The 57,098-nt window shown below is 72.5% G+C and carries 50 protein-coding genes and 1 pseudogene (2 of these 51 running past the window's edge); 29 read left to right on the top strand and 22 right to left on the bottom strand.

The features are described 5' to 3' along the window. The 6 genes from ACEN8D_RS10510 to ACEN8D_RS10485 all read right to left on the bottom strand — a co-directional run. Positions 1-556 carry the 5' portion of a TetR/AcrR family transcriptional regulator gene (locus ACEN8D_RS10510; protein ID WP_413400259.1) on the bottom strand. The gene continues 137 nt to the left of window position 1, outside the view, so the window shows 556 of its 693 coding nt (coding positions 1-556); it begins with the start codon at positions 554-556; its stop codon lies off the left edge, out of view. A 23-nt stretch (positions 557-579) separates the two neighbouring features. Next, on the bottom strand, positions 580-2,301 hold the full coding sequence (atzF, locus tag ACEN8D_RS10505; RefSeq protein WP_413461492.1) for an allophanate hydrolase: 1,722 nt from the start codon (positions 2,299-2,301) through the stop codon (positions 580-582). Beyond that, positions 2,298-5,936, bottom strand: coding sequence for an urea carboxylase (gene uca, locus ACEN8D_RS10500; protein ID WP_413398775.1), 3,639 nt, complete (start codon positions 5,934-5,936; stop codon positions 2,298-2,300). Before uca ends, atzF begins: the two co-directional genes overlap by 4 nt. Continuing rightward, positions 5,933-6,625, bottom strand: coding sequence for an urea amidolyase associated protein UAAP2 (locus ACEN8D_RS10495; protein WP_413398774.1), 693 nt, complete (start codon positions 6,623-6,625; stop codon positions 5,933-5,935). Before ACEN8D_RS10495 ends, uca begins: the two co-directional genes overlap by 4 nt. Continuing rightward, on the bottom strand, positions 6,625-7,464 hold the full coding sequence (locus tag ACEN8D_RS10490) for an urea amidolyase associated protein UAAP1 (RefSeq protein WP_413398773.1): 840 nt from the start codon (positions 7,462-7,464) through the stop codon (positions 6,625-6,627). The genes ACEN8D_RS10495 and ACEN8D_RS10490 overlap by 1 nt, the downstream gene beginning before the upstream one ends. 80 nt (positions 7,465-7,544) lie before the next feature. Further along, positions 7,545-9,131 (bottom strand): APC family permease, encoded by a 1,587-nt coding sequence (locus ACEN8D_RS10485; RefSeq protein ID WP_309887188.1) that lies wholly within the window; start codon positions 9,129-9,131, stop codon positions 7,545-7,547. A 224-nt stretch (positions 9,132-9,355) separates the two neighbouring features. Here ACEN8D_RS10485 and ACEN8D_RS10480 point away from each other — a divergent pair, with 224 nt between their 5' ends. Beyond that, positions 9,356-10,375 carry a phosphotriesterase family protein gene (locus tag ACEN8D_RS10480; protein WP_413398772.1) on the top strand — a complete coding sequence of 340 codons (1,020 nt, stop codon included), beginning with the start codon at positions 9,356-9,358 and terminating at the stop codon, positions 10,373-10,375. Positions 10,376-10,398: 23 nt separating this feature from the next. Then, positions 10,399-11,853 (top strand): aldehyde dehydrogenase family protein, encoded by a 1,455-nt coding sequence (locus ACEN8D_RS10475; RefSeq protein WP_413461493.1) that lies wholly within the window; start codon positions 10,399-10,401, stop codon positions 11,851-11,853. Positions 11,854-11,927: 74 nt separating this feature from the next. Here ACEN8D_RS10475 and ACEN8D_RS10470 read toward each other — a convergent pair. Together ACEN8D_RS10470 and ACEN8D_RS10465 are read right to left on the bottom strand one after the other, a co-directional pair. Further along, positions 11,928-13,070 (bottom strand): annotated as a pseudogene (locus ACEN8D_RS10470) (MFS transporter); the annotation flags it as partial. Beyond that, positions 13,067-13,573 carry a RidA family protein gene (locus ACEN8D_RS10465; RefSeq protein WP_309777920.1) on the bottom strand — a complete coding sequence of 169 codons (507 nt, stop codon included), beginning with the start codon at positions 13,571-13,573 and terminating at the stop codon, positions 13,067-13,069. The gene ACEN8D_RS10465 and the pseudogene ACEN8D_RS10470, both read right to left, overlap by 4 nt. A 100-nt stretch (positions 13,574-13,673) precedes the next feature. On the opposite strand from ACEN8D_RS10465, the gene ACEN8D_RS10460 reads away from it, so the two are divergent. The 5 genes from ACEN8D_RS10460 to ACEN8D_RS10440 are packed head-to-tail and all read left to right on the top strand — an operon-like array spanning position 13,674 to position 21,014. Next, positions 13,674-14,915 (top strand): aminotransferase class V-fold PLP-dependent enzyme, encoded by a 1,242-nt coding sequence (locus tag ACEN8D_RS10460; protein WP_309777922.1) that lies wholly within the window; start codon positions 13,674-13,676, stop codon positions 14,913-14,915. Next, positions 14,912-16,006: an FAD-dependent oxidoreductase gene (locus tag ACEN8D_RS10455; protein WP_413461844.1), complete on the top strand. Its 1,095-nt coding sequence runs from the start codon at positions 14,912-14,914 to the stop codon at positions 16,004-16,006. Before ACEN8D_RS10460 ends, ACEN8D_RS10455 begins: the two co-directional genes overlap by 4 nt. Then, positions 16,003-17,550, top strand: a complete 1,548-nt coding sequence (locus ACEN8D_RS10450; RefSeq protein WP_495601002.1) for a gamma-glutamyltransferase — start codon at positions 16,003-16,005, stop codon at positions 17,548-17,550. Before ACEN8D_RS10455 ends, ACEN8D_RS10450 begins: the two co-directional genes overlap by 4 nt. 27 nt (positions 17,551-17,577) lie before the next feature. After that, positions 17,578-19,581 (top strand): primary-amine oxidase, encoded by a 2,004-nt coding sequence (locus tag ACEN8D_RS10445; protein ID WP_413461411.1) that lies wholly within the window; start codon positions 17,578-17,580, stop codon positions 19,579-19,581. Then, on the top strand, positions 19,581-21,014 hold the full coding sequence (locus ACEN8D_RS10440; protein WP_413398221.1) for an amidase: 1,434 nt from the start codon (positions 19,581-19,583) through the stop codon (positions 21,012-21,014). The genes ACEN8D_RS10445 and ACEN8D_RS10440 overlap by 1 nt, the downstream gene beginning before the upstream one ends. 63 nt (positions 21,015-21,077) lie before the next feature. Here the strand turns inward: ACEN8D_RS10440 and ACEN8D_RS10435 are convergent, their stop codons facing one another. Then, positions 21,078-21,773 (bottom strand): GntR family transcriptional regulator, encoded by a 696-nt coding sequence (locus ACEN8D_RS10435; protein ID WP_217647266.1) that lies wholly within the window; start codon positions 21,771-21,773, stop codon positions 21,078-21,080. Between the two features lie 110 nt (positions 21,774-21,883). Between ACEN8D_RS10435 and ACEN8D_RS10430 the strand changes: the two genes are divergently transcribed. From ACEN8D_RS10430 to ACEN8D_RS10385, 10 genes are all read left to right on the top strand, one after another. Continuing rightward, complete coding sequence (locus tag ACEN8D_RS10430) at positions 21,884-22,381, top strand: hypothetical protein (RefSeq protein ID WP_413398220.1); 498 nt, start codon at positions 21,884-21,886, stop codon at positions 22,379-22,381. Between the two features lie 147 nt (positions 22,382-22,528). Further along, a complete protein-coding gene (locus ACEN8D_RS10425) occupies positions 22,529-23,290 on the top strand; it encodes an amidohydrolase family protein (RefSeq protein ID WP_123655205.1) in 762 nt (253 codons plus the stop codon). Next, entirely contained in the window at positions 23,287-23,790 is a 504-nt protein-coding gene (locus tag ACEN8D_RS10420) for a cytidine/deoxycytidylate deaminase family protein (protein WP_309887179.1), read from the top strand. The genes ACEN8D_RS10425 and ACEN8D_RS10420 overlap by 4 nt, the downstream gene beginning before the upstream one ends. A gap of 120 nt (positions 23,791-23,910) precedes the next feature. Next, complete coding sequence (locus ACEN8D_RS10415) at positions 23,911-24,516, top strand: cysteine hydrolase family protein (RefSeq protein ID WP_413398218.1); 606 nt, start codon at positions 23,911-23,913, stop codon at positions 24,514-24,516. Further along, complete coding sequence (locus ACEN8D_RS10410; protein WP_413398217.1) at positions 24,509-25,906, top strand: amidohydrolase; 1,398 nt, start codon at positions 24,509-24,511, stop codon at positions 25,904-25,906. The genes ACEN8D_RS10415 and ACEN8D_RS10410 overlap by 8 nt, the downstream gene beginning before the upstream one ends. 110 nt (positions 25,907-26,016) lie before the next feature. Then, the gene (locus ACEN8D_RS10405) at positions 26,017-27,597 is read left to right on the top strand and encodes an ABC transporter substrate-binding protein (RefSeq protein ID WP_413398216.1); all 1,581 of its coding nucleotides are present in this window, start codon (positions 26,017-26,019) and stop codon (positions 27,595-27,597) included. Positions 27,598-27,665: 68 nt separating this feature from the next. Then, the gene (locus ACEN8D_RS10400; protein ID WP_413398215.1) at positions 27,666-28,727 is read left to right on the top strand and encodes an ABC transporter permease; all 1,062 of its coding nucleotides are present in this window, start codon (positions 27,666-27,668) and stop codon (positions 28,725-28,727) included. Then, complete coding sequence (locus ACEN8D_RS10395) at positions 28,720-30,447, top strand: dipeptide/oligopeptide/nickel ABC transporter permease/ATP-binding protein (RefSeq protein ID WP_413398214.1); 1,728 nt, start codon at positions 28,720-28,722, stop codon at positions 30,445-30,447. The genes ACEN8D_RS10400 and ACEN8D_RS10395 overlap by 8 nt, the downstream gene beginning before the upstream one ends. Then, positions 30,444-31,223, top strand: a complete 780-nt coding sequence (locus ACEN8D_RS10390; RefSeq protein ID WP_413398212.1) for an ABC transporter ATP-binding protein — start codon at positions 30,444-30,446, stop codon at positions 31,221-31,223. The genes ACEN8D_RS10395 and ACEN8D_RS10390 overlap by 4 nt, the downstream gene beginning before the upstream one ends. Positions 31,224-31,244: 21 nt before the next feature. Next, positions 31,245-32,522 carry a metal-dependent hydrolase family protein gene (locus ACEN8D_RS10385; protein WP_413398211.1) on the top strand — a complete coding sequence of 426 codons (1,278 nt, stop codon included), beginning with the start codon at positions 31,245-31,247 and terminating at the stop codon, positions 32,520-32,522. A gap of 20 nt (positions 32,523-32,542) precedes the next feature. Here the strand turns inward: ACEN8D_RS10385 and ACEN8D_RS10380 are convergent, their stop codons facing one another. Both ACEN8D_RS10380 and ACEN8D_RS10375 read right to left on the bottom strand, forming a co-directional pair. Continuing rightward, positions 32,543-33,238, bottom strand: coding sequence for an alpha/beta fold hydrolase (locus tag ACEN8D_RS10380; RefSeq protein WP_413398209.1), 696 nt, complete (start codon positions 33,236-33,238; stop codon positions 32,543-32,545). Further along, positions 33,235-33,885 (bottom strand): cyclase family protein, encoded by a 651-nt coding sequence (locus tag ACEN8D_RS10375; RefSeq protein ID WP_092388007.1) that lies wholly within the window; start codon positions 33,883-33,885, stop codon positions 33,235-33,237. The genes ACEN8D_RS10380 and ACEN8D_RS10375 overlap by 4 nt, the downstream gene beginning before the upstream one ends. Positions 33,886-33,960: 75 nt before the next feature. Between ACEN8D_RS10375 and ACEN8D_RS10370 the strand changes: the two genes are divergently transcribed. Further along, a complete protein-coding gene (locus ACEN8D_RS10370; protein WP_413398207.1) occupies positions 33,961-34,770 on the top strand; it encodes an N-acyl homoserine lactonase family protein in 810 nt (269 codons plus the stop codon). A 4-nt stretch (positions 34,771-34,774) separates the two neighbouring features. Here ACEN8D_RS10370 and ACEN8D_RS10365 read toward each other — a convergent pair whose 3' ends face one another. Further along, the gene (locus ACEN8D_RS10365) at positions 34,775-35,596 is read right to left on the bottom strand and encodes an aldo/keto reductase (protein ID WP_413398205.1); all 822 of its coding nucleotides are present in this window, start codon (positions 35,594-35,596) and stop codon (positions 34,775-34,777) included. A gap of 76 nt (positions 35,597-35,672) precedes the next feature. Between ACEN8D_RS10365 and ACEN8D_RS10360 the strand changes: the two genes are divergently transcribed. After that, positions 35,673-35,939 carry a hypothetical protein gene (locus ACEN8D_RS10360; protein WP_309777955.1) on the top strand — a complete coding sequence of 89 codons (267 nt, stop codon included), beginning with the start codon at positions 35,673-35,675 and terminating at the stop codon, positions 35,937-35,939. Positions 35,940-35,979: 40 nt separating this feature from the next. Here the strand turns inward: ACEN8D_RS10360 and ACEN8D_RS10355 are convergent, their stop codons facing one another. After that, on the bottom strand, positions 35,980-36,435 hold the full coding sequence (locus ACEN8D_RS10355; RefSeq protein WP_309777957.1) for a MarR family winged helix-turn-helix transcriptional regulator: 456 nt from the start codon (positions 36,433-36,435) through the stop codon (positions 35,980-35,982). A 160-nt stretch (positions 36,436-36,595) separates the two neighbouring features. Between ACEN8D_RS10355 and ACEN8D_RS10350 the strand changes: the two genes are divergently transcribed. From ACEN8D_RS10350 to ACEN8D_RS10340, 3 genes are all read left to right on the top strand, one after another. Beyond that, positions 36,596-37,249 (top strand): COG1361 family protein, encoded by a 654-nt coding sequence (locus tag ACEN8D_RS10350; RefSeq protein WP_071296464.1) that lies wholly within the window; start codon positions 36,596-36,598, stop codon positions 37,247-37,249. A gap of 112 nt (positions 37,250-37,361) precedes the next feature. Continuing rightward, positions 37,362-38,243: a S26 family signal peptidase gene (locus ACEN8D_RS10345; RefSeq protein WP_413461819.1), complete on the top strand. Its 882-nt coding sequence runs from the start codon at positions 37,362-37,364 to the stop codon at positions 38,241-38,243. Then, complete coding sequence (locus ACEN8D_RS10340) at positions 38,240-39,094, top strand: LamG domain-containing protein (protein WP_413400195.1); 855 nt, start codon at positions 38,240-38,242, stop codon at positions 39,092-39,094. The genes ACEN8D_RS10345 and ACEN8D_RS10340 overlap by 4 nt, the downstream gene beginning before the upstream one ends. 78 nt (positions 39,095-39,172) lie before the next feature. Here the strand turns inward: ACEN8D_RS10340 and ACEN8D_RS10335 are convergent, their stop codons facing one another. From ACEN8D_RS10335 to aztB, 4 genes are read right to left on the bottom strand one after another with little or no spacing between them, the layout of a single operon-like run. Then, positions 39,173-40,357, bottom strand: a complete 1,185-nt coding sequence (locus ACEN8D_RS10335; protein ID WP_413400024.1) for a hypothetical protein — start codon at positions 40,355-40,357, stop codon at positions 39,173-39,175. 26 nt (positions 40,358-40,383) lie between these two features. Continuing rightward, positions 40,384-41,298: a metal ABC transporter solute-binding protein, Zn/Mn family gene (locus tag ACEN8D_RS10330; RefSeq protein ID WP_413400025.1), complete on the bottom strand. Its 915-nt coding sequence runs from the start codon at positions 41,296-41,298 to the stop codon at positions 40,384-40,386. After that, entirely contained in the window at positions 41,295-42,467 is a 1,173-nt protein-coding gene (locus tag ACEN8D_RS10325; protein WP_495601001.1) for a YncE family protein, read from the bottom strand. Before ACEN8D_RS10325 ends, ACEN8D_RS10330 begins: the two co-directional genes overlap by 4 nt. Beyond that, positions 42,464-43,342, bottom strand: a complete 879-nt coding sequence (gene aztB / locus ACEN8D_RS10320; RefSeq protein WP_413399837.1) for a zinc ABC transporter permease AztB — start codon at positions 43,340-43,342, stop codon at positions 42,464-42,466. The genes ACEN8D_RS10325 and aztB overlap by 4 nt, the downstream gene beginning before the upstream one ends. A 50-nt stretch (positions 43,343-43,392) precedes the next feature. Here aztB and aztA point away from each other — a divergent pair, with 50 nt between their 5' ends. After that, the gene (gene aztA / locus ACEN8D_RS10315) at positions 43,393-44,019 is read left to right on the top strand and encodes a zinc ABC transporter ATP-binding protein AztA (RefSeq protein WP_413399838.1); all 627 of its coding nucleotides are present in this window, start codon (positions 43,393-43,395) and stop codon (positions 44,017-44,019) included. Between the two features lie 27 nt (positions 44,020-44,046). Here aztA and ACEN8D_RS10310 read toward each other — a convergent pair whose 3' ends face one another. Genes ACEN8D_RS10310 through ACEN8D_RS10295 form a run of 4 tightly spaced genes read right to left on the bottom strand, consistent with a single transcriptional unit; the run spans position 44,047 to position 48,825 of the window. Beyond that, positions 44,047-45,312 (bottom strand): MFS transporter, encoded by a 1,266-nt coding sequence (locus ACEN8D_RS10310; protein WP_413399839.1) that lies wholly within the window; start codon positions 45,310-45,312, stop codon positions 44,047-44,049. Positions 45,313-45,363: 51 nt separating this feature from the next. Then, positions 45,364-46,107: a copper homeostasis protein CutC gene (locus ACEN8D_RS10305; protein ID WP_413461520.1), complete on the bottom strand. Its 744-nt coding sequence runs from the start codon at positions 46,105-46,107 to the stop codon at positions 45,364-45,366. Beyond that, positions 46,104-47,648 (bottom strand): M81 family metallopeptidase, encoded by a 1,545-nt coding sequence (locus tag ACEN8D_RS10300; protein WP_413399923.1) that lies wholly within the window; start codon positions 47,646-47,648, stop codon positions 46,104-46,106. Before ACEN8D_RS10300 ends, ACEN8D_RS10305 begins: the two co-directional genes overlap by 4 nt. Continuing rightward, positions 47,641-48,825, bottom strand: coding sequence for an ROK family protein (locus tag ACEN8D_RS10295; protein ID WP_083295119.1), 1,185 nt, complete (start codon positions 48,823-48,825; stop codon positions 47,641-47,643). The genes ACEN8D_RS10300 and ACEN8D_RS10295 overlap by 8 nt, the downstream gene beginning before the upstream one ends. Positions 48,826-49,040: 215 nt before the next feature. Here ACEN8D_RS10295 and ACEN8D_RS10290 point away from each other — a divergent pair, with 215 nt between their 5' ends. The 5 genes from ACEN8D_RS10290 to ACEN8D_RS10270 all read left to right on the top strand — a co-directional run bounded on the left by ACEN8D_RS10290 (position 49,041) and on the right by ACEN8D_RS10270 (position 55,457). Further along, positions 49,041-50,837 (top strand): peptide ABC transporter substrate-binding protein, encoded by a 1,797-nt coding sequence (locus tag ACEN8D_RS10290; protein ID WP_413400066.1) that lies wholly within the window; start codon positions 49,041-49,043, stop codon positions 50,835-50,837. A gap of 90 nt (positions 50,838-50,927) precedes the next feature. Next, positions 50,928-51,887, top strand: a complete 960-nt coding sequence (locus ACEN8D_RS10285; RefSeq protein WP_071296453.1) for an ABC transporter permease — start codon at positions 50,928-50,930, stop codon at positions 51,885-51,887. Then, positions 51,884-52,783 carry an ABC transporter permease gene (locus ACEN8D_RS10280; protein ID WP_071296452.1) on the top strand — a complete coding sequence of 300 codons (900 nt, stop codon included), beginning with the start codon at positions 51,884-51,886 and terminating at the stop codon, positions 52,781-52,783. Before ACEN8D_RS10285 ends, ACEN8D_RS10280 begins: the two co-directional genes overlap by 4 nt. Continuing rightward, positions 52,783-54,534 (top strand): dipeptide ABC transporter ATP-binding protein, encoded by a 1,752-nt coding sequence (locus ACEN8D_RS10275; protein WP_413399441.1) that lies wholly within the window; start codon positions 52,783-52,785, stop codon positions 54,532-54,534. Before ACEN8D_RS10280 ends, ACEN8D_RS10275 begins: the two co-directional genes overlap by 1 nt. Continuing rightward, positions 54,531-55,457 (top strand): ROK family protein, encoded by a 927-nt coding sequence (locus ACEN8D_RS10270; protein ID WP_495601000.1) that lies wholly within the window; start codon positions 54,531-54,533, stop codon positions 55,455-55,457. The genes ACEN8D_RS10275 and ACEN8D_RS10270 overlap by 4 nt, the downstream gene beginning before the upstream one ends. 109 nt (positions 55,458-55,566) lie before the next feature. Here the strand turns inward: ACEN8D_RS10270 and ACEN8D_RS10265 are convergent, their stop codons facing one another. Beyond that, a complete protein-coding gene (locus ACEN8D_RS10265; RefSeq protein WP_071296449.1) occupies positions 55,567-56,025 on the bottom strand; it encodes a DUF4383 domain-containing protein in 459 nt (152 codons plus the stop codon). Between the two features lie 186 nt (positions 56,026-56,211). On the opposite strand from ACEN8D_RS10265, the gene ACEN8D_RS10260 reads away from it, so the two are divergent. Then, positions 56,212-57,098: the 5' portion of an SDR family oxidoreductase gene (locus ACEN8D_RS10260; protein WP_413399610.1), read on the top strand. 1 nt of this gene lie beyond the right edge of the window; 887 of the gene's 888 nt are visible here — the first part of the coding sequence; it begins with the start codon at positions 56,212-56,214; the stop codon is cut by the window's right edge — 2 of its three bases fall inside, at positions 57,097-57,098.

Below are 57,098 nucleotides of genomic sequence, written 5' to 3'. Positions count from 1 at the left end.
GCAGCTGGATGACGGTCTCGGCGAGCTGGATGAGGATGCCGCCCAGGAGTTCGGGCGCGACCGTGCCCCGGACATCCTCGGTCGCGGCCAGGGCCCCGAGTCGGCCGTAGGTGTCCTGCAACTCCTGCCGGTCGGTCCGGAAGCCCTCGTACCGCTCGCCCTGTACCTCCGGCAGGAGGTAGAGCGTGCCGATGTTGTGCGGCGTCCGCGCGAGGGTGTCGATGTCGATGAGGACCAGGGCCGCGAGTGCGCCCGCGGCGGAGACGGATCCGGGGACGCGTTCCTCGAGGCCGCGCACCACGTCGAGACTCGGGCGGACCGAGGTCGTGAGCAGCTCCACGAGCACCTCGTCCTTGCCGGCGAAGTGGTAGTACAGCGAGGCCTGCCGGATGCCGACCCGTTCGGCGATCGCCCGGGTCGAGGTGGCGCTGAAGCCGTTCTCGACGAACAGGGCCGCCGCGGCGTCGAGGATCTGGTCGCGGGGGCTCAGCCCGGACGCGGTGTCCGGGACGACCCGCGGTCTGCCGAGTCGGGCGGGCCGGTCGTCGGAGGACATGGCCCCATCCTCGCAGCCGGCCGTCACACGCGCTCCCGGGCCGCGTGCTCCCGGTACGTCCGCCAGCCGCCGTGGTGCGTGATGTCCTCGGCGCCATCGACGGCGACGGCCTCGACCGTGAACCCGGTGACGTCCGTGCCGTCGTCGAGCGTCACGGTGCCGATCGCCATCGGTGCGGGCAGCGCGGCGACGAAGGTCCCGAAGCCCGCCGCCGGGAGCCGCCAGACCTCGCCGGCGATCCCGGCGCCGTCCGGCGCCGCCGCTCCGGCGGAGGGGGCGACCGAGCGCGTCCGGACCAGTCCGGGCTTGGGCGGCACGGTGTCGAGGGCGTACAGCCGGTAGTCGGAGGCGGTGCGCGCCTCCCGGACGAACGTCCCGCCCGCGGCGACGAGCTGCCCGTTCAGCGGCTGGTCCCGCAGGTGTGCGCCGACGACCACGAGGTCAACCGTCGGTGCGGCGAAGGCCGCAGCGAGTGCCGCGAGGCGGCGGTCGGTGAACGCGGGGCCGGTCAGCATGACGCCGAACGGCAGCCCGTCCACGAAGCCGGCAGGGACCGCGAGCGACGCCATGTCGAGCAGGTTCGCGAAGTTCGTGTACCGCCCCATCCGGCTGTTCGCGCCGACCGGGTCCGCGGCGACCTCGGCGAGGGTCGGGTGCCAGGTCGTGGTGGGGGTGAGCAGCGCGGTGGTGCCGTCGAGGGCGGCTCGACCGGCGGCGCCGAACGCGTCGAGTCGCTCCTGGTCGGCGAAGAGTTCCGCGGCGGTGGGGGTCGCGCCGCCGAGCACGATCCCGGCGACCGTCGGGTCGAGGTCGTCGCCGATCCGGTCGCGGTTCGCCTCGATGTGGGCGCCGACCGCTGCGTACCGCTCGGCCACGAACGCGCCCTCGTAGAGCAGCGCAGCGGCGTCGAGCAGCGGTGCGATGTCGACCTCGACGACCTCGTGCCCGAGGGAACGGAACCGGTCGACGGCCCGGCCGAACGCATCCGCCCAGCCGGGTGCGAGCCCCTCGAGCTGCGACGGCAGCGGGACGGCGATCCGCGGGACGGCGGGGAGGACGACGAGCGACCCGTCCACGAGCGCTGCGTCCGGTCGGGCGAGCGGGTCGATGCCGTCCGGGCCGGCCATGAGCTCGGTGGCGGTCCGGGCGGTGTCGAGCGACCGGGCGAAGACGGTGACGCAGTCCTGCGACCGGCAGGCCGGGACGACGCCGGTGTTCGGGACGAGACCCTTCGTGGGCTTCACGCCGACGAGGTGGTTCAGGGCTGCCGGCACCCGGCCGGAGCCCGCGGTGTCGGTACCGAGCGCGAAGTCGACGATGCCGAGGGCGACGGCGGTCGCGCTGCCGCTCGAGGAGCCTCCGGAGATCCGGGTGGGGTCCCAGGCGTTCCGGACGGCACCGAAGGGTGACCGGGTGCCGACCAGCCCGGTGGCGAACTGGTCGAGGTTCGTCTTGCCGACGACGACAGCGCCCGCGGCCCGGAGACGAGCGACCGCGGTGGCGTCGGCCGTCGGCGTGTACGCGTAGGAGCGGGACGCGGCCGTGGTCGGGAGTCCGGCGACGTCGATGTTGTCCTTGACGGCGACGAGCATCCCGGCGAGCGGCAGGGCCGGGTCGACGGCCTGGGCTTCGGCCACGACGGCGGCTCGGTCGCGCAGGGTGATCCAGACCTCGGGACGGTCGACGGCGTCGATCCGGTCGAAGGCTGCGTGCACACGGTCCGCCGCGGTGCTGCCCCCGCTCACGCCGGTGCTCCGATCGCTGCCAGGACCTGCCCCGGGGCGACCTGGTCGCCCGGCTTGATGTAGACCTCCAACACGTGTCCTTCCACGGGTGCGTGCACCATCGACTCCATCTTCATCGCCTCCACGGCCAGCAGCCGCTGACCCTCGTCCACACGGTCGCCCGGTCGGACGTCCACCTGCCACACGGTCGAGGTGAACGGTGCGGTCACCGCCGTGGCACCGGCGGGCAGGACCACCTCGTCCGGCAGCACCACGGCCGGTTCGTCGCGGACGTCGAACTCACCCGAGGCCCGCCACCGTTCCTTCTCCTCGTCGAACGCCCGGGCCTGCTGCGCGCGGAAGTCCGCGATCGAGGTGGCGTTCTCGCCGAGGAACCGCTTGTACGAGGCGATCGAGAACTCGCCGTCCACGGTCTCGAAGTCCCCGCGGCCGGCGTCGGTCTCGGCGCGCAGCTCGAGCAGCTCCTCCGCCCCGACCGGGTACCACTCGATGCGGTCGAAGAAGCGCAGCGCCCACGGGTCCTCCTGGAACAGGCCGCCGCGGCGGAACCGGTTCCAGATCTGCACGGTGCGGCCGACGAACTGGTAGCCGCCGGGCCCCTCCATGCCGTAGATGCAGAGGTACGCGCCGCCGATGCCGACGGAGTTCTCCGCCGTCCAGGTGCGGGCGGGGTTGTACTTCGTCGTGACGAGCCGGTGCCGGGGGTCGAGCGGGGTGGCGACCGGCGCACCGAGGTACACGTCGCCCAGCCCGAGCACGAGGTAGCTCGCGTCGAAGACCGTGCGGAACACGTCGTCCACGCTGTCGAGCCCGTTGATCCGCCGGATGAACTCGATGTTCCACGGCGTCCACGGGGCGTCGTTCCGCACGCCGGCCATGTACCGCTCGATCGCGAGCCGGGTGGCCGGGTCGTCCCACGACAGCGGCAGCTTGACGGTGCGCGACGGCACGACGAGCTGGTCCGTCGGCGGGATCTCGTCCTCGAGCTCGCGCAGGAGGCCCGCCATCGTGCTCGCCTTCAGCACGCTCGCGTCGGTGTGCACCTGCAGCGAGCGGATACCGGGGGTGATGTCGAGGATGCCGCGTGGCGCCTCCTCCTGCAGCTTCGTCATGAGGGCGTGCACGCGCATCCGCAGCGCGATGTCGAGGGTCATGTCGCCGTACTCGACGAGGACGTTGTCGTCGCCGTCGCGTCGGTACGCGACACCCGGTCGGGCGTCGGTCGCGTCCAGGTGCGCGATCACCCCGTCGTCGCCGTCGCCGCCGGTGCGGGGGACGGTCCGGGAGGCGCGGTTCGCCTCGAGCGCGGCGGCGTCGGCTTCGCGGACGGGCACGAACCGGACCGTGTCGCCCGGTCGGAGCTGGCCCAGCTTCCACAGGTCGCCGCTGGCGACCACCGCGGGGCAGACGAAGCCGCCGAGGGAGGGGCCGTCCGGTCCGAGGATGATCGGGGTGTCGCCGGTGAAGTCGATCGCCCCGACCGCGTACGGGGTGTCGTGGATGTTCGACGGGTGCAGGCCCGCCTCGCCGCCGTCGGTCCGTGCCCAGCCCGGTCGGGGGCCGATGAGCCGGACGCCGGTGCGTGCGGAGTTGTGGTGCACGGCGTAGTCGGTGGCGTAGAAGACGTCGAGGTCGGCGCGCGTGAAGAAGTCCGGCGCCGCGTGCGGTCCCTCGGTGACGGCGATCTCCCACGCGTCGGTGAGCGCGGTGCGTCGCTCGGCCGGGGTCGGGCCGCCGACCAGACCGAGCCGGGTGCCGACGGGGAAGGCCGGGTGCGGCGCGTCCGAGTCCGGGGACCCGGGACGGAGCACGTCCCCGGCGAGCAGGGCCCGACCGGCGTGGCCGCCGAACCCGCCGAGCGTGAACGTCGCGGCGGAACCGAGGTAGGTCGGGACGTCGAAGCCGCCGCGGACGGCCAGGTAGCTCCGGAGCCCTGGGCCGGGAGCAGCACCGATCGCGAGGGTCTGTCCGGCACCGATCTCGACGGGCTCCCAGAGCGGCACCGGCTCCCCGTCCAGGGCCACCGGCACCGGGGCGCCCGTGAGGGCCACGACGGCCGCGGTGGAGAACCGCAGCGTCGGACCGGTCGCGGTGATCTCCAGGGCGGGGGCGCCGTCCGGGTTGCCCACCGCACGGTTGGCCTCGGCGAAGGAGACACCGTCGAACGGACCACTCGGCGGCACACCGACCTGCCAGTACCCGACCCGACCGGGCAGGTCCTGGATCATCGTCATCGTGCCGGGCACGACGACGTCGATCCGCGGGTCCGGGTCGTCGGTCTCGTCGAGCGTCGACGTGGAGTGCGTGGCGGTGCGGAGCTCGAGGTCGTCGGTCAGGGAACGGAGCAGCCCGGCGTTCGTGACGATGCCGTCGACACGGGCGTCGGCGAGGGCGTCCCGGAGCAGGTCGAGGGCGTCGTCACGGGTCTCCCCGGTGGCTATGACCTTCGCGAGCATCGGGTCGTAGAACGCGGAGACCTCGGAGCCGGTCTCGACCCAGCCGTCGACGCGGACGCCGTCGCGCTCGGGGAACACCGCCTGGGTGACGAGGCCGCTCGACGGGAGCGATCCCTTGGCCGGGTCCTCGGCGTAGACGCGGGCCTCGACGGCGTGGCTGTTCGGGGTCCACGCGCGGGTGAACACCTCGGGGTCGATGCCGGCAGCGCCGTCGCGGGCCAGGCGGAGCATGAGCTCGACGAGGTCGACGCCGAAGACCTCCTCGGTTACCGGGTGCTCCACCTGGAGCCGGGTGTTCACCTCGAGGAACGATGCCTCCTCGCGGACCGGGTCGTAGACGAACTCGACCGTGCCGGCGCTGCGGTACCCGACGCTCTCGGCGAGCCGACGGGCGGACGCGTGCAGCGCCTCCCGGACCTGCTGGGGGAGCGCCGGGGCCGGAGCCTCCTCGATGACCTTCTGGTTGCGGCGCTGGAGCGAGCAGTCGCGATCGCCGATCACGGCGACGCGGCCCTCGCCGTCGCCGAAGAGCTGGACCTCGACGTGCCGCGCCGGCCGGACCAGCCGCTCGAGGAAGATGCCGGCGGACCCGAACGCGGCGGAAGCGGTGCGCTCGACGCTCGCGTACGCCCGTCGGACCTCGTCGAGGGTCGCGCACGCCTGCATGCCGATCCCGCCACCACCGCCGGTGGCCTTGAGCATGACCGGCAGGCCGATGCGATCCGCCTCGGCGACGGCCTCGTCGACGTCGGCGAGGAGACCGGTGCCCGCGAGCATCGGCACGCCGGCGGCAGCGGCGAGCTCGCGCGCCGTGTGCTTCGCGCCGAACTGCACGATCTGCTCGGCCGTCGGGCCGACGAAGCGGATCCCGGCGGCCTCGCACGTCGCGGCGAACGCGGTGTTCTCGGACAGGAACCCGTACCCGGGGTGCACGAGGCCGGCGCCGGAGTCGATCGCCGCGCGCACCACGGCGTCGATGTCGAGGTAGGACTCGCGGGCCGGTGCCGGGCCGAGCCGGACGGCGACGTCGGCCTCGCGGACGTGCGGGGCGGCGCGGTCGGCGTCCGAGTACACGGCGACGGTGCGCATCCCGAGCGCCTTCGCGGAGCGGATCACGCGGCGGGCGATCTCACCGCGGTTGGCGACGAGGACGGTGTCGGTGGAGAGCGCGGCGTTCACGGCTGGACCACGATCATCCGGAGAGGCGTGCAGGAGAAGTCGTTGCAGGGGTTGTTCATCTGCGGGCAGTTGGAGACGATCACGAGGACGTCCCGCTCGGCCCGGATCGCGACGCGCTTGCCGGGGGCGCTCATGCCGTCGACGATGCCGAGCGCGCCGTCCTCCTCGACGGGGACGTTCATGAACCAGTTGAGGTTCGACACGATGTCCCGAGCCCCCAGTCCGTGTCGGCCGGCCTCGGCGAGGAAGTTCTCGCGGCAGCCGTGCTGGTACTGCGTGTGGTGGCCGTAACGGAGCGTGTTGGACTCCTTCGAGCACGCGCCGCCGATGGTGTCCTGCCGGTCGATCTCGTTCGCGACGACCGTCATCAGGGGACGACCCTCGTTCGACATGAGCACGGTGCCGGTCCGGACGTAGGCGTTGCCCTGTGCCGCCAGGGTGTCCGGCACGCTGTAGCGCTCGTCGGGGTCGGACGCGTCGTACACCAGGCAGTCGGCGCTCTGGTTGCCGCCGACGTCGACGATCGTGAGCACCTCGCCGGCGCGCACGACGGTGGACCACGGCGCGAGCGGCGCGACACGGTCGTCGCGGACGACGGTCCCGGGGACGAGGGACTCGCTCCAGTCGAGCGGGACGTCTGGGTCGTGGACGGCGCCCACCGGCACGGTCGTGGTCAGGGTTCCGGTCATCACAGGCCTCGCGCTTCCGCGTAGTCGATCGAGTTCAGGTGCGCCCGGTACAGCTCCGGGGTCGCGGTCGCCCGCGGGTCGGTGTGGGCGGTCGGCGTGCCGCGCCAGGCGTGCACGCGCAGGGGGCCGACCGTGTACTCGGGGCGGGGGTCGACCGGGTGGGCGACGTTCGCCACGAGGACGAGGAGGGGCAGCTCGGCGACCAGCGTGACGTGGTGACCGGGCCCCGCACTGCCCGTCGGCGTCAGCGAGCCGTCGGCCTCGACGTGGACGCCCTGGAAGAACGAGATGCTCGGGGGCAGGTCCCGCTTCGACAGCCCGTGCTTCGCCGCAGCCTTCGCGAGGAGCGACCGCCCGCTCGGCGTCGGTCCCTCGGGTGCCGCTCCGCCGTACTTGCGCTCGTTCCACGCGTCGGTGGAGGTGCCGCAGAAGGCGTCGTGGTGGCCGGAGGTGTCCTCGACCACGGTCGCCAGTGCCCGGCCGTCGCCGCTGAGCAGGGGCGAGCCCTGGCCGAGGTACGCCTGCCACGGGATCTTCTGGGTGTCGGCCACGTTCAGGCGCTCCCACGGCTCCAGGGCGTTGAACACCAGCAGGTTCGCGCACGCGTCGCCGGTCGGGTCGTCGAACCGGAGCCGGGACCCGCGGGCGAGCACCTTGTGGGTGTACCCGCCCGGGGCGACCGTCTCGGCCCAGACGAGGTCGGCCGGGTCCACGCCCTCTGGTGCGAACGGGGACGACGAGGCGGGGAGGTACGGCATCCAGTGGGACGTCGTGCCGCCCTGGGCGCGGGCGTCCGAGCGTGAGGCGGTCACGCTGTCGGTCTGGTGCAGGTCACGCACGGTGGTTCCTTTCGGTGGTGCGGGCGGTGCGGGTGCTGGTGTGCGGGAGCGGGCCGGTCCCGGCCGGCCCGACCCCTCGCTCAGGCGTCGACGGGGGTGGGTGCGGTGTGCGGCACCTCGGCCAACGTGATCGGCCCGTGTGCGCGGTGCCGCCACGACGACCACGCCCAGCCGACGAGCAGCACGGCGCCGATGAACAGCAGCGCGCTGTACTGCAGCCACCACGAGTCACCGGTGAGGTCGTAGATCTCCGGGCGGGGCCAGATCAGGTTGACCGCCATGCCGATCTGGAACGCGACGGCGAGGGCGTTCAGCGGGATCCCCCACCGACCGAGCGTGAAGAGGGGCGCCCCGGCCTCGTCGACGCCGCCGGGCAGCCCGGTGCGTCGGAGCCGGATGCGCTGGACGAGCAGCGGGCCCGTGACCCCGAGGTACGCCAGGTAGAGCATCGCGATGCAGAGGCTGGAGAGGGCGGTGAAGATCGCGGACTGGCCGATGTTGACGGCGAGGGCGAGTCCCGCACCGACACCGACGACGACCGAGGCCGCGATCGGGGTGCCCGTGCGGGGCGAGACGCGGGCGAGCGTGCGGTGGAAGGGCAGCGCCTTCTCGCGGGCCATCGAGTAGACCATGCGGGCACCGGCCGTCTGCACCGCGAGCGTGCAGGCGAACACCGCGACCGCGACCGTGCAGAGGAGGAGCCGGCCGAAGACGTCGCCGAGGGTGGACGTGATCACCCAGGCGAGCCCCTGCGTCGCGAGCTTGCCGTCGGTCAGGCTCGGTGCGGCGATGAGCGCGCCGATGATGAGCAGCCCGCCGCCGAGTCCGGACACGGTGAGCGCGCGGACGATCGTCTTCGGGGTCGTCCGCCGCGGGTTGTGCGTCTCCTCGGCGAGTTCGCCCGCCGAGTCGAAGCCGACCATCACGTAGGCGGCCATGAGCGACGAGGCGAGGAACGCCCACACGTACGGCTCGGTGCTCGTCGACCCCTCGGTCGAGAACACCACCGCGGGGCTCCGGTGCGGCAGGAGGAACAGGGCCGCGATCAGGACGACGACACCGACGATCTCCACGAGCACGCCGAAGCTCGTCACGCGGGCCATGAACCGGACGCTCACGATGTTGACGACCGTGGTCACGGTGAGCATCACGAGCCCGAGGACCACCGCGTTGGCCGCACCCGTCGCCGAGGCGACGGACGGATCAGCACCGGGGCCGCCGACGACCTGGAAGCCGTCCCAGATCGCCGGCAGGACCGCCTGGACGGCGATCGCCGCGACGGCGACGGTGAGGATCTGGCCGATGATCATCGTCCAGCCGGTGAACCAGCCGAACCGGGGACCGGCGAGCCGGCTCGACCACTGGAAGATCGCGCCGGAGATCGGCCAGCGGGCGGCGAGCTGGGCGAAGTTCAGCGCGACGAGCAGCTGGCCACCGAACACCAGCGGCCACGCCCAGAAGAAGGCGGCGCCGCCGAGACCGAACCCGAGCCCGAAGAGCTGGAAGACCGTGGTGAGGATGGAGACGAACGAGAAGCCGGCGGCGAAGGAGGAGAACGAGCCGACTCCGCGGTGGAGCTCCTGCTCGTAGCCGAGCCGGGCGAGGCCCTGGGCGTCGGCACTGGACGTGGCGCGGGGCGTGTGGAGCGGTGCTTCGGGAGAGCGCATGGCTGCAGGCCTTTCGCGGAGTACCTGTCGGGTGACAGGTAGTGCGACCAGTGTCGTGCCGGGCTGTGTCGTCGCCGTTGCCCGGCTGTTTCGGGCACGTGTCGGAAGTCGCCCGCGTGTAAACGTTCGGGGTCGTCGGGTGGGATCGGCGGCACCCATGAACAAGAGGGATCCAAACCGATGTAGATTGGATCCGTCAAGTCCACCACGGTGAAAGGCACGTCGTGATCCAGACCGTCCTCGGGCCCGTCGAGTCGTCCGGGACGGGCCCGGTGTCGATGCACGAGCACCTGCTCACCGACGCGAGCGCGCTGCAGCGGCCGGGGATCGAGCAGCTCGAACCGAGCCTCGCCGTCACGGCGGACCTCGCCGCGGCCCTGCGGTGGAGTCAGCTGGCGCTGGCCGACAACCTGCGCCTCGACGACATCGACCTGCTCGCCGACGAGCTGCGGATCGCGGGTGCCGCCGGGCTCGGACTCGCGGTCGACCTCAGCTCGCTCGGCTTCGGGCCGGACCATGTCCGGCTACCCGAACTCGCGCTGGCGAGCGGCGTCGACGTCGTCGCGGGCTACGGCGCCTACCTGCCGCGCCTGGTGCCGGACTGGTTCACCGATCTCGACACCGACGGGCGACAGGGGCTGTTCGAGCGCGCGCTCACCGACGCCGTCCCGGGAACCCACTACCGCGCCGGCATCCTCGGACTGATGGGCACCACGTCGGCGTTCGCCACCGCCGAGGGCACCGAGGAACGCCGGAGCCTGACGGCAGCTGCTCGGGCCGCCGTGACCACCGGCGCAGCCGTCGTCGTCCGGCTGGCGGCCGACGCCCGGAACGGGCTCGAGGTGCTCGCACACGTGGTCGCCGAGGGTGTCGACCCGAGCCGCGTCGTCTTCTCGACGGTCGACGAGTTCCTCGACCTGCCGTACCTGCGGGACCTCGGGCAGGCCGGCGCCGTCCTCGAGCTCTGCTTCGGCAACGAGGGATCGCACGTCGGCCGGATCCGGAACGCCAGCGACCCCCAGCGCCTGGACGCCTTCCTGGCCCTGCGCGGATCGGCGCCGGAGACCCGGTGGGTGTTCGGTCACGCGACCTGGACCAAGGGGCAGCTCCGCCGTCACGGGGGACACGGCCTCGACCACCTCACCGCCCGCGTCGTCCCGGGGCTCCGCGCGCTCGGGGTGCCGGACGACGTCCTCACCCGCATCACGGTGGACGAGCCAGCCCGGTTGCTCGACCGCCCCTGAACCCACCACCGTTAGGACCCACCATGCGAGACACGCTCGCTCCCCTGGCCCCGCTCGAGCCGTTCCTCGTCGACGGGACCTGGACCGCACCGGACGGCGCCGAGCTGCTCGACGTCCTCGACCCGGCGACGGAGGCCCTGCTCACCCGGGTGCCGCAGGCCGGCCCCGTCGAGATCGACGCCGCCGTCGCCGCCGCCCGCCGGGCGCACGAGGACCGTCGGTGGAGCGGCATGAGCCCGCACGACCGCAGCCGGATCCTGGGTCGCGTCGCCGACCTCATCGAGGAACGGCTCGAGGAGCTCGCCGTGCTCGAGACCCGCGACAACGGCAAGCCGATCGAGCGGTCCCGTGCGGACACCGCGACCTCGGCCCGGGTCTTCCGCTACTACGCGGGTGCGCCGTCGCGCCTGACCGGCACCGTCGTCCCGGTCGACGGCGGGCAGCACCACGTCTACACGACCCTCGAGCCCGTCGGCGTCGCGGCGCTCATCCTGCCCTGGAACTTCCCGATCATGACCGGGGCGTTCAAGCTCGCACCCGCGCTCGCCGCCGGGTGCACGGTCGTCGTGAAGCCCGCCGAGCAGACGCCGCTCACGATGCTCCGCGTCGCGGCGATCTGCGAGGAAGCCGGTGTCCCCGCCGGTGTCGTCAACGTCCTGACCGGTGACGGCCGCGTCGGCGCGGCGCTCACCGCGCACCCGGGCGTCGACAAGGTCTCGTTCACCGGCAGCACCGAGGTCGGTCGCAAGGTGATGACCGCGGCGAGCGCGGACTTCAAGCGGCTGACGCTCGAGCTCGGCGGCAAGAGCCCGAACATCGTCTTCGAGGACGCCGACCTCGACGCGGTCGTCGTCACCGCGATGCGTGCGTCGTTCGGTCACTCCGGCCAGATGTGCACCGCCGGCAGCCGGCTGCTCGTCCAGCGATCGGTGCTCGACGCGGTCACCGAGCGTCTCGTCGCCGCCGTCCGGAAGGTCCCGGTCGGCGACGGCCTCGACGGCGGGATCACCGTCGGACCGCTCGTGTCCGAGGAACAGCGGCAGCAGGTCCTCGGGTACATCGAGCAGGGCAAGGCCGAAGGCGCGACGGTCGCGGTCGGCGGCGGCGTCCCCGAGCGCCCCGGGTACTACGTCGAACCGACGCTCTTCACCGGTGTCTCGAACACGATGACCATCGCGCGCGAGGAGATCTTCGGACCCGTCGTCGGGGTCATCCCGTTCGACGACGAGGACGAGGCGATCGCCATCGCGAACGACCAGACGTACGGACTCGCGGCCGGCGTCTGGACCCGCGACCTCGCCCGGGCGCACCGGATGGGCCAGCGCCTGCACGCCGGGACGGTGTGGGTGAACACCTACAACTTGTTCGACCCGGCGCTGTCCTTCGGCGGCGTCGGCGAGTCGGGTCTCGGCCGGGACCTCGGCGAGGAGGCGCTGCGGGCGTTCTGCGAGTCGAAGAGCATCGTCATCGCCCTCTGAGCCCAGGCCCGGGGTCGCGACCCCGGGCCGCGGCCACCGTCGTGCCGGCCGAGCGCGGGCACGGCGGTGAGCTGCACCAGGGCGAGCACCACCAGGTCCCAGCCGGAACCCACGGCGGACACCAGGACCCCGCCCGCGAGCGACCCCAGGGCGTAGCCGGCGCTCGTGACCGCCGAGAACACGCCCACACCGGTCGCACGGCTCCGGCCGTCGAGTGCGCGGGTGGCCAGGATCGTGAGCGTCGGGAACAGCGGCGAGTAGCCGGCGCCGACCAGCACGGCCCCGGCGGCGGCCGTCGGGAAGTCGCGCGCGAGGGCGAGGACGACGAGTCCGGCGGCGAGGACGACCAGGGCGCCCCTCGCCGTGCGGACGGGTCCGATCCGGTCCGGCAGGCCGCCGAGGAGCAGTCGCACGCCGACGACGCTCGCCGCGAAGACGGTGAAGACGTTCGCGGTGCCGGTCAGCCCCTGCGCGCCGACGCCCTGTCCGACGAGGTGCTGGATGAGGAACGCGATCATGAAGCCCTCGGCGGCCCATGCGACGAGTCCGGCGGCGCCGGGGCGCACCACCGCGCGCAGCACCGGTGCGAGGCCGCTCCCCGTCGGCCGGGTCGAGCTGCGGTGCGCCGGCGAGTGGACCGGCGCCGACCCGCCGCGGGCGAGCAGCGCCACGGCGAGCCCGCCGAGCTGTGCGCCGATCGCGACGATCCACACGGTGCGGCGCCCCGCGGACTGGTACAGGTTCTCGCCGACGACCGGCCCCAGCGCGAGGCCGATCCAGACGGCGAGCCCGAACAGGCCGAGTGCGCGGCTCCGCTGCGTCACGGGGATCTCGGCGACGACCCACGCGGTCAGGGCTGTGGCGGTCGCGGCGTTGCCCGCACCGAACACGACGCGGCTGACCGCGAGCGCCGGGAGGCTCAGTGCGACGAGCACGACCCCGAGCCCGACCGCCGCCAGCAGTCCGGCGCCGAGGAGCACACGACGTGCTCCGAGCCGGTCGCTCAGGACGCCGGCCACGGGCATGGCCCCGATCGCGACGAAGCCCGCGAGCGAGACGAGGAGTCCGCCGAGTGCCGGGTCGGCGCCGAGCTGGTCCGTCGCCAGGCGCGGGACGACCGGGGTGCTCGCGCCGTTCACGACGTACCCGGCGGTCGAGGCCAGGACGAGGAGCCAGAAGGCCGTTCCCCGGACGCCGGTCTCGACGAGTGGTCTCACGCCCCGGCTCGGCGCGGGCGGCACTCCAGGCTGAGCCAGAGCTCGAAGCAGGCGCTCCGCGACAGGGCCGTCGCGCCGATGGACGCCCGGCCCATCCGACCGACGTCCGGCCCGAACACGTCGAAGAGCAGGTCGCTCGCCGCGTTCGACACCTGGTTCAGCTGTTCGAAGCCGGGCGGGCAGAGGACGAAGCACAGCCCTCGGGAGAGTGCGGCGACCTCGTCCAGCGAGCCGAGTGCGTACCGGATCATGCCGAGGGCGTTCACCGCCGTGTACCGGGCGGCCTCCTGCGCTTGCTCGAGCGTGATGTCGACGCCAACGGCGCCCGGGTGCAGCATCGTGCCGTCTCGCGACTCCGGCGTCATGCCGCTCAGTTCCAGCAGGTCACCGGTGCGGTGGAACGCGCGGAGCGAACTGCCGTAGCGGCCACCGTAGGGCGGGTTCGCGTAGTCCGGGATGACGAGTCCGAGTTCCTGGGCGCGGGCTTCAGCGGAGTGCTCCATGCGGCAACAGTATCCGGCGGTGGCGTGAATGGATACAACCTGTTTATAATGGGATCCATTCAGCGTCCGGGGGTGACGCGCACGAGGGAGGACCCGCCACATGACGATCGGTCTGGAGGACGGCACACGCGCCGACCCGGCAACGGCGGTGATCGACGTGGCCGCCGAGCGGTCACGCACGGCCGGCACCGCGGGACGCCACTACTTCAACGCGGCCGGCGCCGGCCTGGTCAGCGACGGTGTCCTGGAGGCCGTGGTCGCCCACCTGCGTCGCGAACAGCGGGTCGGTGGGTACGAAGCAGCCAACGAGGTCGCCGACGACGTCGCGGCGGTGTACACGTCGGCCGCCGCGCTGCTCGGCGCCGAGGCGGACGAGATCGCCCTGTTCGACAGCGCGACGAGCGGCCTCCGCGGCGTCTTCGACGCGCTCCGGCTCGGTGCCGGCGACACCGTCGTCGCGCCACGGTCGAGCTACGTGAGCCAGGCGCTCCGGCTGCTCGCCATGCAGCGGCACGACGACGTCCGGCTGGTGGTCGTGCCGAGCGACGCCAGCGGTGCGATGGACCTCGAGGCGCTCGAGGGCGCCGTCGCCGGGGCCACCGGTCGGGTCGTGGTGAGCGCCGTGCACGTCCCGACGTCGTCCGGGCTCGTCGAACCGGTCGCCGAGATCGCGGCCGTCGCCCGTCGGCACGGGGCCCTCACGGTCGTCGACGCCACGCAGTCCGTGGGCCAGATCGACATCGACGTCCGGGCCGTCGACTGCGACGCACTCGTCACGACCGGCCGGAAGTTCCTCCGTGGTCCGCGCGGGACGGGCATGGCGTACCTGCGTCGCGGCACGCTCGAGGGCGTCGGTGCGTGGGCGCCGGATGTCCGCGGTGCGGTCTGGACGGGCGAAGATGAGTGGACGATGGACGGGACCGCCAGGCAGCTCGAGACGTGGGAGTGCTCCGTCGCCGCGCGGCTCGGCCTCGGGGTAGCGCTGCGCGAGGCGCTCGAGCGTGGACCCGCGGCGACCGAGGCGCACCTCGTCGGCCTCGGCTCCCGGATCCGGGACGCCCTCGACGGTCTCGACGGCGTGCGCGTCGCCGACCCGGTCGCGTCACCCTCCGCGATCGTCACCTTCACGGTCGACGGGGTCGCCTCGAAGGAGGTCTCCGCGCGACTGCGCCACCGCCGGATCGACTCGATCTCGGTTCCAGCCAGCCACGCGCAGTGGGACCTCGGAGCCCGCGGACTGCCCAGTGTCGTCCGGGTGTCGCCGCACGTGTACAACGACGACGAGGACGTCCGGGTCCTGCTCGACGGCATCGCCGACGTCGTGGCCGAGGCCCGGGCATGACCGCGGTGCACGACGTCGTCGTCCTCGGTCTCGGGATCCACGGGTCCGCGGCTACACACGAACTCGCCCGCCGTGGCCTCGACGTCGTCGCGGTGGAGCGGTTCGCCCCGGGGCACACCAGGGGCTCGTCGCACGGCGCGACGCGGATGATCCGCCGCGCCTACCCGAGCCCGGTCTGGAACGACCTGGTCGACCGTGCGTACCGCGGGTGGGAACGGTGGGGGACCGCAGCCGGTGCGCCCTTCCTGCACCCGACCGGCGGACTGTACGCCCACCGGGGCGAGCCGACGATGCAGGGCGGGGCGAGCCTCCCGGTCGATCGCGAGGCGTGGCGGACGCTCGCGCCCTCACTGCGTCCCCCCGAGACGTACGGGGCGGTCCACGACCCCGACGCCGGCGTCCTCGAGGCCGCACGTGCGCTCGCCTTCGCGCAGTCGGCGGCCGCTGCGGCCGGAGCCGACCTGCGCTTCGGTGAGGCCGTGCTCGACCGGCGGGTCGACGACGGCGTCGTCACGGTCCGCACCGACCGGGGCAGCATCCGCGCTCGCCGCCTCGTCCTGGCCGGCGGCGCCTGGGCGGCACAGCTCGTGCCGGAGGCGGCCGCGTTCTTCGAGGTCTGGCGCATCGTCACCCTCACCGTCCCGACCGGTCAGGCGATCGCGCAACCGCCCGCACTCGGGTGCTTCTCCGTCGACCTGCCGGAGGGACTCGTCTTCGGCCTGCCCGAGGCCGCCGGGTCGGGCGCCAAGATCGGGATCGACGCCGGCCCGGTCTGGGACCCCGACGTGCCCGTCGCACCGCCGACCGAGGACGAGGCCGCCCACCTGGCCGGACTCTTCGAGCGGTTCGTCCCCGGGATCGACACCGCGGGCGGCGAGGCGGTCGCCTGCCTGTACACGATGACGCCGGACAAGCGCTTCGTCGTCGGCGCGCTGCCGAACGAGCCCGAGGTCCTCGTGGCCGCTGCCTGCTCCGGGCACGGGTTCAAGTTCGGGCCGGCGATCGGCGAGGCCGTCGCCGACCTGGTCCAGGGCGTCGACCGTCCTGATCTCGACTTCCTCAGCCCAGCACGGATGGTGACCACCGCATGACCGAGCCCACCGCACCCGGGTCCCGCCGGGTCGCCGTCGCCGCACCGCACCCCGCCGCGCTCGACGCCGCGGCCGAAGCGGTCGCGGCGGGCGGCGACGCGATCGACGCCGCGCTCGCAGCCGCCGCAGCGCTGACCGTCGTGTACCCGCACCAGTGCAGCATCGGCGGTGACCTCGTGGCCCTCGTCCGTCGGCCCGGACACGGCGTGACCGCCGTGGTCTCCGCCGGCGCCGCTCCGAGCGGGATCGACGTCGCCGCGCTCGCGCAGCAGGAGCGGATGCCGCGGCAGGGCGCGCAGACCGTCACGGTGCCCGGTGTCGTCGCCGGGTGGCAGGCGATCGACGCGCTCGGCGGCCGGCTGGGCCTCCGTCCGGCGCTCCTCCGAGCCGCCGGGCTCGCGGCCGAGGGGGCACCGGTCTCCGCCGGCCTCGCTCGTGCCGTCGCGCTCCGCGAGCACGAGATCCTCGCCGACGCCGGCATGACCGACGTCTTCGGCGACGGTGCCGGCGGGCTGCTCGGCACGGGCGACCGGCTCGTGCAGCCCGCGCTCGCCGCGACGCTCACCGAACTGGCTGCGGACCCCGGGGCGATGTACCGCGGTCGGATCGCCGCGTCGATCACGGCACAGCTCCGGGAACTGGGCGGCGCGCACACCGAGGCAGACTTCGCCGCGCACGAGGCCGAGCTCGCCGAGCCGGAGCAGGCCGCCGTCACCGGCGTCCGATGGTGGGTGGCGCCGCCGCCCACGCAGGGCGTCGTGCTCCTCGGCATCCTGCCGGAGGCGCTCGCCGACGGGGCAGGAGCTGCTGACCGCACGGCCGAGTTCGTCGACGCCGTGCACCGCGCCGCGCTCGTCCGGCAGGCCGAGCTGGGCGACCCCCGTGGCGGTCCGATCGACGTCGCCGCGATGACGGATCCGCGCGACACCGGCCGCGCGGGCGCCCTGCCCCGGGCCGGACGTGCGCTCGGCGACACGGTCGCGGTGACCGCGGCGGACACCGACGGCACCGTGGTCACCCTCATCCAGAGCGTCTACCAGCTGTTCGGGTCGGGCATCCTCGACCCCGGTACCGGGGTCGTCCTGCACAACCGCGGCTCCGCCTTCAGCACGGACCCCGCGCACCCGGGCCACGTCGGTCCCGGGCTGCGCCCGCCGCACACACTGCTGCCGGTCATCGCCGAGACCGACGGTCTCGTCGTCGCCCTCGGGTGCCAGGGCGGCAGCGCCCAGCCGTGGATCCTCGCCCAGGTCGCCAGCGACCTCGTCGACGCCGACAGCGACCCCGTGGCCGTGCTCGGCCGCCCGCGCTTCGTGGTCGGTGCGCGCGATCTCGGCCACGAGGAGATGACGCTCGTCGCCGAACCGGGGACCGACGACGCGATCGCCGCCGCGGGAGTGCTCGGCCTGCCCGTCGCACGGACCGCCGGCCCGGTCGACGAGGCCGGGCACGTCCAGACCGTCCGACTGCACGCCGACGGCCACCTCGACGCCGCGAGCGATCCCCGCGCGGACGGTCGCGCCGTCGTCCTGCACGCCAACTGATCCCCGATCCACCCGAGAAGGAAGCCCATGAGCAGCACCGCCCACGTCCTCGATCCGCTCACCTCCGCCGAGATCGCCTCCTTCGTCGCCGCGGTCCGCGGTTCCGGTCGGATCGGTGCACGACCGCGCTTCTGGGGGATCGCCCTCGACGAGGAGAAGGCCCGGGGGACCGTGGCCGGCGGTGCCCGCCCGGTCCGCATGGTCGTGATGGACCCGGACGCCCACGCCGCCTGGGAGGTGCGCGGCTGGACCGCGGGCCCGGACTCGCCGGCGATCGTCGAGCTGTGGACCGACGTCGACCACCGCCGCCCGGGTGTCTCGAGCGACGAGGCCCGGCTCATCGCGCAGGCCGCTCGGAAGTCGCCGCTCATCATCGAGGCGCTGGCCAAGCGCGGCATCACCGACACCTCGCTCGTCTGGGTCGACCCGGAGTCGATCACCGGCTTCGTCCCGGAGGACCTCGCCGACCGCCGTCTCAGCTGGGGCACGGTCTGGTACCGCGAGTTCCCCGAGGACAACGGCTACGCCCGGCCGGTCGCGGGGCTGGTCCCGATCCTCGACCTGGACACGCTCGAGGTCATCCGCATCGAGGACCACGGCGTCGTCCCGATGGCGAGCGAGACCGGCGTCTACACCTCCGGTACCTGGGGGCCCGACCGCGAGGTGTCGGCGCTCGACATCGTCCAGCCGGACGGTCCCGGCTTCACGATCGACGGACACGAGGTCCGCTGGCAGAACTGGACGTTCCGTGTCGGCTTCTCGCACCGCGAGGGGCTCGTGCTGCACGACCTGTCCTACCGCGACGGCGACGTCGAGCGACCGGTGCTGCACCGCGCGGCCGTCAACGAGATGTACGTGCCGTACCTGGACAGCGACCCGACCGCGTACCGGAAGAACTTCTTCGACTGGGGCGAGTACGGCGCCGGCCCGCTCACGGCGAGCTTGGAGCTCGGCTGCGACTGCCTCGGGGAGATCCGGTACTTCGACGTCGACTTCCTGGACGGCCACGGCGAGCCGCAGACCATCGTCAACGGCATCTGCCTGCACGAGGAGGACGACTCGATCCTCTGGAAGCACGTCAACACCCGCACCGGCAGTGCCGAGGTCCGGCGCAGCCGTCGACTCGTGGTCTCGAGCTTCGCGACCGTGGCGAACTACGACTACGGCTTCTACTGGTCCCTCTACCAGGACGGCTCGATCGAGCTCGAGGTGAAGCTCACCGGGATCATGTCGGTGTCCGGCATCGCCGACGGGGAGACGCCGCGGTACGGCCGGATGGTGGCGCCGAACGTCCAGGCACCGACCCACCAGCACTACTTCGCCGTCCGCCTCGACACCGCCGTCGACGGGCCGTTGAACCGGTTGGTCGAAGTGCACGCCGAGCCCGAGCCCGACGAGGCCCTGAACCCCTACGGCAACGCCTGCATCGCGGTCGAGACGGCGATCGCCTCCGAGGCCGACGGCGCCCGGATGACCGACCCGGCGCGCGCGCTGCACTGGCGCATCGAGAGCGAGTCGGCGCAGAACCGGTACGGCGAGAGCACGGCCTACCGACTGGCCGTCCAGAACACGGCGCAGCTGCACGTCCGGCCTGGCAGCATCGTGGAGCGCAAGGCGCCGTTCGTCGCGAAGCACCTGTGGGCGAGCGCGTTCGACCCCGAGGAGCGCTTCATCGCCGGCGAGTACCCGAACCAGGGCGAGCTCGGTGACGACGGGGTGCACGTCTGGCAGCAGGCGGACCGGTCGCTCGAGAACGAGCGGCTCGTGCTGTGGCCCGTCCTCGGCGTGCACCACTTCCCGCGGCCCGAGCAGTGGCCGATCATGCCCGTCGACCGGATCGGCTTCCGGCTCGAACCGGACGGCTTCTTCGACCGGAACCCCTCGCTCGACGTCCCGCCGTCGGCGACCGACCACTGCGCGCCGGGGGCCGGCCACGACCACGACCACGCGGCGCACGACCACCACACCGACGCCGCACACGACGGGCACGTCCACGCCGAGCAGCAGCACGACCACGAGGGCGGCCGCTGATGCCCGCGCCCGAGCACACCCCGGAGCACCTCGCCGACTGGTCCGCCGTCCGCCTGGCCGACGCCGTCGCCATCCGCGAGGTGTCGGCGGTGGAGGTGATGCGCGCCCACCTGGACCGGATCGAGGAGCGCAACCCGCGCCTCCGGGCAGTCGTCTCCCAGCAGCCCGACTCGGTCTCGCTCGCCGCCGCGGAGGCCGCCGACCGCCGCACCGCCGAGGCCCGCGCCGCCGGCGAACCCCTCCCGCTCCTGCACGGTCTGCCCACCGCGGTGAAGGACCTGATGGACGTCGCCGGCCTGCCGACCACGAACGGTTCGGCGGCCTTCGCCGACGCGCGTCCGGCCGAGCACGACAGCGTCCTCGCGACGCTCCTGCGCGATGCCGGCGCGATCATCATCGGGAAGACGAACACGCCGGAGATGGGGCAGGGCGTCCTCACCTTCAACCCGGTGTTCGGCACGACCGTGAACCCCTGGGACACCTCGCGGCACGCCGGTGGATCGAGCGGTGGGGCCGCGGCGGCCCTGGCCGGACGGATGCTGCCGATCGCCGACGGCTCCGACAGCGGCGGGAGCCTGCGCTACCCGGCCGCGTTCTGCAACGTCGTCGGTGTCCGGCCGAGCCCCGGTCGTGTGCCGAGCGGCCGGACCGGCAACGCCTGGACGCCGCACGGGGTCACCGGGCCGATGGCGCGCGACTCGGCGGACGCAGCGCGATTCATGGACGCCCTGGCGGTCGAGCAGTCGGTCTGGCCGATGTCCGCGATGACCCGGCACCCGGTGCGTCCGGTCGAGGTCGACGGGCTCCGGGTCGCGTGGAGCGACGACGCCGGCGGCCTGCCGATCGACCCGTCGGTCCGAGCCGTGCACCGTGCGTTCGCCGAGCAGCTCACGGGCCTCGGCGCGGTGGTCGAGGCGTCCGAACCCGACTTCGCCGGCGCGGACGAGGCCTGGGAGACCATCGAGACGTTCGAGTTCTTCCTCGGCGGTCGGCACGCCGTCGACGCCGGAGCGACGGGGTTCCGACCGGACTACGTCCGCAACGTCGAACAGGGGCGCGCCACGACCGCGACGCAGCTGGCCGACGCGTACGAGCGGCGGACGCGCCTGTACCGGGACACGGCCGCGGTCCTCGACCGGTACGACGTGCTGGTCCTGCCGGCGACACCGGTCGTCGCGCCGCCCGCCGACGTCGAGTGGGTCGACGAGGTCGACGGGCACCGCTTCGAGCGCTACTTCACGTGGCAGATGCTCGCGAACCGGCTCACGCTGACCGCGCACCCCGTCGTGGTGACCTCCGCCGGGTTCACGCCGGAGGGGCTGCCGGTGGGCGTGCAGGTCGTCGGGCGGTACGGCCGCGAGGCGCAGCTGCTCGCGGTGACGCGCGCGATCGAGGAGGCCACCGGCTGGATCCGGCGGGCTCCGACCCGGTAGACGAGGCGGGAATCCGGGAGGCGCGGGTCGACCCCGCCTCTCGGGCTCGGCCGGGTGCTCGACTCAGCCGGTGAAGACGGTGGACGAGCGGCGCTCGTACCAGTGCGCCAGGTGCTCGCCGGCCCGGAGCACGTGGTCGCGCATGAGCCCGGCCGCACGCTCGTGGTCACCGGCGACGAAGGCCTCGATGAGTTCCTCGTGCTCGCGGAAGTTCTCCTCGCGGTGCCGGGAGTTCTCGCGCAGCACGAGTGCCGAGACGTTGCGCGGGAACGCGTCGTTGATCTCGACGAGCATGCGGGTCAGTCGGGTGTTGCCGGACGCCTGGTAGATGAGCCCGTGGAACTGGTCGTTGTCGACGCCCTCGCGCTGCTTCGGCTGCTCCCCCTCGGCCGCGGCGAGCGAGCGCTCGTACATCGCCTGGTTCACCGACCGCAGCTGCGTGATGGTGGCGTCGTCGAGGCGGTCGACGGCGCGACGGGCGGCGAGGGACTCGAGCTCGGCGCGGACCTCGTAGGCCTCGCGGACCTCCCACGGCACGGGCACGCGCACGACGGCGCCGCGGTTCGGCACGACCTCGATGAGCCCGCCGGTCTGCAGCTGCCGCAGGGCCTCGCGCACCGGGGTGCGGCTGATCCCGAACTGTGCCGCGAGGTCGGCCTGGCGCAGCGGGGCGCCGATCGGGATCTCGCCGGACATGATCTTCGCGCGGATCCGGGCGGCGAGGTCGTCGACGAGTGCGTTGCCGTCGGTGGTGGTCACGGAAGTGGTCTCCTCGGTGCGTCATCGCAGCGAGCCCCCGCTGCGGATCCAATCCTGCCAGGTGTTGGATCCCGTTGCCGGATCCGACTCACCCATGATTGGATCCAATCATGACCGTGCTGATCGCCGTGACCCTCAGTGGGTCGCTCGTGGCCCTCATGCTGGGCGCCGCCGGGCACCGGCGCGTGGGGTGGTCGGCGCTCGTCGGCGAGGTCGTGATGCTCGCCGCGATGGCGGACGTCCACCTGCCGGCCCTGGGCCTCGTGCCGGCGCCGTTCTGGGCGGTCGTGCTCGGCGGCTGCGCGATGGTGACCGCGCTGGTCGACCGCGTCCGCCGCCCGAGCCGCCCGCAGGGAGACCACCTGCACGCGCTCGGCATGCTGCTCGGCGCGGTGTTCGTGCTCCTGGGCACCGTGCACGCCGATGACGCCGGCGGCCACCACCACGGTGGGGCACTGCTGCTGCCGATCGCGGTCGCGGTCGCGGTGCACGTCGGCGCCGTCGCGTGGGGCGTCGGACGGCGCCGCGCCGCTCGCGTGGATTCGGTGCGCCGGATCGCGTCGCTCGTCGGGGTGCTCGCGATGGGGGCGATGGCCGCCGTCCACTGAGCCACCCGGTCCCGTGACGGACGCGGACAAGGCGGGCCGCGCCTCCTGGACCGACCAGGCGCTACCAAATTGGATCCAATTCTGGCAGTATCGGATGACATGTGGGGCGGATCGTCCCCGCGAGCAGCCGACGAGGAGACGCCCACGATGATCATCGACGCCTACAACACCACGCAGGACCGCCGTGGCCGCAGCGACTACCTCAGTGGCGTCCGACCGGGCGAGGAGCCGCCCGCGTACACGCCGTTCGACGCGAACCGGATCCTCGACCGCATGGACGCAGCCGGTGTCGACCGCGCGATGGTGTGCTCGCTCGCCCAGGGGATCGAGAACGACTTCCTGATGGACCTCGTCGCCGCGCACCCGGACCGGCTGTTCGGCTTCGGGCAGGTGATGCCGCAGTGGGAGAACGCGACCGACGAGATCCGTCGCTTCGCCGACGGCGGACTGGTCGGCCTGAAGCTGCACCCGAGTCTGCACGGGTACCACGTTGCGGACCACGGCCTGCTCGACCCGCTGTTCGAGGTGTGTGCTGAGCTGGGACTGCCCGTGCTCATCAACGCCCTCGACGACGCGTTCTGTGCGCCGTTCGCGATCGAGGAGATCGCAAAGGGCTTCCCGACGGTGCCGACGATCATCGCCCACATGGGCGCGGTGTGGAACGTGCCCGAGGCGATCATCGTCGCCGAGCGGAACCCGCACGTCTACCTCGAGACCTCGGCGACGCTGATGTCCGACGTCAAGCGCGCCTACGCCCGGCTGGGCGCGGAGAAGATCCTGCTCGGGTCCGAGTGGCCGGGCAGCGACTTCGACCTCGAACGCATGAAGATCGCGAAGGCGATCCCGGACGAGGCCGACCGGGCGCTCGTCGAGGGCGGCAACATGGCGCGGATCCTGGGCTGGTCGTGAGCGACGGGCGCGCACCGGCGTCGTCGGACCGTCCGGTCCTGGACGGGCCGCCTCCCGGCATGGACGCGGCCGACCGTTCGCTGCTCGCCGTCGCGACCGACGTGCTCGAGCGCCGGTACCGCGCCGGCGTCCACGAGGTCGCCGCGGCACTCCGCCTGGTGGACGGCACCGTCGTCACGGGTCTGCACGTCGAGGCGTCGGCGGGCAGGGCCTCCGTGTGCGCGGAGTCCGCGGCCCTGAGCGCAGCGGTCGTCGCCGGCGCCGCGGTCGAGTCCGTCGTCGGCGTCCTGCGTCGACCGAGCGGGACGCTGCACCTCATCGAGCCGTGCGGGGTCTGCGCCGAGCTGCTCGGCGACCACGCCCCGGACGCGCGGGTGTGGGTCGCGGTCGGCGACGGGTTCGGCCCGGTCGGCGTGGCCGAGCTGCTGCCGTTCCGACGGCGCCGAGCGGCGCGGAGCGTGTCGGACTCCGCGAGCGGCGTCGAACTCCGCGACACCTGAGGTTTAACGCCGCTGTAACACCCATGACCCGTGCCGTGTCGGAAGCCGTCGGAGACTGGCGGCGACGGCGCGCACCGGTCCCCACCCGAGTGCACGATCCGTCGTGGAAGGAACCACCGCATGCTCGCCGTCTCCGGCAACCCCGTCCTGATCGTCGTCGACATCCAGGGCGGCGCCGCTTCGACGATGCCCACACCGGGCATCCCCGTGATGAGCGGTCGCGCGGAACGCGCGCCCCGCGTCAGCGACCTCATCGAGCACTGCCGGTCCGCCGGGGTGCCGGTCGTCTTCATCCAGGAGGTCCACAAGCCGGACCTCGTCGACATCGGCCGCGAACTCGACGGGGCCGAGGGGCCGCACTGCATCGAGGGTGACGAGCAGACCGAGCTCGCCTCGTGGATCGACCCCCGACCGGAGGAGTTCGTCATCCGCAAGCGTCGGTACTCGGCGTTCTTCGGGACGGAGCTCGAGATCGTGCTCAAGGCCTACCGCGCCGGCACCGTGCTGCTCGTCGGTGGTCTCACCGACGTGTGCATCCACTACACCGCGGCCGACGCCCACCAGCACGACTACGCGGTGCGGGTGCTCACCGACTGCGTCGCCGGGTCGAGCGAGCGTGCGCACGACGCGGCGCTCGAGGCGATCGCGTACCTGCAACGTGACGCGCTCGTGACCGCGGACGACGTGCGGTCGTGGCTCGACGAGCGGGACCCCGCGCGTGCCTGATCGGCACGGCACACCGTCCGGCACCGCCCGGGTCGTCGTCGGGCACATCCGGACCATGGACCCCGCCGTGCCGACGGCCGAGGCGATGCTCGTCGACGGCGAGCGGATCCGTGCGGTCGGGACCCTGGCCGAGGTGCTGGCGGCTGCCGCGGCGGCGATCGGCGCCGTCGCGGAGGACCACGTCGAGGGCACGGTGCTGCCGGGGTTCACCGACGCGCACGCCCACGCGCAACGGGCCGGTCTCAAGGCGCTGCAGCTGCTCGACGACGAGGCGGACGCCGAGGCGTTCTCGGCCGTGATGCTCGCCGACGGCGATGCGGACCCGGACGCCCCGGACTGGCTCGGTGACGCTCCACCCACGATCCAGGACCGGCTCGCCGCGATCCGTCGGGTCCAACCGCTCCTCCACGCCATGGGGTTCACCGGGGTCGTCGACCCCGCGGTCACGCTCCCCGAGCTCGCCGGGTACCGCGAGGCGCACCGTCGTGGGCTGCTCACCATGCGCGTCGTCGCGATGCCCTACCCGGAACTCGGAACGCCCGCCGTTCCCGACGTCGACGCGGCGCTCGCCGTCCTCGGCTCGATCGACGGCGTCACCGGGGACGGCGACGACATGCTGCGGCTCGGCCCGATCAAGGTCTACTACGACGGCGAGGGCATGAAGGGTCAGGCCCTGCTCGAGCGTCCGTGGGCGGGGGGCGACCACGGCGTGCAGCGCATCTCGGCCGAGGAATTCGCTCGGCTCGCCACCTGGTGCGTCGAAGCGGGGTGGGGGCTCGGCGTCCACGCGGTCGGCAGTCGAGCGGTCGCCGAGGTCCTCGACGGCCTCGAGACGGCCGAGGGGCGCACCGGCCGGCCCGTCGCACCCCTGCGGTGCCAGCTCATCCACGCCTACCTCGAACCGAGCCCGGCGAGCGCGGCACGGGCAGCTCGCCTGGGCGTGGTCGCGTCGCTGCAGCCCTCGATCGCCTGGAAGAACGCGGCCGGCCTCCGCCGACGGCTCGGTGACCGGGTGGACGAGGTGAACCCGATGCGCACGTGGCTCGACGCCGGGGCGGTCGTCGCGATGGGCTCGGACGCACCGTACTTCCCGTTCGACCCGCGCGAGGTCGTCCCGGTGGCCGCTGCCCGTCGGATGCGCGGGATCGACGAGCCCCTCGGCCCGCACCAGGCCACCTCGGTGCTCGAAGCTGTCGCGGCCTACACCCGAGGTGCGGCGCACGCCGCCTTCGCCGACGACCGGCGCGGTGTCCTGCGCACCGGAGCCCTGGCCGACTGGGTGCTCCTCGACGTCGACCCGGGCGACTGCACCGCCGACGTGTTCGCCCGAGCACGCGTGCAACGGACGGTCGTGGGAGGGCGGACCGTCTTCAGCGCGGATCAGATGTAATCCACACGAAACATAGTTGGATGCGGATTGTCCTAGATTGGATCCAAGTTGGACCCGACCCTGGGACTGACTCCCTGGCATCACCCCGAATCCCATTGGAGGACAGCACCATGGTGAGGAAGCGCATCCTCGTCGGCGTCGCGGTGGCGACCGCCGTCGGCCTCTCCCTGAGCGCGTGCAGCACGTCCGGCTCCGCCGACGGCGGCAGCAGCGGCTCGACGACCAGCACGATCAACGCGGAGCTCTGGTACGCCCCGGCGACGTTCGACCCGGCGAAGGCCTCGGCCAGCTCGGACGTCGAGGTCGCCCGACTCGGCTTCGACACCCTGCTCCGACAGGGCGAGGGCGACGACGGCGGGTACATCGGTGGCCTCGCGACCAAGTGGGACGCCGAGTCGGCCTCGAAGTACGAGTTCACCATCCGGGACGGGGCGACGTGCTCCGACGGCACCGAGATCACACCGAGCGTCGTCGCGAAGTCCTTCGAGTACCTCGTGGGCCTCGACGACTCCGGTGCGCAGACGTGGAAGAACCAGGCCTTCGGCTCCGGTGAACCGACCTTCACGCCCGACGACTCCGCCGGCACGCTCACGATCTCCCTCAGTTCGCCGTACTCGCAGTTGCTCGGCGGGCTCACCCGTCCGGGGACCGGCGTCATCTGCCCGGCCGGCATCGCCGACCCGAAGGGACTCGCCGCCGGAACCGTGAAGGGCGCGTGGTCGGGGCCGTACACCCTGACCAAGTCCTCCGCGGGCAAGAGCGTGCAGTACTCCCTCCGTTCGGACTACGACGCCTGGCCGGACTGGAAGACCGTCACCGGCAAGCCCGCCAAGACGATCAACATGACCGTGCAGGGCGACTCGAACACGAGCGCGAACCTGCTGCAGTCCGGTGGCGTCGACGTCGCGCGCTTCTACGACTCGAACGCCGAGCGCTTCACCGGCGGCGACTACTCGACCGTGAAGTTCGCCAGCTCGGCGTACAACCTCGTCTTCAACGAGGCCGAGGGCTCCGGCTCGGTGTTCGCCGGCGACCAGGCACTGCGTGCGGCGGTCGCCCAGGCGATCGACACCAAGGGCTTCAACAACGCCGGTCTCGACGGGCTCGGGGTCGCCCAGACCACCGTCAACGCCGCGAGCTACCGGTGCGCCGTCGACGGCTCCTCCATGGTGCAGTCGTACGACCCGAAGGCCGCGACGAAGGAGCTCAAGGGCAAGACCATCCGCATGCTCATCATGTCGAACTGGGACCCCGCGGCGGACTTCCTCGCGGAGTCGCTGCGGAACGCCGGGGCGACCGTGAAGGTCTCCGCGCCGGACCCCGCCGACTGGACGACGCAGATGCGCACGAAGCCGGACACCTGGGACGTCGCGGTCGCGGCCGAGGACGCCCAGGTCGGCCTGATCAACCTCTCCATCGCCCGGTACCTCGGCCCGACCTACCCCGAGGGGGGCACCAACGTGTCCTCGAGCGACAACCCCGATGGCCTCAAGGCCTACGAGGCCGCGATGGCGACGACCGATGAAGACCAGCAGTGCGCGGACTTCGCCACGGCGCAGAAGTCGATCCTCGAGCGGGTCGACATGACCCCGCTCATCACCGACACGCACCGCTACGTCGCCCGCAAGGGCTTCGAGACGCACGTCTTCTCGGGCTACTGGGACCCGTCCGCCATGCGGATCGTCTCGTGACCGACTGACGCGACACCACCCAGCACCACCCCACCACCGCCCGGACCGGAGCACTTGGAGGACCCGCGATGAGCACCACCACCGTCGACCATCCCCCCGTGCCCGGTCCGGGCAACCCGGACGCGCAAGGCGCCCCCGCCGCCACGGCTCCCCGAGCCGCCGGCCTCGGGAGCGCCTGGCGCCGGTTCCTGCTCCGCCGCGCGGTCGGCCTCGTCGTCAACCTCGCGCTGCTCGTCCTCGTGACGTTCCTCATCGTGCAGCTCATCCCCGGCGACCCGGCCACGGCCATCGCCGGCCCCACGGCGTCGCTCGCGCAGGTCGAGCTCGTCCGGCACCAGCTCGGCCTCGACCAGCCGCTCCCGGTCCAGCTCTGGCACTACGTCGCCGGGGTCGTGCAGGGCGACTTCGGGGACTCGTACAAGTACCGCGCACCCGCCATGGACATCGTCATGACCGCGGTGCCGTACACGCTCACCATCACGATCGTGGCCGTCCTGCTCCTGCTCGTCCTCGGGCTCGCGCTCGGGATGACCGTCGGCGTGCTGACCCGCGGCGACCGCCACCGCTGGCTCGACGTGACGTTCACCGCGGTCACCGGACTCATCTCCTCGATCCCGACCTACGTGCTCGCCACCGGCTTCGTCGTCGTCTTCGCGGTCCTGCTGCACGTGCTCCCGCCGGCGTACTCGCCGGCGTACGACTTCGGGGCCGCCGCCGTGCTGCCCATCGCCTCGCTCACCGTCGGCGGCACCTGCTCCGTCGCCCGCATCGTCCGTCGGGAGACCGCGGTCATCCTCGAACAGGACTACATGCGCACCGCGCGCGGCTGGCGGCTGCCGGCGTTGTCGATCTACGCGAAGCACATGCTGCCGAACCTGCTCACCACGGCTCTGACGCTCTCCGGCATCATCCTGACCGCCCTGCTCGGCTCCGCGCTCATCACCGAGGCGGTGTTCGCCTGGCCCGGGCTCGGCGGCGTGATCGTCCAGGCGATCGCGGTCGACAAGGACTACCCGGTGATCCGCGCCGCGGTCTTCGTGATCGGCCTGATCTCCCTCGTGATCACCCTCGTCATCGACATCATCCTGGGTCTCATCGACCCGCGCACCCTCGGAGAGAAGCGTGGCTGACACCATCACCGCAGTCCGAGCCGCCACCGTCGATCGGCCCGCGCGACCCCGTGCCTTCGCCTGGAACGCGGGCCTCGTCGTCGGACTCGCGATGTTCGCCCTGATCCTCGTCGTCGCCGTCGTCGCTCCGTTCGTGCTCGGTGCGCAGGCGACGGGGATCGGCGGCACCGCCGGACTCGGGTCGACCGCCGCGCACCCGCTCGGCACCGACACCCTCGGCCGCGACATGCTCGCCCGCACGCTCGTCGCCACCCGTGCGACCGTGCTCATGGCGCTCGCGGCCACCGCGCTGTCGGCCGTCGTCGGCATCGCGCTCGGCATCGGCGTGTGGCTCGCGCCGCGTCGGCTCCGCGAGTTCGGCCTCCGTGCCATCGAGTTCGCCGTCAGCTACCCGACGATGCTCGTCGCGATCATCGTGGCCGCGATCCTCGGGCAGGGCATGGTCCAGGTGGTGGTCGCCATCGCCGTCGCGAACATCGCCGGGTTCGCCCGACTGACCGCGAACCTCGCCGCGAAGATCTCCACCAGCGAGTACGTCACGACGGCCCGGCTGATGGGCGTCCCCGCGCACCGGGTCGCCGTCCGGCACGTGCTGCCGAACATGGCCGAACCGACGCTCATCCTCATCGCCGGCGCGTTCTCCGGTGCACTCGTCGAGATCTCCGGCCTGTCCTTCATCGGCCTCGGCGCGCAGACCCCCGCGTTCGACTGGGGCACCCTGCTCAACGACGGCCTCGACCGCATCGTGGTGAACCCCGTCGTCATCGTCGGCCCCGCGGTCGCCCTGACCTTCGCGTCGCTCGCAGCGCTGCTCGTCGGCGACGGCCTCGCCGCGGCCGCGAACCCCCGCTCGAACACGACCCGCGCCCGGACGACCCGTGCGTCAGGGGCCCCGACCCTCGCCGTCGAGGAGGACGCGGTCCTGGTCGCCGACGGCATCACCGTGCTGCACGGCGCGAGCGGACGCCCCCTCGTGGACGACGTCTCGTTCACGATCCGTCGCGGCGAGGTGCTCGGGATCGTCGGCGAGTCCGGTTCGGGCAAGTCCCTCACCGCCTCCGTCGTCGCCAAGCTCCTCGGCGAGGGGCTCGAGGCGTCCGCCCGCCGGCTCGAGCTCGGCGGGACCGACCTACTCGGCCGCGTGCCGGACCGCGAACTCGCGTCGCGGATCGGCCTGGTCTACCAGGACCCCGGTACCGCCCTGAACCCGGCGATGGTCCTCGGCATCCAGCTCTCCGACGTGCTCCGGATGCGCCTGCGCCACAGCCGCCGCGATGCGATGCGCCTGCTCACCCAGGGGTTCCGGGCCGTCAAGCTGACCGACCCCGAAGGCCGCCTGCGGCAGTACCCGCACCAGCTGTCCGGCGGGATGAAGCAGCGCGCGATGATCGCGTCCGCGATGAGCACGAAGCCGGACCTGCTCATCGCCGACGAGCCGACCACGGCACTCGACGTGACCGTGCAGCGCGAGGTGCTCACCGTGCTGAAGCGCATGAACGAGGAGTCCGGCACCGCCGTGCTCTTCATCTCGCACGACCTCGGCGTCGTCCGCGCGCTGTGCGACCGCGTGCTCGTGATGCGGAACGGCACGATCGTCGAACGCATCGACGACGTGGCCGGCCTGTCCCCGGACACGGTCGAGCACCCCTACACGAAGCAGCTGCTCGCGGCCACGCCGGTCGTGACGGTCCCCTCGGAGCAGACGGAGGCGCACGCGTGACCGACACCGACCCGATGATCGATGTCCGCGCGCTCGACGTGGCGTTCGGTTCGACGACCGTCCTGCACGGGGTCGACCTCCGTCTCGAGCGCGGCCGCACCGTGGGCATCGTCGGCGAGTCCGGTTCCGGCAAGTCCACGCTCGCCAAGGTGCTCGTGGGCACGGTGAAGCCGGCGGCCGGGAGCGTGACGGTCGACGGCGTCGACCTCGGCTCGGCACACCGGTCCGCCCTGCACGCCGCCCGGCGCCGCATCCAGATGATCCCGCAGGACCCGTACTCGTCGCTGTCCCCGCGACGCACCGTGGCGCAGACACTCGCCGAGGCGATCGACCCGATCCGCCCGCGCGTGGCGACCCACGAGGAGCGCATCGGCGGCTGGCTCGAGCGCGTCGGCCTCTCACCGGACATGATGCACCGGTACCCGCACGAGTTCTCCGGTGGGCAGCGGCAGCGGATCGCGATCGCCCGTGGGCTCGTCATCGACCCGCACCTCGTCATCGCCGACGAGATCACCTCGGCGCTCGACGTGTCGGTGCAGGCCCAGATCCTCGAGCTGCTCGCCGACATCAAGGAGTCGCTCGGCCTGACGATGGTGTTCATCTCGCACAACCTCGCCGTCGTGCAGCGCGTCAGCGACGAGGTCGTGGTCCTCTACCAGGGCGAGGTGGTCGAGTCCGGCCCCGTGGAGCAGATCTACGCCGACCCGCAGCACTGGTACACGCGCCGGCTGCTCGACGCGGACCCCGGCTCCGCCCGCTTCAGCCTGACCGGCTGACCGACACGGAAGGGCCCGTCAGTGGCGGCACGACTCCCGACGACCCCGCACGCCCCCGGTGTGCTCCGACTGGTCGGAGCGACCCTCGTCGACGGCACCGGCGCACCGCCGCGCGCCGACGCCGAGGTCGAGCTGCGCGACGGCGTCGTCACGTACGCCGGCCCACGACGTCCCCCGGCAGCCGGGATCCCCGTCGCCGACCTCACGGGCACCTGGCTGCTGCCCGGCTTCGTCGACACGCACGTGCACCTCAGCATGGTGCCGACCGCCCCGGAGGAGCAGCGGGGCCGGTTCCCCGAGGAGGACGTGCTCGAGGTCGCCGAGGTGCTCCGCTCCACGCTGGACGCGGGCGTCACCACGGCGCGCGACCTCGACGGCCTCACCCCCGGCTACCGGAACGCCGTCGCGCGCGGCACCGTGACCGGTCCGCGGCTGCACCTCGCGATCGCGATGCTCTCGCCCACCGGCGGGCACGCCGATCCCGTCCGACCGAACGGCTCGCTCCCGGCGTGGGCGGTCCGGTCGGGGATGCCCGAGCCCGGGGTGGTCGACACCGACGACGACATCGTCCGCACCGTCCGCGCGCTGCTCCGCACGGGTGCCGACGCGATCAAGGTCTCCACCTCCGGCGGGGTCGGGTCACCCACCGACGACCCCGACGACGTCGGCATCACCGAGGAGCAGGTCCGTCTGGTCGTCCGGCTCGTCCGCGGACGCGGCGGACGCCCGGTCACGGCGCACGCCCTGACCGACGCCGCGGCCCGCGCGGCCGTGCTCGGTGGGGCGTCGAGCATCGAGCACGGGTACGCCCTGAGCGACGAGACCATCGCCCTCATGGTCGAGCGTGGGACGGTGCTGGTCCCCACCCTCAGCACGCTGCTCCGCGAACTCGACCCGGCCACCGCCTCCGAGGAGCGACTCCGCCACCGCGCCGCGCTCCACGAGCGCGGGCTCGACAGTGTCCGCCGCGCCCTCGCGGCCGGGGTCCCCGTCGCGCTCGGTACCGACGCCGGTGTCCACCCGCACGGCCGGAACCTCGCGGAGCTCGCACGGCTCGTGCAGGTCGGACTCTCCCCGCTCGCCGCCGTCACGGCCGGCACCCTCCAGGGGGCGCGCCTCCTCGGACTGGAGGCGCGGCTCGGCTCCGTCGAGCCCGGCAAGGAGGGCGATCTGGTCGTCACGCGCGTCGACCCGCTGACCGACGTCGGTGCGCTCGCCGACGCTGCCAGCGTGCGCGCGGTCCTGCAGTCCGGACGCGTGGTGAAGGACCTCGACGGCCTGGTGACCACGGCCTCCTGACCGTGGCCACCACGCGCCGTTCAGGCGACCGCGGCGAGGGCGCGCTCGATGACCGCGACGACCCGCTCCGGAGCCGCGTGGGCCACGGCGTGGCTGGTGTCGACCTCGTCGGCGTCGGCGCCCATGCGCGTGACGAAGTCGCGCTGGATCTCCGGCAACAGGTGCCGGTCGCTCGTCGCCACCAGGTACCAGCTCGGCCGGGTCGCCCACGCGGGCTCGCCGGTCGGCTGCTGGAACGCGGCGTCCGCGGTCACGCGGCGCTCGTACCGCGCGGCGCGCAGGACGTCGTCGGGCACGTCCCAGGCGAGCGCCGCGCGGGACTCCTCGTCGTCCCGGGTGATCCACTCGCCGCCCGGGCACCGGTGCGTGTAGCGCGACACGAGTGCGGGCTCGTACCGTTCGACGATCGCGGAGACCGACTCACCGGTGTCGGGGGCGAACGCCGCGACGTAGACGAGACCGACGACCCGCTCGTGCGTGCCGGCGTTCGTGATGACCGCGCCGCCGTACGAGTGCCCGACGAGCAGCACCGGACCGTCGACAGCGTCGACCAGCGCACGCACCGACGCCTCGTCGTCCCGGAGCGACGTCATCGGGTTGTCGGCGAGCGTGTGGGCGATCCCGCGGGCGCGCAGGAGCGGTGCGACGGAGGACCACGCCGACGGCGACCCGCCGGCACCGTGGACCAGGACGACGTGCACCGCCGGGGCACTCACGAGCCGACCGCCGCGACGAGGGGGAGCAGGACGGTCGGGGCCGGTGCGGCCTCGCGTCCGGCGAACGGCACCGGCTGGCAGACCATGAGGTAGTCGCCCGGCTCGACGGCGGACAGGTCGGCGTTCTCGAGGATCACGACGCCCGCCCCGCACAGCGCGACGTGCGTCGGCCACGCCTCCGTGTGGGCCGGTGCCTCCATCGTCATGTAGTCGATGCCCGCGAACCGCACCCCGTGCTCGACGAGCCACGCGGCTCCGGTGGGTCCGAGGCCGACCCACGTCTCGGAGCGCACGTTCCGTGTCAACGCGTCGGTGGAGTTCCGTGTGCGGAAGAGCACGCGTTCGGCTCCGGTGGCTCCGGCGGCGGCCAGGTCCTCGGCCGTGATCTCCTCGGCGACGTGGCGCAGATCGAGGACGCGGACCGGCCCGACCACACTGTCCATCGCGATCTCGTCGACCGTGGTCGCCCCCGGGACGAAGTGGGACGGGGCATCGACGTGCGTGCCGGTGTGGGCGCCGATCAGCCACCGGGAGACGTCCGAGGGGTACCCGTCCGCGATCTCCTCGACCATCTCGAAGGTCGGCCGACGCCCCCAGTGCAGCATCTCGGTGTGGATCGGGATGTTGATGTCGATCGCGTCGGTCATGGGTTCCTCCCGGAACTACGGAACAATGGATTCGGTTTATACTGAATTGTATCCAATGTGAGGCGAGGAGCAAGCATGGTCCGATCGGTCCGCGACCTGGAGCCGGACGAGATCGCGATCTCGGGGCGTCCGCGTCGGCTCGTCCCCCTCGTGCTCGGGTGGGAGCCCATCCCCGAGTCGATCTCGTTGCGCGGGGGCGACCCGGCCCGGTTCCTCCTCGAGCCGGTGACGGCCGTCGCGGTGGCGTTCGACGAGGGCTGGGTGCTCGTCGACGGCGGCTTCGACCTCGGCCGCGTCCGGGATCCCGAGCAGCGCGCCGCCCACTACGACCACGAGAGCTACACCGCCGTCGTGCCACCGGGTGACGCACTGGACGAGGGCGTCGCCGTCGCCGGACTCGCGTGGGAGACGCTGGCGGCGTGCGTCATCTCGCACGTGCACCTCGACCACACCGGTGGTCTCCGGCTCGTCGCACCGGGGACACCCGTCGTACTGCAGCGCCGCGAGTGGGACTGGCTGCGGAGTGGGATCGGGCGGCGGGAGACCGTCGTGGTCGACGACGTGCTCGCCGCCGACGTCGCCGTGCTGCTGGTCGACGGGGATGCCGACCTTGCCCCGGGGCTCACCGTGCTCGACACCCGCGGGCACACCCCGGGCCACCAGTCGGTCCGGATCGACCTACCGGACCGCTCGGTGGTGCTCGCGTGCGACGCGGCAGACCTCGAGCGGAACCTGACCGAGCGGACGCCGTGCGGGTGGGTCGGTGTGGCCGGTGACGAACCCGACGCCCAGCGGTCCGTCGACCGGCTGGCCGACCTCACCGGGCTGCCCGGCGTCGAGGTCTGGCCCGGTCACGACCCGGGGTGGGGGCCCTGGGTTCGCTGATGCCTCAGGCGGTGGTGTCCTCGAGCGCGTCGAGCGTCGCGACGTCCTCGGCCGACAGCACGAAGTCCACGTCGGCGTTCGCGGCGATGCGCGACGGCGTGGTCGACTTCGGCAGCGGCAGGACGTCCTTCTCGAGCAGGTAGCGGATCGCGACCTGGGCGACGCTCTTGTCGTACTTCGCCGCAATCTCGGCGATCTGCTCGTTGTCGAGGAGCCCACCGGTGGCGAGCGGGGAGTACCCTTCGGTGAGGATGTCGTGCTCGCGGTCGAAGGTCGTCGTCTCGTCCTGCGTGTTGCCGATGAACCAGCGGATCTGGTTGGCGTGCGGGACGACGTCGGTGCGGCCGAGCAGGTCCTCGAGGTCGGCGACGGCGAAGTTCGAGACACCGATGCTCTTCGTCCGGCCGGCGTCGTAGACCTCCTCGAGGACCTTCCACACCTCGACGTTGCCGTCCCGGTGGTCCGACCCCATGTCGCTCCAGGGCCACGGGGCGTGCACGAGGTACAGGTCCACGTGACCGAGGTCGAGGTTGCGGCTGGACTCGTCGAAGGCCTCGCGCGCGCCGGACGCGGTCTTGACCTCGGCCGGGAGCTTCGTGGTGATGAAGAGCTCGTCGCGCGGGATGCCGCTGTCACGGACCGCCTCGCCGACGCTGGCCTCGTTGCCGTACGCCAGGGCGGTGTCGATGTGGCGGTAGCCGGCGTCGAGCGCGGCCTTGGTGGCGTCGTAGGCGTCGGCGCCGGGCGGGATCTGCCAGGTTCCGAACCCGATCTTCGGGATGTGCAGGCCGTTGGACGTGGTGAACGTGTCGATGAGAGCGGGCATGCACCGGACAGTACGCCGCGCGGACGTCGGTCGGGTCGTCTACCATTCGAACACACGTTCGAACGAGGAGGGCGAGATGATGCTCACGCAGGAAGTCGCCACGCTGTGGTGGGACCGCGGTGTGCCGGTCCGGATGGTCTGGCGCGAACGGCGGTGGCGGGTCTCCGACACCCCGACGCGGCTGACGGCGACGGCGGAGTACCTGCCGTCGGCGGTGACGCACGCGCCGGAGCACACGGTGGGCTGGCGGTTCCAGGTGAGTGCCGACGACGGCGACGACGTTGTGGTCGTCGACGTCGCGCCGGACGGCACGGGGTGGGTCGTGGCGCGGACCTGGCGCTGAGCGCCGCGGGCGTCCGGGCATGCCGGGGATCGCCGGGTGATCAGCCCAGCACGTCTCCGGCTCGCTGGTAGAGCCCGGTCGCCAGGTCCGCGAGCACGCCGAGCAGTGCTCCGCCGTGCGTCCGGTCGACCTCGGCGAGCACCTCGGCGTACCGCTGGCGGTGTTCCCGCACGACCCGCTCGCCCTCCGGCAGGAGCCGCAGAAGCGATCCGCGCCGGTCGTTGGGGTTCGGAGCGCGCTCGAGCAGGTCGGCGGCCGTCATGCGGTCGATCATGTTCGTCACGGCGCCCGAGGTCAGCCCGAGGTACCCGGCCACCTCGGTGGGGGTGGAGTAGCCGGTGTCGCTCACGAGCACCAGGGCGCGCAGGGCGTTCTCGTGCACGCCGGCCCGCGCGCTGAGCTGTCCGACGAGGCTCGCGTTCGCGCGCACGACCGCGTCGAACGCCGCGATGAGGTCGGCCGCGTCGGTCGGGTCGGTCGGCGGCGCAGGGGTCACGGGTTCCTCGCTTCGGGTCGGGTGCGGTGGCGTCCCTCGCACTGGGGTCAGTATACGAGTGGTCAATTTGATGAATGACTGACTATCTTGATGATCGAAGCAAACGAGCCCGAGCCGATTGCTCCTCCACTTCCCTGAACGCCCGACCGAAGAGGTTCCCGTGTCCGACAAGCTCCGCACCTCCGCCCTGAAGCGGATCCGATTCGCCCCCGTCGCACTCCTCGCGGGCATCTTCGCCGCCGTGCTGCTCTCCCTCTCGCTCACCGGCACCCTCTCCGGGTTCGCCGCGAGCATCACCAACAGCAGCAACACCGCAGCCAGCGGCACGCTCACGATGCAGGAGCAGAACGCCGGCGGCACCGTCACCTGCACGAGCACCGACGGCGGCTCGGTCTCGACGAACTCCGCCACGTGCTCGACGATCAACAAGTTCGGTGGCAGCACCACGATGACGCCCGGCAACACCGTCACGACCGCGATCTCGATCAAGAACACCGGCACCGCGAACGCCTCGACGTTCACCCTGACCCCGGGTGCCACGTGCACCCAGTCGGCCAACGGGTCGGTGAACGGCACCGCGACCGACCTCTGCGCGAAGATGAACCTCGTCATCTCCTCCGGCTCGACCACGGTGTTCAGCGGCACGCTCGCCAGCTTCAAGGGCGCGGCCGCCTCAGCGTTCACGATGCCCGCCGCACCGGCCGCCGGTGCCTCCGTGCCGTTCACCTTCGCCGTCACGCTCGACTCCTCGGCCGGCAACACCTACCAGGGCCTCGCCGCCTCCGTGCCGATGACCTGGACCTTCACGGCCTAGCCACCCCGACCGGCGACGCTCGACCGACCCCCCCTCCGGTCGAGCGTTGCCACCCATCACCCCACCCCGTCCCACCCCCGCCCCTCCCAGCCGCACACGACCGGAGCAGCAGATGAGCCAGACCGCCGCCATCCCGCTCAGCGGCACGCTCGACCGTCCGCTCCTCGGCGGCCACACCGCCACCCGCTTCGAGACGGTCCTCGCCTGGACGGTCGCCGCGGTCGCCGCCGTCCTCCTCACCGCCGCCCTGCTGTTCCTGTCCGCCGGCGGGCGGTGGTTCGTCGTCGAGACGCCGTCGATGGGCGAGGCCGCGCCGGTCGGCACGCTTGTCCTCGACCTGCCCGTGGACGTCGCCACCCTGCGCGTCGGCGACATCGTCTCCTTCGAGACCGCGGCCAACCCGGGCGTCGTCTACACCCACCGCATCATCGACGTCGACGCCGCCGGACTGCACACCCGCGGTGACATCAACGGCGCGACGGACCCGTGGACGCTCACTCAGGAGAACGTCATCGGGTCCCCGGTGCTCCTCGTCCCGGACCTCGGGTGGCTGTTCCGGGCGGCGCCGCTCCTGCTCATCGGCACGCTGGTGATCTGGACGCTCACGAGCGTGTTCACCGACCGGGTCACCCGCACCTGCCTCCGCATCGCCGGCGGTGCACTCACGCTGTCGTACGCGGCCTTCATCCTCAAGCCGTTCGTCAACGTCACGACCATCACGAACTCAGCCACCCACGGAGGCGTCGAGGCCACCATCGTGTCCTCCGGCATGTTCCCGGTCCGGGTCGAGGCCCGTGGCGCCGAGAGCGTCCACCTCGTCGACGGGCAGGTCGGGCACATGGTCATCCGCGAGCTCACGAGGAACGGGCACTACCAGCTCACCTCGACCATCGACCTCGGGCCGGTCGGGTGGGGACTCCTCGTCGTCGCCTGCCTCGTCCCGCTCGTGCTCTGCCTGGCCGTCGGTCGGGTCGAGGCGGTGCGTCCCTCGTGAGACTCCGCCGCCTCCGTGACGGTCGCGTCGTCGCCCTCGTCCTGGTCCTCGCCGTCGCCGTCGTCGGCCTCGCCAACGCGTTCGCACCGACGCGGTCCGCCTTCAGCGCCGTGGTCGCGAACACCGGCAACAGCGCCGCGACCGCGCCCTACTTCACCTGCGCCGCAGCGGTCGGTGCCGACACCTCGACCGCCCTCTTCGCCTACCGTCTCGGCGAGGCCTCCGGTTCGACGACCGCCACGGACTGGTCGGGCAAGGGCCTGAACGGCACCTACCAGGGCTCGATGACGGCGACCACGCCGAGCCCGAACGCCTGCCCGCGTGACGCCGGGAGCTCGTACGCGCTGAACGGTTCGACGAGCTTCGTCTCGACGCCCCGGTCGTACGCGAACCCGACCACCTTCAGCGAGGAGGTCTGGTTCCGCACGACGGTCGCCGGCGGCATGCTCGTCGGGTTCGGCAGCAACCAGGTCGCCGCATCCGGGCAGCACGACCGCCAGGTCTACCTCAACACCGCCGGGCAGCTCGTCTTCGGCACCTACAACGGGACGACCCAGGTGGTGACGTCACCGAAGGCGTACACGGACGGCGCGTGGCACCACGTCGTGGCGACGATGTCCGCGAGCACCGGGATGCGCCTCTACGCGGACGGCACCCTCGTCGCGTCGAACGCGGCCTTCACGACGCCGGAGAACTTCACCGGGTACTTCCGGGTCGGGTACGACACCGTGTCCGGGTGGCCCGGGCAGCCGTCGAACTTCGCCTTCACGGGGTCGATGCGGTACGCGGCGGTCTACGGCTCCGTCCTGTCGGCGACCCAGGTCGCGAACCACGCGGCGGCCGGTCGCTGAGACGACGACGGACGGGAGGCGCGGTGCCAGCCGGCACCGCGCCTCCCGTCCGCCTGTCCGTCCGTCGGGTCCGCGTCGTTACGCGATCGCCATCTCGTTGGGCACGCCGGGCAGCACGTCGCTCGAGGCGATGGTCTCGCCGGTCGTGAGGTCGACCGCGTGGACCCGCCGCTCGGTCGGGTCGGTGACGTAGGCGACGTCGCCGGCGACCTTCAGCGCCGGGTGGGCGTCCTGCCACTCGGCCGGTCCCTCCCACGGGTCGATCACCGGGAAGGAGTCGAGCAGCTCGCCGGACGTCGTGTCGAAGGTGTGCAGCGCGCCGTCGTCCCCGAGCACGACGGCCTCGTCCTCGGGACCACGGGCGAGGTCCCGGAACGTGTAGCCGACGCCGTCCGGCACGTCGGCGACCCGGTAGGAACCGGATGCCGCGTCGATCAGGGCGATCTGGTGGAGGAGGTACCCCTCGCTGTCCGGGTCGTCGTTGTAGTCGCCGAGCGCGATCGAGGACGTGTCGGTCGTGAACAGGTTGCCGGTCCGGCCGTACTCGGTGGGGGCGTCGAGCTTCGTGAACGCGCCGTCGTCGTACACGAGTGCCCCGTCGGTGCACCCGAAGACCGCGACGTCGCCCTGGACCGCGCCTTCGCCGTGCACGTTCGGGCACTCCTCGGAGCGGGTGGTCTCCTTCCCGTCCGCATCCAGCGCACGGACCCCGCTGCGGGACTCCTCGTCACCGATGGTGGTGAGCAGCGTGCCGTCCTCCAGCACGATCGCGACGCCGTGGTGCGCGGCCTCGGACTCGGTCGTCTCGGTGTCGGGCAGTTCGGCGCCGTCGAGTTCGGTGTTGTCGAACGTCGTCACCTGGCCGGTGCCGTCCGCGAAGAGCGCCGTCCGGTCGCCGTGGACGACCGCGTGGCCCCCGGTGTCGGCGGGGAAGACCGCGTCGGTGAGGGCCGGATCGGCCGCGGTGTCGAGCACCCGGAAGCCGCTCGGCACCGTGACGAGCACGTGCCGTCCGTCACCTGCCGGGTTGACGCGGGTGAACCCGTCGACGGCGTCGTCGGTCAGGACGCGCAGGTCGTCGTCGAGCACGAGGAGGCCGCCGTCGTACGTGAGCGTGATCCGGGTGCCGTCGGCGCGCTCGGTCGCGGTGCTCGTCGGCTCGGAGGGGGAGGGGTCGGCGGCGCAGCCGGTGAGGGCAAGGGCGGCCGCGCTGAGCAGGGCGGCCGGCAGGGTCGCGGTGCGCAGGGACTTGGTCGTCGTCATGCAGATCACTGTACTGATTCTCATTCTCAATTACGAACCGACAGTCCGTCGACGATCGCCTCGGTGTTCGACCGCATCATCCCGAGGTAGGTGGACGCGGGTCCGTCGGCCGTGAGCGACTCAGTGGCCAGTGGGCGGATCTCGACGTGCACGTCGACCTCGTCCGCGAGGACCTGGGCCAACCGGGCCGGCTGCGAGGCATCCGCGAAGACGGTCGGCACGCCAGCGTCCGCGATCGCGTCGGCGAGGTCCCGCAGATCCGCCGCGCTCGGGGAGGCGAGCGTCGTCCCGCTCGGGATGACCGCTCCGACGACCCGGAACCCGTACCGGTCGGCGAGGTACCCGAAGACGTGGTGGTTCGTCACGAGGGCCCGCTGCCCGGGGCTGAGCGCGCCGAAGGCCTGCTCCATCTCCCCGTCGAGCGCGTGGAGGGCGTCGAGGTAGTCCGCGGTGCCCGTCGCCCGGACGCCCACGTCGCGGAGGTCGTCGTCGAGCGCCTCGACGACGTCGACCATCCGTGCGGGGTCGGTCCAGAGGTGCGGGTCCGGGCCGCTGTCGTCCTCGGTCGTCCACTCCAGGGCGTCGACCGCGTCGCCGGCCGTGAAGACCGGGACGCCGTCGTCGGCCGCGGCCCGGACGTGCCGGGACACGCCCTCCTCGAGGCCCAGCCCGTTCTCCACCACGAGGTCGGCGGTGCGGAGTCGCGCGGCCTCCTGCGCGGAGACCTCGAACGAGTGCGGGTCCGCTCCGGCGGGCATGAGCACCATCACCTCGGCCGCGTCGCCGACGACCTCCGAGACGACGTCGCCGAGGATGTTCGTGGTGACGGCGACGAGTGGCCGGTCCTGCCCGGGAGCGGCGGTGCACCCGCTCGCGCCGAACGCGACACCCACCACGGCGAGGACCGTGACGACGACGGCCCGAGTGCGTGCCCGCGTCACAGTCCGACCTCCGCGAACGCGGCCGGGGCCACGCCGAGGTCGATGGTCCGGGCGACCCGCGCGCCGTCGGCGAAGTCGATCTCGTGCACGGTCCCCGTCCCGCGGTCGGCCAGGTAGGCGCGGTTCGCGTCGACCTGCAGCAGGGGCGGGGCACCGTCGGCGACGAGCGGGTCGGTCGCGACGATCGCTCCGGTGACGAGCGTGTGCACCACCACCCGCCCGGTGTCGTCGACGCCGACCACGTGCTCGTCGGCGTCGTCGACCGCGGCGACGGCGCGGAGCGGGCGCTCGGTCGGCACCAGGCGCCACGAGTGTTCGCGGCTGTCGAGCAGCCAGAAGCCGGCGTCACCGGCCAGGCCCGCGACCGTCGGTCGTCCGGCGCGGGCGGCGAACGCGGTCGGCCGTTCGGCGCCGTCGGGCAACGGCACCGCCGTCGCGCCGTCGTCGTCCACGACCACCGCGCCGTCGGAACAGCCGACGACCGAGCCGGCCCGGGTGACGATGCCTCCGGCCGGGTCGGTGCACGCCGCCTCGGTGCCGGTCGGCGAGCCGTCGGCGTCGAGCACCCGGACGACGTCGTCGGTCGCGGCGACGAGGCGGTCTCCGTCGGGGAGCAGGACCCGTGCGTCGATCCGGGTCCGTTCCTCGACGGTCCCCTGGCCGAGCGCGGCCCGGTCGAGGACGACCGCCTCGTCCCGCTCCGGCCAGGTGATCGTCGTGGTCGTCTCGGAGGAGTGCACCTCGACCGGACCGCCCCCCGCCATCGTGCCGACGACCCGCGGCTCCGCCGCGTAGTAGTGGGTGTGGTCGCCGTGGTCGACCGTCCAGGCGCCGCCGTCCACGATCGTGGTGCGGCTGTCGGAGCTCGTCACGAGGAACCGGCCGTCGGTGGCGGAGTGCGTGGGCACGTCGACGTCGTCGAGCGCGGTCGTCTCGCTGCTGAGCAGGTCGTGCAGCGCGGTCTCGCCCGTCCCGGAGACGGCCAGGAGGCGCAGCTGCGGTTCCCGGGATTCGCTCGCCCCCTCGACGAAGCCGTGTGGCCGGGCGGTCGCGCTGGGGTCGCCGGGGGCCGTGCCCGACGAGCAGCCCGCCGTCGCGACGGTGAGTCCGACGACGAGGCTCGTGGTGAGCAGGGTGCGCGTGGGAGCGCGCCGGGTGGAGTGGGTCATGCTGCCTCTCGAGGTGCTGGTACTGCTGTCGGTTGTTCTGTCCCGGGGGTCCGGTCGCGGACCCGGGTGCTGAGCGACGCGGCCGTGCGCGAGAGGCCGACCCCGGCGACGGCGACGGCGGCGATGCTCGCTCCCGCGGCGGTGCCGAGGTGCCACGAGACGAGCAGCCCGACGAGGACGGCCGCGATGCCGATCCCGGCGGCGAGCACCATCGTCGAGCCGACGTGCCGGGTCCACGCACGGGCGGCGGCTGCCGGGGCGAGGAGCAGTCCGACGACGAGCAGCGTGCCCACCGCCCGGTACGAGGCGACGACCGCGAGCGTGACGAGCCCGACCAGCACGATCTCGGCGGCCCGTGGGCGGAGGCCGAGGGTCGCGGCCTTCCGGACGTCGAACGCCGCTGCCGTGAACGGACGGTGGAAGAACACCGCGGTCCCGAGCGCCACCGCGACGGCGATCGTCAGGCCGGTGAGGTCCGCACGGGTGACGGCGAGGACGTCACCGAACAGGATCGCGGTGACGTCGGTCGCGAAGGACCTCGAGGAGGAGACGATGATCACCCCGAGAGCGAGCATGCCGACGAACAGGAGCCCGATCGACGTGTCGTACGAGAGCCGGGCCCGACGGCGGAGTGCGCCGACCCCGAGCACCATCACCGCGGCGCTGGCGGCGGCGCCCAGCGCGACGGGGAACCCGGTCAGCGAGGCGATCGCGACGCCGGGGAGCATGCCGTGCGACAGCGCTTCGCCGAGGAAGGCCATGCCGCGGACGAGGACCCACGTGCCGACGACCGCGCAGAGCACCGCCGCCAGTCCGCCGCCCACGAGGGCACGGACCATGAAGTCGACGGAGAGGGGATCGGTCAGCCAGGTCACGGTCGGAGACGCTACATGAAAATGACTATCGATACTGATAGTGTCCTCAGGTGCTCACGACGACCGACGCCGCCACCCTCCACGTCGCCGGACTCGTCGTCCGACGCGGCGACCGGACCGTCCTCGACGGGGTCGATGCGACCTTCCCCGCCGGTGCGGTCACCGCGCTGACCGGGCCGAACGGCTCCGGCAAGTCGACGCTGCTCGACGCGCTCGCCGGGGTCGTGATGCCGGATACCGGGGCGGTGACGCGCCGCACCTCCGTCGGCGTCGCCTACGTGACCCAGTCGGTCCCGCCGAGCGCGCTCCCGCTCACCGTCCGTGCCACGGTCCGCATGGGCCGGTGGTCCGGCCGTCCGTGGTGGCGACCGCTCGTGCGTGCCGACCGCGACGTGGTCGACGAGCAGCTCGACCGGATGGGGATCGCGTCCCTGGCGGACCGGCCGCTCGACGAGCTGTCCGGTGGGCAGCGTCAGCGGACCCTCGTCGCGCTCGGACTCGCGCAGCGGGCGGGGGTGCTCCTCGTCGACGAGCCCACGGCCGGGGTGGACGCCGAGTCGGGTCGGCTCGTGGTCCGCGCGCTCGCCGACGAGGCAGCGTCCGGGGTCGTGGTCGTGCACGCCACGCACGACCCGACGGTCATCGCCGGAGCGGACCGGGTCGTCCGGCTCGGCTGACCTTGGCGGCGCCGTCCGTCGGGACCGTCAGGGGCAGGCGACGGCGACGGAACCGGTCGCGGTCGTCTCCGCCGGAGCGGCGGCACCTGCCGGATCGGGGACCGCGGGAGCGGCGACCTGCGCCGGGGCAGCACTCGAGCGGCGCGCACCCAGCGTCACGAGCACAATCGCCCCGACGACCGCGACCCCGCCGGCGAGCCAGAAGTCGACGGCCAACCCGAACGACGACACCGCGGCGCCGCCGAGCACCGACCCGGCCGCGATCGCCAGCTGGATCGTCGTCACGAACAGTGCGAGCCCGGTCTCCGACCCCGCGGGCGACGACGTGGACATCCAGGTCTGCATGCCGAGCGGCAGTGCTCCCCACACGAGGCCCCACACGACCAGCAGGACGAACACCCCGACGACCGAGTGTGCGAGGAGCGGGAGCAGGACGACCGCGCCGGCGAGGACGAACTTCGCGGAGCCGATCGTGCCGAGGACGCTCCGGCCGAGCGTGAACCCGGCGACGAAGTTCCCGACGATGCCCGCGATGCCGAAGACCAGCAGCGCGATCGTCACGGTGTCCGCGCCGACCCCGACGAGGTCCTGCAGGTACGGCGCGATGTAGGTGTAGGCGGCGAACTGCGCGGTGAAGAGGAACGCGGCACCGATCAGGCCGACCCGGGCCCTGCGCACACCGAGCAGCGACCCGAGCGTGCCGAACCGGACGCGCTGCTGGGCGGGGATCCGCGGGAGCATCGCGAGCTGCAGGCCGAGCGCGACGAGCCCGAGCACGCCGCCGATCACGAACGCCAGCCGCCACGTTGCGAGGGACGACACGAGTGCGCCGAGGGGCAGGCTGACGACGGTCGCGACCGAGACGCCCGCGGTGATGAGGGACGTGGCGCGGATCACGGACTCGGGGCGCACGAGGCGTCCGGCGATCCCGGCGCCGATCGCCCAGAAGCCGCCGATGCCGACGCCGAGGAGCATCCGGGCCACGAGCAGCACCCAGAACGAGGGCGCCACCGCTGCGAGGGCGTCCGCGACGACGAGCAGCACCGTCAGGCCGACCAGGACGACCCGGCGGTCGAGCGCGGACGTCCACACCGTGACGACCGGCGCGGCGACCGCTCCGACGAGGCCGGTCGCGACGACCATGAGCCCCGCGGTGCCGACACCGACGTCGAGGTCGGCGGCGATGGCCGGCAGCAGGCCGATCGGGAGGAACTCGGACAGGACGAGGACGAACGATCCGAGTGCGACGGATGCGACGCTGAGCCACCCACGGCGCGTTGCTGACGAGGTCATGCGGGCGTCAAGCACGCGCCCGCGCGGTCCATTCCCGCGTGACGGGTCGGGTCAGGCGTCGAGGGCCCGGCGCGCGGCGCCGACCACCTCGGCGTCGGTGACGAAGTGCGCCGAACCGTCGTCGGCGCCGCCCATCGGCACACCCGCGTGGGCGCTGTCGGCGGCGGGTCGCTTCGCCGAGAGGTGCACGGCGGCGGCCCCCGTCGCGACCAGGGCGGGGACGTCGGCCGGGGTGACACCGGCGCCCGCCATGACCTGCACGGGCCCGGCGGCGTCGACCATGCGCGTGATGGTCGCGGCACCGGCCACCGCGGTGGGTGCTGCACCCGAGGTCAGCACCCGGGTGAACCCGAGGTCGGCGAGGGTGGCCGCGGCGGCGACGGGGTCGGCCGCGTGGTCGATCGCCCGGTGCAGGGTGACCTCGGCGGTCGCGCTGACCGAGCGTGCGGCGTCGACGAAGCGCCGGAGGGCGTCCTCGTCGAGCGTGCCGTCCGGACGCAGGGCACCGACCACGACGCCCGCCGCCCCGGAGCGCAGGACCGTGCGGACCTCGCGCACCATGAGCTCGACCTCGTCGGGGGTGTGCACGAAGCCGCCGGGACGGCAGCGGACGAGGGCATGCGCGGGGATGCCGGTCTCGTGGGTCGTCTCGACGAGCGCCTGGGACGGCGTGAGACCACCGAGCTCGAGCCCGACGCAGAGCTCGACACGGTCGGCGCCGCCGTCCCGTGCGACGATCGCGCCGGCGGGTGCGGTGACGGCGATCTCGAGGGCGACGGGGGCGGCGGTGGTCACGCGATGGCTCCGAGCGGTTCGTTCGACGGCGGGATGATCCGGGCGCCGAGGTCCGGCGCCGACGGGAACACTCGATCGTAGGGGAACATCGGCCGGACGATCCTGTGGTGTCCGAGCCGCTCGAGGTCCTGGTCGACCCCGCCGGGCGTCAGCGCGAGCATCCAGTCGGCAGCCATGTCGAAGAGCTCCGGCTCGAGGTACCCGATCTTCACGATCACCACGTCGGCGTCCCGCGGGGCGAGGTCGAGGTCGGTGAAGTCGTGCTCGTGGTGGTAGGGCTTGCGGAGCTTCGTCAGGATCGCGAACACACTGCCGACCTGCACCACCACCTCGGTCTCGGCGTCACGGTCGCCGTGCTTGATCGCGTGCACGCGGCCGGTCATCGTGATCGGCCCGGCGTGGACCGCGTCGACCGACGCCCCCGCCGTCACGGTGACCGTCGCACCGACGCCGGCCTCCACCGCCGCCGCGACGGCCGCGGGGCCGGGAACGCTCGCGTAGATCACCGTCGGGCCGTCGGGCTCCGCGAATGCCGGGTTCGCCAGCACCTGCGTGAGCCCCCACGTCATGTCGCCCGAGCCGCCGGCGGTCGGGTTGTCGCCGGAGTCGGACACGAAGAACGGCTTCGCGGCGCCCGGTGCGAGCGCAACGGCGAGGCACTCGTCGAACGTGCCGGTCGGTGCGACGAACACGAAGTCCTCACGCACGTCCCAGAAGGCCCGCGCGAGTCGTTCGGCACCCGCGGCGACGGCGTCGGCGTCCCAGCCCGTGACCACGGTGACCGCGCGGTCGCGGGGCTGGTCCGCCCAGGCGTAGCCGACCCAGATCGCCGCGTCGAGCACGCCCTCGGTCTGCTCGACGAGCGGCACCTGCGCGTACAGCGACGCCGCGGGCTCGAGGCGCGTCGAGGTCTGCTCGCCGGGCAGGAGCACGGGGATCGGCACCCAGGCCTTCAGCGGGCGTTGCTGCCCGACCGGTCGGGTGGTCAGCACGTCGACCAGGTTCCGGACGGCGCGCTCCTTCGTCTCGAGGGCGTCCTCGTGCGGGGCCATCCGGTAGCAGGTGACGAGGTCCACCTGGTGCGCGAGCTCCGCCGTGACGTTGCCGTGCAGGTCCATCGACGCCGACACGATGACGTCGGGACCGATCACCGTGCGGATGCGGCCGAGCAGGTCGGACTCGGCGTCGTCCAGGCCCTCGACCACCATCGCGCCGTGGATGTCGTACCAGAGCCCGTCGACGTGCTCGGCCTCGACGATCGCCGCCAGCCGCGAGACGATCTCCGCCGCGAGCGACTCGTACGAGTCACGGTCCACGATCCCGCCCGGCAACGCGTGCCCGATGAGCGCCCCGCGGAAGTCGGCGTGCGCCGACAGCGGCCCGAGGAAGTCGTAGCGGGCCACGACCTCGTCCCCGCGGTCCGGGTGGAACGCCGGTGCGTGGGTGCGCGTCGGGGTGAACGTCGAGGTCTCGATGGCGAGACCGGCGATCGCGATGACCGGGCGGTGGGTGGCGGGTGCGGTGGACACGGGCTCAGACACGGACGTTCCTGTTCCTGGTGGTGGACTGGGGGATGGGCGCGGACAGTTCCTCGAGCGACGCGGCGAGCCCGCGCTGCAGGGCGAACTGACCCGCCCCGACGAGCCCTGCGTCCGCGCCGAGCGAGACCGGCTCGATGACGAGGTGCTGCGTCATGAGCGGGTGGCAGCTCTCGTACAGCTGGCTCCGCACGGCGGCGATGAACGGGTCGAGGGTGGAGAGGATGCCGCCGAGGTACACGGCGTCCGGGTTGAAGAAGTTGACGTTCGCGGCGAGCACCTCGCCGAGGTACCGGCCAGCGAGCCGCACGGCCCGGGTCGCCTCGGGGTGGGCGTCCGAGGCCAAGCGGACGACGTCGGCGGTCGAGGAGACGTCGACCCCGGCGTCCGACAGGATCCGCACCAGGGCGGCTCCGGACGCGACGGTCTCGAGGCACCCGGTGTTCCCGCACGAGCACGGGGTGTCCCCGGCGGCGTCGATCCGGACATGCGTGATGTCCCCGGCCGAGCCCGTCGCCCCGCGGTACAGCCGACCGTCGATGACGATCCCGGCCCCGATCGCCGAACCGGCCTTGATCGTGATGGTCTGCCGCCGGCCCGGGTCCTGCACGGTCTGCTCGCCCGCCGCCATGCAGTTCGCGTCGTTGTCGACGACCGCCGGCAACCCGAACCGCTCGGTCAGCCACGACGCCACCGGGAACCCGTTCCACCCCGGCATCCGGCTCGGCAGGTCGACCACGCCGGCCTCGACGTCGACCGGGCCCGGGAGGCTGAGGCCGACGCCCCGCAGCCCGTCGCGACCGCGCTCGTCGGCGAGCCGCTCGAGCAGGGCGGCCAGCCGCTGGAGTCCCGCGGTCGGGCCGTCGGAGAGCGCGAACGGGACGTTCGCGACCGACTCGAGCGCGCCTCCTGGCAGGACGATGCCGATGCGCGCGTGCCCGCCGCCGACGTCCGCGGCGACCGCGTACTCGTCGACGCCGCCGATGCGGAGCACCTTGCGGGGGCGGCCGCCGGTCGAGACGTCGGTGCCCTCCTCGGCGAGCAGCCCGTGCGACAGGAGCTGCGCGACCACGTGGGACACGGTCGAGGGGGCGGCGCCGAGCAGCGCGGCGATCTCCGTCCGACTGGAGGCCTGCCCGGACGCGACGAGCTCCAGGACGCGGGCGCTGAGGTCCGGCACGACTTTCTCCAATCCGGGCGGAACACGGCGGGTGACCACCGACTGCCGCGAGCCTAACCGGCAGATCGACCGGTCCACCCTTTCGCCCGAACGGCAGAAACGAACTATTTACACGGAGATGTTTGTTTTTCCAACGGCTTTGGACATTGACTGTCCCCGTGCCGCTCGGCACGCGTGCTCCACACCCCGAACCTCCCACGCACCAGGAGACACACATGACCAAGCCCCGTCGCTGGGCGCTCCTCACCGGAGCCGCGATCGCCGTGAGCGCGTTGCTCGCCGGCTGCTCCGGGGGCGGCAACGCCTCGTCCAGCAGCAGCTCCGACACGATCAACTACGCACTGCCGGCCAACTTCACGCCGAACTGGATCCTCCCGATCGGTACCGCAGCGCACCTCAACACGAACAACGGCTCGATCGCGCAGTCGCTGTACGAGCCGCTCGTCGCCTACGACGGCTCGACCGGCAAGATCGCGTGGAACAAGGCCGGTTCGGTCGCGACGGACGCGACGTTCGCGAGCGACTCGAAGAGCGTCACGGTCACCCTCGGCGACCGGCACTGGTCCGACGGCAAGCCGATCACGAGCCGGGACGTCGAGTTCTGGTTCAACCTGATCAAGGCGAACAAGGACGAGTGGGGCTCCTACTCGAAGGGCAAGGCGCCGGACAACTGGACCTCCTTCACAGCCGACGACGACACGCACTTCACGATCACGTTCGACAAGGCGTACAACCCGGACTGGATGCTCGCCAACCAGCTGAGCCACATCATCCCGCTGCCGCAGCACGCCTGGGACAAGACGAGTGCGAGCGCGAAGGTCTCCGACGCGGACGAGACCACGTCCGGTGCGAAGCAGGTGTGGAAGTACCTCAACACCGCCGCCGGCAAGATCTCCGACTACGCCAGCGACGACCTGTGGAAGACCATCTCCGGGCCCTACGGCGTGAAGACGTTCACCACCGCCGGCAAGGTCACCCTGACGGCGAACACGAAGTACGACGGCGGCGAGAAGCCCTCGATCACGACGGTCAACCTGCTGCCGTTCACCACGACGGACGCCGAGGTGAACGCGGTCCGCTCGGGCGAGGTCGACTACGGCTACATCAACGCCACCGACATGGACCAGAAGTCGTCCTTCACGTCGAAGGGCTACGACGTGCAGCCCTGGACCGGCTGGGCGATCACGTACATGCCGTACAACTTCAACAACCCGGACATGGGCGCCGTCTTCAAGCAGCTGTACGCCCGCCAGGCCGTGCAGATGTCGATCGACCAGACCTCGCTGTCCAAGGTCGTCTTCAACGGCACCGCCACCTCGACCTACGGACCGATCCCGCAGGCGCAGGAGTCCGACTACGTGTCGAGCACGCAGAAGGACAACCCGTACCCGTTCAGCACGAAGAAGGCCAAGGCGCTGCTCGAGTCCCACGGGTGGGCGGAGCAGGGCGGCACGATGGTCTGCACCGACCCCGGTACGTCCGAGAGCCAGTGCGGCGAGGGCGTGGAGCAGGGCACGAAGTTCACCATGAACGTCCTCTCGCAGTCCGGCTCGACCGTCACCGACAACATGATGAGCGCGATCCAGTCCTCGCTCGCGAAGACCGGCATCGGCTTCACGATCAAGACCGCGCCGGTGTCGAGCGTCCTGTCGCAGACCCCGACCTGCACGAGCGACGAGGCCAGCTGCGACTGGGACCTCTCCTTCTTCGGCACCGCGGGCAGCTGGTACTTCCCGGCCTACCCGACCGGTGAGTCGCTCTTCCAGACCGGCGGTTCGGCGAACTTCGGCTCGTACTCCAACGCCGACGTGGACAAGCTCATCGACGCGACGACCACGTCGCCCGACGCCACCGCCGTGCAGGACTACAGCGCCGCGGTCGCGAAGGACCTGCCGGTGATCTGGCTGCCGAGCCCGGACTACCAGATCTCGGTCGTCAAGCAGGGGCTGACCGGGTTCGACCAGGACTCGCTCGCCAACTTCCACCCGGCCCAGTGGAAGTGGTCGAAGTAACCACCTGACACCCCCTGGAGGCGCGGCGCGGGTCCGACCCGCACCGCGCCTCCCGGGGCCCACCGCACCAATCCAGACGACGGAAGCCGCATGACCACAGCTCTCTACCTCACCAGGCGCGTCCTGCAGGCGCTCGCGGTGATCCTCATCGTCACGATCGTCGTGTTCTGCCTGCTGCACGCCCTGCCGGGCGGGCCCGCCCGCGGCGTGCTCGGCGTCTCCGCGACGCCCGCGCAGATCGCCGCGTTCAACACGGCGCAGGGGCTCGACCAGCCACTGCCCGTGCAGTACCTCCGGTTCCTCGGCCGCCTCCTCACCGGCGACCTCGGCACGTCGTACACACTCAACGAGCCGGTCTCGCAGCTCATCACGGAGCGGCTGCCGAAGACCCTCGTCCTCACCGGGATGTCCGCGGTGCTCGGCATCGTGCTCGCGATCCCGGTCGGCATGTGGCAGGCGGTCCGGCGCAACGGCGCGGTCGACTACGCGGCCACCGCGCTGGCGTTCGTCTTCTACTCGACGCCCGCGTTCTTCCTCGGGCTCGTCCTGATCATCGTCTTCAGCCAGCAGCTGCCCTGGCTGCCGTCCCAGGCACCGAGCGGGAACACCCTCGCCGAGGTCTTCCAGGACCCGGCCGGGCTCGTGCTCCCCGTCGTCACCGGTGCCCTCGCCATGATCGCCGTCTTCAGCCGGTACATGCGGGCCTCGACGCTCGAGAACCTGCAGGAGGACTACGTCCGCACCGCCCGCGCCGGCGGTGCCTCGACCGCGGCGATCCTGCGCCGACACGTGTTCCGGAACTCGCTCACCCCGGTGGTGGCGATGCTCGGGTACTACCTGCCGGTGCTGTTCGGCGGGGCGCTCGTCACGGAGCAGCTGTTCAACTACCCCGGCATGGGGCTCCTCTTCTGGAACGCCGCGCAGACCTCGGACTACCCGACGCTGCTCGGTTGCGTCCTCGTCATCTCGATCGCGACCGTGGTGGGCACGCTGCTCGCCGACGTCGCGCAGTCCTTGATCGACCCCCGAGTGAAGGCAGGTCGCGCATGACCGCACAGCTGGCACCCGAAGCCCCCGGAGCGGCGTCGCTCGTGCAGCCCGTCGCCGCCACCGGCTGGCGCCTCGCCGTCCGCCGCTTCCGCCACAACACCCTCGCGGTGATCGGCCTCGTCGTCATCGTCGTCATCGTGCTGTTCTGCTTCGTCGGCCCGTTCCTGTACCCGACCGACCAGACGCACACCCAGCTCTCCCAGGCGAACCTCGCCCCCGGCGCCGCGCACCTGCTCGGCACCGACGCCGTCGGGCACGACGTGCTCGGCCGACTGATGTTCGGCGGCAAGGTGTCGCTCATGGTGGGCATCGCCGCCGGCGTCCTCGCCACCGTCGTCGGCACCCTCTGGGGCTCGATCGCCGGGTACGTCGGCGGCTGGGTCGACGCGGTGATGATGCGCGTGGTCGACGCCGGCATCGCGATCCCGGCGCTCTTCATCCTGCTCGTCATCTCGGCGATCACGACGCCCGGTGTGTGGGGACTCATCGTGATCCTCGGCTTCGTGTCCTGGCTCGTGCCCTCCCGGCTCATCCGCGCCGAGACGCTGACGCTGAAGAACCGCGACTACGTGCTGACCCTCCGCGCGATCGGCGGGTCGCACGCCCGCGCGATCGGCCGCCACCTGCTGCCGAACTCGGTGTCCACGATCGTCGTCGCCGCCACGTTCCAGGTCGCCGACGCGATCCTCCTCGTCGCCTACGTCTCCTACCTCGGGCTGGGCGTGCAGGCACCCGCGACGGACTGGGGTGGCATGCTCTCGGCAGGACTCACCGCCGCCTACTCGGGGCGGTGGTGGCTCATCGTGCCACCGGGTCTCGCCGTGATCCTGGTCGTCTGCGCGTTCAACGCCGTGGGCGACGGGCTCCGGGACGCCTTCGACGTGAGGGGCCGTTGATGTCCATCCTGACCACCACCGACCTCGGGGTCTCCTTCAGCACGGAGTCCGGCACGGTCGACGCCGTCCGCGGGGTCTCCCTGCACGTCGAACCCGGTGAGACGCTCGCGCTCGTCGGGGAGTCCGGTTCCGGCAAGTCCACCGTCGCCCTCGCCGCGATGGGGCTGCTGTCCGGCAACGCCGCCGCCACCGGCAGCGCGGTCGTCGACGGCCACGAGATCGTCGGCGCCGCCGAGCCCGCCCTGCGGTCGCTCCGCGGCAGCACCGTCTCGATGGTCTTCCAGGAGCCCGCGACCGCCCTCGACCCGCTCACCCGCGTCGGGGCGCAGATCGCCGAGGTCATCCGGAACCACGGCGACGTCTCGGCAGCGGACGCCGCGGCACGGGCCGTCGACCTGCTCGACCGCGTCGGCATCCCCTCGCCCGCGCAGCGCGCCAGGGCGTTCCCGTTCCAGCTCTCCGGCGGACAGCGGCAGCGCGTGGTCATCGCGATGGCGATCGCGAACTCGCCGAAGCTCCTCATCGCCGACGAGCCGACGACGGCCCTCGACGTCACCGTGCAGGCGGAGATCCTCGAACTGCTGCGTCGCCTGGCGGCGGACACCGGCACGGGAGTCCTGCTCGTCACCCACAACATGGGCGTCGTCGCGGACTTCGCGGACCGGGTCGCGGTCATGTTGCAGGGGTCGATCGTCGAGACGGGCTCCGTCGAGGACGTCCTGCTCCGGCCGCAGCACGAGTACACGAAGCGGTTGCTCGCGGCGGTGCCGCGGCTGGCCGTGGCCGAGGCCGGTGCGGCCGTCACGTCCGGCGTGGCCGTCACGTCCGGCGTGGCCGTCGCGTCGGGTGCCTCCGGTGCATCCGGCGTCGCCGTCGCGTCCGGTGCGTCCGTCGCGGACGGTTCGGACGGGAGGCGCGGCGCGGCTCCGGTGGTCGACCTGCGGGACGTCTCGGTGACGTTCGGGCGCGGGGCGCGCGCCGTCCACGCGCTCCAGGGCATCGACATCGCCGTGCACGCCGGCGAGACCGTCGGCCTGGTCGGGGAGTCCGGTTCCGGCAAGTCCACCGCGGCCCGGGTCGCGCTCGGCCTCGTCAAGCCGACGTCGGGCAGCGTGCACCTGTTCGGCTCCGACCTGCGCACGGCGCGTGGTCGCGACCGCCGAGCGCTCCGGTCGGGCATCGGCGTCGTGCTGCAGGACCCGGTGGCGTCGCTCGACGCCCGGATGTCCGTCGCCGAGTGCATCGCCGAACCGCTCGCCGTGCACCGTCGCGGGATGTCCTCCGCCGACCGTCGGAAGCGCATCGACGAGGTCCTCGACGCCGTCCGGCTGCCCCGGACCCTGGCGTCGCGTGCACCCCGGGAGCTCTCGGGCGGGCAGCGGCAGCGCGTGTCCCTCGCCCGGGCGCTCGTGCTCTCGCCGCGGTTGCTCGTCGCCGACGAACCGACCAGTGCGCTCGACGTCAGCGTGCAGGAGACGGTGCTCGAGGTCCTCCGCGAGCTGCAGGACGACCTCGGGTTCGCGTGCCTGTTCGTCTCGCACGACCTCGCCGTCGTGCAGCAGTTCGCCGAGCGGGTCGTCGTGATGCGCCAGGGCGTCGTCGAGGAGCAGGGCACGACGGGTGCCACCCTCATGCACCCGACCACCGACTACACCCGACGGCTGCTCGCCGCCGTGCCCGTCCCCGACCCGGTGGTGCAGCGGCAACGCCGGGTCGAGCGACTCGCCACCCTCGGGGCGGTGACCGCGTGAGCGAGGTCGTCGCCGGCGTCGACGTCGGCGGGACGAACACGAAGGTGATCCTCGCGACCCCGGCGCTCGAGGTGATCGACCGCATCGACCTGCCGACGCCCGCCCACGCGGGTGGCGCCGCGATCGTGACGGCCGCCCTCGGTGCCGTGACGGACCTGCTCGACCGGCACCGCGCCTCCGTGACCGGTGTCGGGGTGGGCGCTGCCGGCGTCGTCGACGCGAGCACGGGGACGGTGCTCGTGACGGGCAACTCGTTCACCGGCTGGGCTGGTTACGGCGTGACGGACGCGGTCACGTCGGCCCTCGGCGTCCCCGCGACGCTCGACAACGACGTGAACGCGTTCCTGCTCGGCGAGGTCGCCGCCGGTGCCGTGGCGGGGGAGCCGGACGTGCTCGGCATGACGCTCGGGACCGGGGTCGGCGGCGCGCTCGTGCTCGGCGGCTCGCTGTTCGCCGGGCCCCGAGGCGCGGCGGGCGAGATCGGCCACGTCCCGGGCTTCGGCGACGCGGTGTGCACCTGCGGGCAGGTCGGCCACCTCGAGACCATCGCCGGGGCGCGCGGCATCGCCGACCGCTACGCCGAACGGACCGGGCGCCGGGTCACCGTCCGCGAGGTCGCCGACGCCGCACGCGCCGGGGACCCCGCCGCCGCCGCGGTGTTCGAGACCGCCGGCTGGGGGCTGGCGCGTGCTGCCCTGCTGACGGCGGGGATCCTCGACGTGACGACCATCGTCATCGGCGGCGGGATCGCGCGGTCGTGGGACCTGCTCGAGCCGGCCATCAGCGCTGCCATCGCCCTGGAGCCCCCGGTGAGCGGGGCGCCGATCCGGTTGGCCCTGTCGTCGCTGGGGTCCGACGCCGTGGCGCTCGGTGCCGCTGCGCAGGTACGGGACCTGGTGCTCGGGAGCGCGCCCGCGCGCTGAGGCGACCGCTTCCCGGAACGACGAGGAGCCGGCCTGGACCACCTGATCGCGTGGCCCAGACCGGCTCCGGTCGTGGGTGCTGTCGCCGGGAGGACCGCCGACGGTCGGGTCAGACCCGACGGGCGCCGACGCGGGGGAGCAGCAGGCCGAGCACGATCATCGCGACGGCGAGCACCAGGTGCAGCACGTTGTCGGCGCTGTTGAGCGGCACGAAGTTCGCCGGGTCGGCCATGCCGGCGGTGAACAGTCCGTAGACGAACAGGACCGCGTAGACGATCCCGCCGACGAGCAGGTAGAGCCGGGCGCCGCGAGCGCTGCGGGCCGCGAGGAGCCCGACGACGCCGAACAGCAGGTGGACGATGTTGTGGAGCACGGACACCTGGAACGTGCCGAGCAGGAGTGCCATCGAGCCGTGGCCGGCCACCGACATCGTGCCCATGTCCATCGTGAGTCCGGGGATGAACCCGGCGATGCCGACGATGAGGAAGACGATCCCGAAGACCAGGGCGCCCTTCTGCGTCCAGGTGGAGCCGTTGGCGGTGCGGTTCGTTGCTGCGTTGCTGGTCATGATGCGACCTCTCTCTCAACGAGGGCCGGAACGCCGGTGCGCCGGTCCGGGCGCTCATGACGCCCACAGTGCATTCGGAGCACGTGCCCGGTCGGTTTGCAGGTACTTCGCGACCGACACATCCGCGCGCTGGCCGTGCCTGGGGCCTGAGCCGTCGCGGAGGGGACGCCGGGCATCGTGGAGCGCATGAGCCAGTACGACAAGCGCGATCCGAAGACCCTCTACCCCGCCCCGCCGTACCCGGAGCAGGAGCAGTCGCTCCCCGGGGCCGCGTGGAAGATGGACCCGAAGCCCGACCACGGCGAGGAGAGCTACGTCGGGCTCGGTCGCCTGAAGGGCTTCCGGGGCATCGTCACCGGTGCCGACTCGGGCATCGGCCGCGCCGCCGCCATCGCACTCTCCCGCGAGGGCGCCGACCTCGTCCTCTCCTACCTGCCCGACGAGCAGGAGGACGCCGAACAGGTGCGCGACCTGCTCGAGGGCGAAGGGCGTCGTGCGGTGCTCTTCCCCGGCGACATCTCCGACGAGCAGTACTGCACCGAGCTCGTCCAGAAGGCCGTCGACGAGTTCGGTGGCCTCGACACCCTCGTCATGGTCGCCGGGCGGATGGACAGCAACGACGACATCCTCACGCTCACGACCGAGCACTTCGACTCGACCTTCAAGACGAACATCTACTCGCTCTTCTGGCTCACCAAGGCCGCCGTTCCGCACCTCGAGCCGGGATCCACGATCGTCACCACCGGGTCGATCCAGGCGAGCACGCCGTCGCCGGACAAGATCGACTACGCGGTGTCCAAGGGCGCGATCAAGCTCTTCACCGAGGCCGTCGCCCAGCAGCTCGCACCGAAGGGCATCCGCGTGAACTCGGTCGCTCCGGGACCGGTGTGGACGCCCCTCCAGCCCGGGTCCGACGACGCCGAGACCGTGGCGCACTTCGGCGAGCAGTCGCCGTTCGGCCGCCCCGGTCAGCCCGCCGAACTCGCTGCCGCGTACGTGCACCTCGTCAGCCCCGAATCCAGCTACCAGTCCGGGTCGACGATCACCATCGCCGGCGGCACCCCGGCCTTCTA

It is taken from the genome of Curtobacterium sp. Curtsp22, from assembly GCF_059492135.1.
This window is presented reverse-complemented; position numbering and strand designations above follow the sequence as displayed.

What these genes read in the sequence shown, in the direction of transcription:
- ACEN8D_RS10495 (WP_413398774.1), bottom strand. Translation starts at nt 6,625, where the DNA reads ATGACCGGAACCCTGACCACGACCGTGCCGGTGGGCGCCGTCCACGAC.
- ACEN8D_RS10485 (WP_309887188.1), bottom strand. Translation starts at nt 9,131, where the DNA reads ATGCGCTCTCCCGAAGCACCGCTCCACACGCCCCGCGCCACGTCCAGT.
- ACEN8D_RS10475 (WP_413461493.1), top strand. Translation starts at nt 10,399, where the DNA reads ATGCGAGACACGCTCGCTCCCCTGGCCCCGCTCGAGCCGTTCCTCGTC.
- ACEN8D_RS10465 (WP_309777920.1), bottom strand. Translation starts at nt 13,573, where the DNA reads ATGGAGCACTCCGCTGAAGCCCGCGCCCAGGAACTCGGACTCGTCATC.
- ACEN8D_RS10460 (WP_309777922.1), top strand. Translation starts at nt 13,674, where the DNA reads ATGACGATCGGTCTGGAGGACGGCACACGCGCCGACCCGGCAACGGCG.
- ACEN8D_RS10455 (WP_413461844.1), top strand. Translation starts at nt 14,912, where the DNA reads ATGACCGCGGTGCACGACGTCGTCGTCCTCGGTCTCGGGATCCACGGG.
- ACEN8D_RS10450 (WP_495601002.1), top strand. Translation starts at nt 16,003, where the DNA reads ATGACCGAGCCCACCGCACCCGGGTCCCGCCGGGTCGCCGTCGCCGCA.
- ACEN8D_RS10445 (WP_413461411.1), top strand. Translation starts at nt 17,578, where the DNA reads ATGAGCAGCACCGCCCACGTCCTCGATCCGCTCACCTCCGCCGAGATC.
- ACEN8D_RS10440 (WP_413398221.1), top strand. Translation starts at nt 19,581, where the DNA reads ATGCCCGCGCCCGAGCACACCCCGGAGCACCTCGCCGACTGGTCCGCC.
- ACEN8D_RS10430 (WP_413398220.1), top strand. Translation starts at nt 21,884, where the DNA reads ATGACCGTGCTGATCGCCGTGACCCTCAGTGGGTCGCTCGTGGCCCTC.
- ACEN8D_RS10425 (WP_123655205.1), top strand. Translation starts at nt 22,529, where the DNA reads ATGATCATCGACGCCTACAACACCACGCAGGACCGCCGTGGCCGCAGC.
- ACEN8D_RS10415 (WP_413398218.1), top strand. Translation starts at nt 23,911, where the DNA reads ATGCTCGCCGTCTCCGGCAACCCCGTCCTGATCGTCGTCGACATCCAG.
- ACEN8D_RS10405 (WP_413398216.1), top strand. Translation starts at nt 26,017, where the DNA reads ATGGTGAGGAAGCGCATCCTCGTCGGCGTCGCGGTGGCGACCGCCGTC.
- ACEN8D_RS10400 (WP_413398215.1), top strand. Translation starts at nt 27,666, where the DNA reads ATGAGCACCACCACCGTCGACCATCCCCCCGTGCCCGGTCCGGGCAAC.
- ACEN8D_RS10375 (WP_092388007.1), bottom strand. Translation starts at nt 33,885, where the DNA reads ATGACCGACGCGATCGACATCAACATCCCGATCCACACCGAGATGCTG.
- ACEN8D_RS10370 (WP_413398207.1), top strand. Translation starts at nt 33,961, where the DNA reads ATGGTCCGATCGGTCCGCGACCTGGAGCCGGACGAGATCGCGATCTCG.
- ACEN8D_RS10365 (WP_413398205.1), bottom strand. Translation starts at nt 35,596, where the DNA reads ATGCCCGCTCTCATCGACACGTTCACCACGTCCAACGGCCTGCACATC.
- ACEN8D_RS10360 (WP_309777955.1), top strand. Translation starts at nt 35,673, where the DNA reads ATGATGCTCACGCAGGAAGTCGCCACGCTGTGGTGGGACCGCGGTGTG.
- ACEN8D_RS10345 (WP_413461819.1), top strand. Translation starts at nt 37,362, where the DNA reads ATGAGCCAGACCGCCGCCATCCCGCTCAGCGGCACGCTCGACCGTCCG.
- ACEN8D_RS10335 (WP_413400024.1), bottom strand. Translation starts at nt 40,357, where the DNA reads ATGACGACGACCAAGTCCCTGCGCACCGCGACCCTGCCGGCCGCCCTG.
- ACEN8D_RS10325 (WP_495601001.1), bottom strand. Translation starts at nt 42,467, where the DNA reads ATGACCCACTCCACCCGGCGCGCTCCCACGCGCACCCTGCTCACCACG.
- ACEN8D_RS10310 (WP_413399839.1), bottom strand. Translation starts at nt 45,312, where the DNA reads ATGACCTCGTCAGCAACGCGCCGTGGGTGGCTCAGCGTCGCATCCGTC.
- ACEN8D_RS10290 (WP_413400066.1), top strand. Translation starts at nt 49,041, where the DNA reads ATGACCAAGCCCCGTCGCTGGGCGCTCCTCACCGGAGCCGCGATCGCC.
- ACEN8D_RS10285 (WP_071296453.1), top strand. Translation starts at nt 50,928, where the DNA reads ATGACCACAGCTCTCTACCTCACCAGGCGCGTCCTGCAGGCGCTCGCG.
- ACEN8D_RS10280 (WP_071296452.1), top strand. Translation starts at nt 51,884, where the DNA reads ATGACCGCACAGCTGGCACCCGAAGCCCCCGGAGCGGCGTCGCTCGTG.
- ACEN8D_RS10275 (WP_413399441.1), top strand. Translation starts at nt 52,783, where the DNA reads ATGTCCATCCTGACCACCACCGACCTCGGGGTCTCCTTCAGCACGGAG.
- ACEN8D_RS10265 (WP_071296449.1), bottom strand. Translation starts at nt 56,025, where the DNA reads ATGACCAGCAACGCAGCAACGAACCGCACCGCCAACGGCTCCACCTGG.